68 protein-coding genes and 1 pseudogene (1 of these 69 cut by a window edge) are annotated in these 56077 nt (G+C 34.4%); 35 read left to right on the top strand and 34 right to left on the bottom strand.

Features of this window, described 5'->3' with window-relative positions; translation table 11 throughout:
- Window positions 1–76, top strand: partial view of a D-glycero-alpha-D-manno-heptose-1,7-bisphosphate 7-phosphatase gene (locus D8M03_RS05425; protein WP_121213758.1) — the end only. The gene continues 467 nt to the left of window position 1, outside the view; the window shows 76 of its 543 coding nt (coding positions 468–543); its start codon lies off the left edge, out of view; the stop codon is at window positions 74–76.
- 28 nt (window positions 77–104) lie between these two features.
- Here D8M03_RS05425 and D8M03_RS05420 read toward each other — a convergent pair whose 3' ends face one another.
- The 3 genes from D8M03_RS05420 to D8M03_RS05410 all read right to left on the bottom strand — a co-directional run bounded on the left by D8M03_RS05420 (window position 105) and on the right by D8M03_RS05410 (window position 2002).
- Window positions 105–326, bottom strand: coding sequence for a hypothetical protein (locus tag D8M03_RS05420; RefSeq protein ID WP_121213757.1), 222 nt, complete (start codon window positions 324–326; stop codon window positions 105–107).
- A 155-nt stretch (window positions 327–481) separates the two neighbouring features.
- A complete protein-coding gene (locus D8M03_RS05415) occupies window positions 482–1297 on the bottom strand; it encodes a uroporphyrinogen-III synthase (RefSeq protein WP_170148387.1) in 816 nt (271 codons plus the stop codon).
- Between the two features lie 270 nt (window positions 1298–1567).
- The gene (locus tag D8M03_RS05410; RefSeq protein ID WP_121213755.1) at window positions 1568–2002 is read right to left on the bottom strand and encodes a hypothetical protein; all 435 of its coding nucleotides are present in this window, start codon (window positions 2000–2002) and stop codon (window positions 1568–1570) included.
- Window positions 2003–2274: 272 nt separating this feature from the next.
- On the opposite strand from D8M03_RS05410, the gene D8M03_RS05405 reads away from it, so the two are divergent.
- The 3 genes from D8M03_RS05405 (at window position 2275) to D8M03_RS05395 (ending at window position 6164) form a co-directional block, all read left to right on the top strand.
- Window positions 2275–3078, top strand: a complete 804-nt coding sequence (locus D8M03_RS05405; protein WP_121213754.1) for an N-acetylmuramoyl-L-alanine amidase family protein — start codon at window positions 2275–2277, stop codon at window positions 3076–3078.
- Between the two features lie 124 nt (window positions 3079–3202).
- Window positions 3203–4531 (top strand): diguanylate cyclase domain-containing protein, encoded by a 1329-nt coding sequence (locus tag D8M03_RS05400; RefSeq protein ID WP_170148386.1) that lies wholly within the window; start codon window positions 3203–3205, stop codon window positions 4529–4531.
- Between the two features lie 136 nt (window positions 4532–4667).
- Entirely contained in the window at window positions 4668–6164 is a 1497-nt protein-coding gene (locus tag D8M03_RS05395) for an ATP-binding protein (protein ID WP_121213752.1), read from the top strand.
- Window positions 6165–6209: 45 nt separating this feature from the next.
- Here D8M03_RS05395 and D8M03_RS05390 read toward each other — a convergent pair whose 3' ends face one another.
- From D8M03_RS05390 to D8M03_RS05380, 3 genes are read right to left on the bottom strand one after another with little or no spacing between them, the layout of a single operon-like run.
- Window positions 6210–7346, bottom strand: coding sequence for a zinc-dependent alcohol dehydrogenase (locus D8M03_RS05390; protein ID WP_121213751.1), 1137 nt, complete (start codon window positions 7344–7346; stop codon window positions 6210–6212).
- A gap of 15 nt (window positions 7347–7361) precedes the next feature.
- On the bottom strand, window positions 7362–7724 hold the full coding sequence (locus D8M03_RS05385) for a spore coat protein (RefSeq protein WP_121213750.1): 363 nt from the start codon (window positions 7722–7724) through the stop codon (window positions 7362–7364).
- 14 nt (window positions 7725–7738) lie between these two features.
- The gene (locus tag D8M03_RS05380) at window positions 7739–7948 is read right to left on the bottom strand and encodes a spore coat protein (RefSeq protein WP_121213749.1); all 210 of its coding nucleotides are present in this window, start codon (window positions 7946–7948) and stop codon (window positions 7739–7741) included.
- Window positions 7949–8141: 193 nt separating this feature from the next.
- On the opposite strand from D8M03_RS05380, the gene D8M03_RS05375 reads away from it, so the two are divergent.
- Together D8M03_RS05375 and bioB are read left to right on the top strand one after the other, a co-directional pair.
- Window positions 8142–8750, top strand: coding sequence for a biotin transporter BioY (locus D8M03_RS05375; protein ID WP_121213748.1), 609 nt, complete (start codon window positions 8142–8144; stop codon window positions 8748–8750).
- A complete protein-coding gene (bioB, locus tag D8M03_RS05370) occupies window positions 8747–9751 on the top strand; it encodes a biotin synthase BioB (protein WP_121213747.1) in 1005 nt (334 codons plus the stop codon). The genes D8M03_RS05375 and bioB overlap by 4 nt, the downstream gene beginning before the upstream one ends.
- Window positions 9752–9780: 29 nt before the next feature.
- Here the strand turns inward: bioB and D8M03_RS05365 are convergent, their stop codons facing one another.
- Window positions 9781–10236, bottom strand: a complete 456-nt coding sequence (locus tag D8M03_RS05365; protein WP_121213746.1) for a DinB family protein — start codon at window positions 10234–10236, stop codon at window positions 9781–9783.
- Window positions 10237–10628: 392 nt separating this feature from the next.
- On the opposite strand from D8M03_RS05365, the gene D8M03_RS05360 reads away from it, so the two are divergent.
- On the top strand, window positions 10629–11417 hold the full coding sequence (locus D8M03_RS05360) for a DUF2935 domain-containing protein (RefSeq protein ID WP_121213745.1): 789 nt from the start codon (window positions 10629–10631) through the stop codon (window positions 11415–11417).
- A 123-nt stretch (window positions 11418–11540) separates the two neighbouring features.
- Complete coding sequence (locus D8M03_RS05355) at window positions 11541–11720, top strand: hypothetical protein (protein WP_121213744.1); 180 nt, start codon at window positions 11541–11543, stop codon at window positions 11718–11720.
- Window positions 11721–11794: 74 nt separating this feature from the next.
- Here the strand turns inward: D8M03_RS05355 and D8M03_RS05350 are convergent, their stop codons facing one another.
- A complete protein-coding gene (locus D8M03_RS05350; RefSeq protein WP_121213743.1) occupies window positions 11795–11977 on the bottom strand; it encodes a hypothetical protein in 183 nt (60 codons plus the stop codon).
- Between the two features lie 89 nt (window positions 11978–12066).
- The gene (locus tag D8M03_RS05345) at window positions 12067–13182 is read right to left on the bottom strand and encodes an NADH-dependent flavin oxidoreductase (protein ID WP_121213742.1); all 1116 of its coding nucleotides are present in this window, start codon (window positions 13180–13182) and stop codon (window positions 12067–12069) included.
- 183 nt (window positions 13183–13365) lie between these two features.
- Here D8M03_RS05345 and D8M03_RS05340 point away from each other — a divergent pair, with 183 nt between their 5' ends.
- Window positions 13366–13758 (top strand): hypothetical protein, encoded by a 393-nt coding sequence (locus D8M03_RS05340; RefSeq protein ID WP_121213741.1) that lies wholly within the window; start codon window positions 13366–13368, stop codon window positions 13756–13758.
- Window positions 13759–13781: 23 nt separating this feature from the next.
- On the top strand, window positions 13782–15017 hold the full coding sequence (locus D8M03_RS05335; RefSeq protein WP_121213740.1) for a multidrug effflux MFS transporter: 1236 nt from the start codon (window positions 13782–13784) through the stop codon (window positions 15015–15017).
- 608 nt (window positions 15018–15625) lie between these two features.
- Here the strand turns inward: D8M03_RS05335 and D8M03_RS05330 are convergent.
- Together D8M03_RS05330 and D8M03_RS17665 are read right to left on the bottom strand one after the other, a co-directional pair.
- Window positions 15626–16096 carry a YuzC family spore coat inner layer protein gene (locus tag D8M03_RS05330; RefSeq protein WP_121213739.1) on the bottom strand — a complete coding sequence of 157 codons (471 nt, stop codon included), beginning with the start codon at window positions 16094–16096 and terminating at the stop codon, window positions 15626–15628.
- A gap of 162 nt (window positions 16097–16258) precedes the next feature.
- Window positions 16259–16435 (bottom strand): hypothetical protein, encoded by a 177-nt coding sequence (locus tag D8M03_RS17665; protein WP_170148385.1) that lies wholly within the window; start codon window positions 16433–16435, stop codon window positions 16259–16261.
- A gap of 157 nt (window positions 16436–16592) precedes the next feature.
- Here D8M03_RS17665 and D8M03_RS05325 point away from each other — a divergent pair, with 157 nt between their 5' ends.
- Both D8M03_RS05325 and D8M03_RS05320 read left to right on the top strand, forming a co-directional pair.
- Window positions 16593–17033 (top strand): helix-turn-helix domain-containing protein, encoded by a 441-nt coding sequence (locus D8M03_RS05325; RefSeq protein WP_121213738.1) that lies wholly within the window; start codon window positions 16593–16595, stop codon window positions 17031–17033.
- Complete coding sequence (locus tag D8M03_RS05320; RefSeq protein ID WP_121213737.1) at window positions 17026–18198, top strand: macrolide family glycosyltransferase; 1173 nt, start codon at window positions 17026–17028, stop codon at window positions 18196–18198. Before D8M03_RS05325 ends, D8M03_RS05320 begins: the two co-directional genes overlap by 8 nt.
- 40 nt (window positions 18199–18238) lie before the next feature.
- On the opposite strand, the gene D8M03_RS05315 is transcribed toward D8M03_RS05320, so the two are convergent.
- A complete protein-coding gene (locus D8M03_RS05315; RefSeq protein WP_281272148.1) occupies window positions 18239–19564 on the bottom strand; it encodes a Glu/Leu/Phe/Val family dehydrogenase in 1326 nt (441 codons plus the stop codon).
- A 272-nt stretch (window positions 19565–19836) separates the two neighbouring features.
- Here D8M03_RS05315 and D8M03_RS05310 point away from each other — a divergent pair, with 272 nt between their 5' ends.
- Complete coding sequence (locus D8M03_RS05310) at window positions 19837–20034, top strand: hypothetical protein (RefSeq protein ID WP_121213736.1); 198 nt, start codon at window positions 19837–19839, stop codon at window positions 20032–20034.
- Between the two features lie 105 nt (window positions 20035–20139).
- Here D8M03_RS05310 and qoxD read toward each other — a convergent pair whose 3' ends face one another.
- The 5 genes from qoxD to D8M03_RS05285 form a co-directional block, all read right to left on the bottom strand.
- Entirely contained in the window at window positions 20140–20421 is a 282-nt protein-coding gene (gene qoxD / locus D8M03_RS05305) for a cytochrome aa3 quinol oxidase subunit IV (protein WP_121213735.1), read from the bottom strand.
- Between the two features lies 1 nt (window position 20422).
- Entirely contained in the window at window positions 20423–21019 is a 597-nt protein-coding gene (gene qoxC / locus D8M03_RS05300; RefSeq protein ID WP_121213734.1) for a cytochrome aa3 quinol oxidase subunit III, read from the bottom strand.
- On the bottom strand, window positions 21019–22965 hold the full coding sequence (qoxB, locus tag D8M03_RS05295) for a cytochrome aa3 quinol oxidase subunit I (protein ID WP_121213733.1): 1947 nt from the start codon (window positions 22963–22965) through the stop codon (window positions 21019–21021). Before qoxB ends, qoxC begins: the two co-directional genes overlap by 1 nt.
- A gap of 55 nt (window positions 22966–23020) precedes the next feature.
- Window positions 23021–23929: a cytochrome aa3 quinol oxidase subunit II gene (gene qoxA / locus D8M03_RS05290; protein WP_211330870.1), complete on the bottom strand. Its 909-nt coding sequence runs from the start codon at window positions 23927–23929 to the stop codon at window positions 23021–23023.
- Between the two features lie 518 nt (window positions 23930–24447).
- Window positions 24448–24927 (bottom strand): DUF2231 domain-containing protein, encoded by a 480-nt coding sequence (locus D8M03_RS05285; RefSeq protein ID WP_121213731.1) that lies wholly within the window; start codon window positions 24925–24927, stop codon window positions 24448–24450.
- Between the two features lie 161 nt (window positions 24928–25088).
- Between D8M03_RS05285 and D8M03_RS05280 the strand changes: the two genes are divergently transcribed.
- Both D8M03_RS05280 and D8M03_RS05275 read left to right on the top strand, forming a co-directional pair.
- A complete protein-coding gene (locus tag D8M03_RS05280; RefSeq protein ID WP_121213730.1) occupies window positions 25089–25766 on the top strand; it encodes a response regulator transcription factor in 678 nt (225 codons plus the stop codon).
- Window positions 25759–27009, top strand: coding sequence for a sensor histidine kinase (locus tag D8M03_RS05275; protein ID WP_121213729.1), 1251 nt, complete (start codon window positions 25759–25761; stop codon window positions 27007–27009). Before D8M03_RS05280 ends, D8M03_RS05275 begins: the two co-directional genes overlap by 8 nt.
- 4 nt (window positions 27010–27013) lie before the next feature.
- Here the strand turns inward: D8M03_RS05275 and D8M03_RS05270 are convergent, their stop codons facing one another.
- The 4 genes from D8M03_RS05270 to D8M03_RS05255 are packed head-to-tail and all read right to left on the bottom strand — an operon-like array spanning window position 27014 to window position 29373.
- Window positions 27014–27565, bottom strand: a complete 552-nt coding sequence (locus tag D8M03_RS05270; protein WP_121213728.1) for a ferric reductase-like transmembrane domain-containing protein — start codon at window positions 27563–27565, stop codon at window positions 27014–27016.
- Complete coding sequence (locus tag D8M03_RS05265; RefSeq protein WP_245987464.1) at window positions 27555–28463, bottom strand: FAD:protein FMN transferase; 909 nt, start codon at window positions 28461–28463, stop codon at window positions 27555–27557. The genes D8M03_RS05270 and D8M03_RS05265 overlap by 11 nt, the downstream gene beginning before the upstream one ends.
- Before the next feature lie 14 nt (window positions 28464–28477).
- Window positions 28478–28723 (bottom strand): hypothetical protein, encoded by a 246-nt coding sequence (locus D8M03_RS05260; protein WP_121213727.1) that lies wholly within the window; start codon window positions 28721–28723, stop codon window positions 28478–28480.
- A gap of 11 nt (window positions 28724–28734) precedes the next feature.
- Entirely contained in the window at window positions 28735–29373 is a 639-nt protein-coding gene (locus tag D8M03_RS05255) for a copper amine oxidase N-terminal domain-containing protein (protein WP_121213726.1), read from the bottom strand.
- Window positions 29374–29847: 474 nt separating this feature from the next.
- Here D8M03_RS05255 and D8M03_RS05250 point away from each other — a divergent pair, with 474 nt between their 5' ends.
- Window positions 29848–30141, top strand: coding sequence for a hypothetical protein (locus D8M03_RS05250; RefSeq protein WP_121213725.1), 294 nt, complete (start codon window positions 29848–29850; stop codon window positions 30139–30141).
- Between the two features lie 83 nt (window positions 30142–30224).
- On the opposite strand, the gene D8M03_RS05245 is transcribed toward D8M03_RS05250, so the two are convergent.
- The 3 genes from D8M03_RS05245 to D8M03_RS05235 form a co-directional block, all read right to left on the bottom strand.
- The gene (locus D8M03_RS05245) at window positions 30225–31172 is read right to left on the bottom strand and encodes a TRM11 family SAM-dependent methyltransferase (protein WP_245987474.1); all 948 of its coding nucleotides are present in this window, start codon (window positions 31170–31172) and stop codon (window positions 30225–30227) included.
- Between the two features lie 17 nt (window positions 31173–31189).
- Window positions 31190–31642, bottom strand: a complete 453-nt coding sequence (locus D8M03_RS05240; protein ID WP_121213723.1) for a branched-chain amino acid aminotransferase — start codon at window positions 31640–31642, stop codon at window positions 31190–31192.
- Between the two features lie 365 nt (window positions 31643–32007).
- Window positions 32008–32607, bottom strand: coding sequence for a methyltransferase (locus D8M03_RS05235; protein WP_121213722.1), 600 nt, complete (start codon window positions 32605–32607; stop codon window positions 32008–32010).
- Window positions 32608–32921: 314 nt separating this feature from the next.
- Between D8M03_RS05235 and D8M03_RS05230 the strand changes: the two genes are divergently transcribed.
- The 4 genes from D8M03_RS05230 to D8M03_RS05215 all read left to right on the top strand — a co-directional run bounded on the left by D8M03_RS05230 (window position 32922) and on the right by D8M03_RS05215 (window position 34933).
- The gene (locus D8M03_RS05230) at window positions 32922–33113 is read left to right on the top strand and encodes an MBL fold metallo-hydrolase (RefSeq protein WP_121213721.1); all 192 of its coding nucleotides are present in this window, start codon (window positions 32922–32924) and stop codon (window positions 33111–33113) included.
- The gene (locus D8M03_RS05225) at window positions 33079–33699 is read left to right on the top strand and encodes an MBL fold metallo-hydrolase (protein ID WP_121213720.1); all 621 of its coding nucleotides are present in this window, start codon (window positions 33079–33081) and stop codon (window positions 33697–33699) included. Before D8M03_RS05230 ends, D8M03_RS05225 begins: the two co-directional genes overlap by 35 nt.
- A 127-nt stretch (window positions 33700–33826) precedes the next feature.
- Window positions 33827–34561: a YqjF family protein gene (locus D8M03_RS05220; protein ID WP_121213719.1), complete on the top strand. Its 735-nt coding sequence runs from the start codon at window positions 33827–33829 to the stop codon at window positions 34559–34561.
- Between the two features lie 51 nt (window positions 34562–34612).
- On the top strand, window positions 34613–34933 hold the full coding sequence (locus tag D8M03_RS05215; protein ID WP_170148389.1) for a YnfA family protein: 321 nt from the start codon (window positions 34613–34615) through the stop codon (window positions 34931–34933).
- Window positions 34934–36203: 1270 nt separating this feature from the next.
- Here D8M03_RS05215 and D8M03_RS05210 read toward each other — a convergent pair.
- Together D8M03_RS05210 and D8M03_RS05205 are read right to left on the bottom strand one after the other, a co-directional pair.
- Window positions 36204–37943 carry a B12-binding domain-containing radical SAM protein gene (locus D8M03_RS05210; RefSeq protein ID WP_121213718.1) on the bottom strand — a complete coding sequence of 580 codons (1740 nt, stop codon included), beginning with the start codon at window positions 37941–37943 and terminating at the stop codon, window positions 36204–36206.
- Window positions 37944–38064: 121 nt separating this feature from the next.
- Window positions 38065–38226, bottom strand: a complete 162-nt coding sequence (locus tag D8M03_RS05205; RefSeq protein WP_121213717.1) for an aspartyl-phosphate phosphatase Spo0E family protein — start codon at window positions 38224–38226, stop codon at window positions 38065–38067.
- A 376-nt stretch (window positions 38227–38602) separates the two neighbouring features.
- Here D8M03_RS05205 and D8M03_RS05200 point away from each other — a divergent pair, with 376 nt between their 5' ends.
- Together D8M03_RS05200 and epsC are read left to right on the top strand one after the other, a co-directional pair.
- On the top strand, window positions 38603–38692 hold the full coding sequence (locus tag D8M03_RS05200) for a YfhE family protein (protein ID WP_101918860.1): 90 nt from the start codon (window positions 38603–38605) through the stop codon (window positions 38690–38692).
- Window positions 38693–38898: 206 nt separating this feature from the next.
- Window positions 38899–39792: a serine O-acetyltransferase EpsC gene (gene epsC, locus D8M03_RS05195; RefSeq protein WP_121213715.1), complete on the top strand. Its 894-nt coding sequence runs from the start codon at window positions 38899–38901 to the stop codon at window positions 39790–39792.
- Window positions 39793–39903: 111 nt separating this feature from the next.
- Here epsC and D8M03_RS05190 read toward each other — a convergent pair whose 3' ends face one another.
- On the bottom strand, window positions 39904–40056 hold the full coding sequence (locus D8M03_RS05190) for a BH0509 family protein (RefSeq protein ID WP_121213714.1): 153 nt from the start codon (window positions 40054–40056) through the stop codon (window positions 39904–39906).
- 318 nt (window positions 40057–40374) lie between these two features.
- Between D8M03_RS05190 and D8M03_RS05185 the strand changes: the two genes are divergently transcribed.
- Complete coding sequence (locus tag D8M03_RS05185; protein ID WP_121213713.1) at window positions 40375–40578, top strand: alpha/beta-type small acid-soluble spore protein; 204 nt, start codon at window positions 40375–40377, stop codon at window positions 40576–40578.
- Window positions 40579–40781: 203 nt separating this feature from the next.
- Window positions 40782–41348 (top strand): signal peptidase I, encoded by a 567-nt coding sequence (lepB, locus tag D8M03_RS05180; protein WP_281272147.1) that lies wholly within the window; start codon window positions 40782–40784, stop codon window positions 41346–41348.
- 61 nt (window positions 41349–41409) lie between these two features.
- Here the strand turns inward: lepB and D8M03_RS17660 are convergent, their stop codons facing one another.
- Complete coding sequence (locus D8M03_RS17660) at window positions 41410–41550, bottom strand: hypothetical protein (protein WP_170148384.1); 141 nt, start codon at window positions 41548–41550, stop codon at window positions 41410–41412.
- A 143-nt stretch (window positions 41551–41693) separates the two neighbouring features.
- Between D8M03_RS17660 and D8M03_RS05175 the strand changes: the two genes are divergently transcribed.
- Window positions 41694–42230, top strand: coding sequence for a hypothetical protein (locus D8M03_RS05175; RefSeq protein WP_121213712.1), 537 nt, complete (start codon window positions 41694–41696; stop codon window positions 42228–42230).
- 90 nt (window positions 42231–42320) lie between these two features.
- Here the strand turns inward: D8M03_RS05175 and D8M03_RS05170 are convergent, their stop codons facing one another.
- Together D8M03_RS05170 and D8M03_RS17655 are read right to left on the bottom strand one after the other, a co-directional pair.
- Window positions 42321–42515 carry a hypothetical protein gene (locus tag D8M03_RS05170; RefSeq protein WP_121213711.1) on the bottom strand — a complete coding sequence of 65 codons (195 nt, stop codon included), beginning with the start codon at window positions 42513–42515 and terminating at the stop codon, window positions 42321–42323.
- Window positions 42516–42823: 308 nt separating this feature from the next.
- Window positions 42824–42988 (bottom strand): hypothetical protein, encoded by a 165-nt coding sequence (locus D8M03_RS17655; RefSeq protein ID WP_170148383.1) that lies wholly within the window; start codon window positions 42986–42988, stop codon window positions 42824–42826.
- A 139-nt stretch (window positions 42989–43127) separates the two neighbouring features.
- Between D8M03_RS17655 and purU the strand changes: the two genes are divergently transcribed.
- Both purU and D8M03_RS05160 read left to right on the top strand, forming a co-directional pair.
- Window positions 43128–44033: a formyltetrahydrofolate deformylase gene (gene purU, locus D8M03_RS05165; protein ID WP_121213710.1), complete on the top strand. Its 906-nt coding sequence runs from the start codon at window positions 43128–43130 to the stop codon at window positions 44031–44033.
- 427 nt (window positions 44034–44460) lie between these two features.
- Window positions 44461–45948, top strand: a complete 1488-nt coding sequence (locus D8M03_RS05160) for a nitrilase-related carbon-nitrogen hydrolase (RefSeq protein WP_121213709.1) — start codon at window positions 44461–44463, stop codon at window positions 45946–45948.
- Between the two features lie 28 nt (window positions 45949–45976).
- Here D8M03_RS05160 and D8M03_RS05155 read toward each other — a convergent pair whose 3' ends face one another.
- On the bottom strand, window positions 45977–46792 hold the full coding sequence (locus D8M03_RS05155; RefSeq protein ID WP_121213708.1) for an EcsC family protein: 816 nt from the start codon (window positions 46790–46792) through the stop codon (window positions 45977–45979).
- A gap of 138 nt (window positions 46793–46930) precedes the next feature.
- Here D8M03_RS05155 and D8M03_RS05150 point away from each other — a divergent pair, with 138 nt between their 5' ends.
- The 4 genes from D8M03_RS05150 to D8M03_RS05135 all read left to right on the top strand — a co-directional run bounded on the left by D8M03_RS05150 (window position 46931) and on the right by D8M03_RS05135 (window position 52099).
- Window positions 46931–47650, top strand: coding sequence for a hypothetical protein (locus tag D8M03_RS05150; protein ID WP_121213707.1), 720 nt, complete (start codon window positions 46931–46933; stop codon window positions 47648–47650).
- A 76-nt stretch (window positions 47651–47726) separates the two neighbouring features.
- Window positions 47727–48383 carry a ribonuclease H family protein gene (locus D8M03_RS05145; RefSeq protein ID WP_121213706.1) on the top strand — a complete coding sequence of 219 codons (657 nt, stop codon included), beginning with the start codon at window positions 47727–47729 and terminating at the stop codon, window positions 48381–48383.
- 258 nt (window positions 48384–48641) lie between these two features.
- A complete protein-coding gene (locus D8M03_RS05140) occupies window positions 48642–49010 on the top strand; it encodes a DUF1801 domain-containing protein (protein ID WP_170148382.1) in 369 nt (122 codons plus the stop codon).
- 20 nt (window positions 49011–49030) lie between these two features.
- On the top strand, window positions 49031–52099 hold the full coding sequence (locus tag D8M03_RS05135; RefSeq protein WP_121213705.1) for a DEAD/DEAH box helicase: 3069 nt from the start codon (window positions 49031–49033) through the stop codon (window positions 52097–52099).
- Between the two features lie 36 nt (window positions 52100–52135).
- Here D8M03_RS05135 and D8M03_RS05130 read toward each other — a convergent pair whose 3' ends face one another.
- Complete coding sequence (locus D8M03_RS05130) at window positions 52136–52315, bottom strand: H-type small acid-soluble spore protein (RefSeq protein WP_121213704.1); 180 nt, start codon at window positions 52313–52315, stop codon at window positions 52136–52138.
- A gap of 137 nt (window positions 52316–52452) precedes the next feature.
- Between D8M03_RS05130 and D8M03_RS05125 the strand changes: the two genes are divergently transcribed.
- Both D8M03_RS05125 and D8M03_RS05120 read left to right on the top strand, forming a co-directional pair.
- Window positions 52453–52656, top strand: a complete 204-nt coding sequence (locus tag D8M03_RS05125; protein WP_121213703.1) for a small acid-soluble spore protein Tlp — start codon at window positions 52453–52455, stop codon at window positions 52654–52656.
- A gap of 67 nt (window positions 52657–52723) precedes the next feature.
- Window positions 52724–53353 carry an NAD(P)H-binding protein gene (locus D8M03_RS05120; RefSeq protein ID WP_170148381.1) on the top strand — a complete coding sequence of 210 codons (630 nt, stop codon included), beginning with the start codon at window positions 52724–52726 and terminating at the stop codon, window positions 53351–53353.
- On the opposite strand, the gene D8M03_RS05115 is transcribed toward D8M03_RS05120, so the two are convergent.
- Both D8M03_RS05115 and D8M03_RS05110 read right to left on the bottom strand, forming a co-directional pair.
- Entirely contained in the window at window positions 53337–53912 is a 576-nt protein-coding gene (locus D8M03_RS05115; protein WP_121213701.1) for a TetR/AcrR family transcriptional regulator, read from the bottom strand. The genes D8M03_RS05120 and D8M03_RS05115 overlap by 17 nt on opposite strands.
- Window positions 53913–53914: 2 nt before the next feature.
- Window positions 53915–55216 (bottom strand): purine/pyrimidine permease, encoded by a 1302-nt coding sequence (locus D8M03_RS05110; protein WP_121213700.1) that lies wholly within the window; start codon window positions 55214–55216, stop codon window positions 53915–53917.
- 179 nt (window positions 55217–55395) lie between these two features.
- Here D8M03_RS05110 and D8M03_RS05105 point away from each other — a divergent pair.
- Together D8M03_RS05105 and D8M03_RS05100 are read left to right on the top strand one after the other, a co-directional pair.
- A pseudogene (locus tag D8M03_RS05105) lies at window positions 55396–55776 on the top strand (GTP-binding protein); the annotation flags it as partial.
- A gap of 105 nt (window positions 55777–55881) precedes the next feature.
- Window positions 55882–56077: helix-turn-helix domain-containing protein (locus D8M03_RS05100; protein ID WP_245987463.1), on the top strand; the 196-nt coding region annotated here is incomplete at its 3' end.

Below are 56077 nucleotides of genomic sequence, written 5' to 3'. Positions count from 1 at the left end.
TGCTGTTTGCACAGATCTATTACGAGCTGCAGATTGGATTATTGAGGATTTAAAGAAGAACACCATTGAAAAATGAAGCTTCATTTTCAATGGTGTTTTTATTTTTAACGTCTTTTCTTTTTATCGAGAGCAGATAGCACTGGTGCTTGTTTCTTCTTAACTTCCAACTCAACAGCGATATGGTATCTGTATCCATCTACATCGGTAACTGATAATACTGTCCCTTTTCGTCCTTTAATTTTAATTGCTGCTCCTTCTAATGGTACTTCATTAAGTAATTGACTTAATATCAGGTTATTTTTTTCATAAAAGTGAACAGCATACATAATTCATCGCTCCTCCTCAAGGATAATCACGGACAGTGCCGAAAACAAATAAGTTCAACTAGTCAATCCGTGGCGGTGAAGGGTACCGACTGATTGAAGTTTCACTTAATTCATTTTATGTCGAGGGAGGAGATATAGAATAAGTTGGAACGACCTTAAAAAATTTCAACTTCTTTATAATATTTATTTAATGTCATGAGTGCACTACCCATTCTTTCATCTTGTGGCATGATAACACGATTGACACCATATTCTTTTAAAACTTTTCCTGTTACTTTACCAACTGATAATGCAATAACATTCGTTTCAAATGCCTCGAGCAATTCTTTATTTTTGTGTTGAGCAACTGCATATTTGAATAGATATTTTACTTGAGGTGTACTTGTGAAACTAACAGCATCCAGTTCGTTGGAAAGTATCTCGTTTAATAATTTTTCTAACACTTCTGTTTGTGGCGGGATATGTTCGTACGGTAATATTTCTTGCACCGTATTATTTCTTTCAATTAACCAATCAATTAATTCTGAATGAGGTTCACCATATAGTTGAACAGCTATCGATTGGTTTGATAGTTGTTGTGCTTCTAGTTGTCGAATGAGTCCAACAATACTTCCATCATCATCCCGAACAATAGGATTTAATCCTCTTTTTTTCAATGCATTGGCCGTTTTATACCCACGAATGGCAATTTTTAAATTTTGTAATGCAGCGAGTAAGGAGTCCTCTTTTCCTGCGTCTTTTGCAATCTCAAATAATTTTTCAAAACCAATACCTGTTGTAAAGATTGCCCATTGGAATTTGCCATTAATAATTTTATCAATTTCTGGTTCGATTACTGCTGCATCAAAAAAGATTGTCCCTTGAGCAGGGCGGTGTACTGCAGAACCACCAAGTTGTACGATGATTGCTGATTGTTCTTCAATTTTTCTAGTGCCAAGTAATGCGATTCGTTTATTCTCTAATCCAGCCATAAAAGTCCTCCTTAACATTCTATTATTGATATATTAGCAAATAATAAATTGAAAAGGGGGATTTTTTTCAGAAAATAAAGTAAATTCATTGGATTTGAATGAATTGTGAACATAAAAATAAAACGGAAATGAGACAAAACAAAAAACTCAATATTTTTCATTTAAGAAAAATGTTGAGTTTTTCATGAAGACGTTCCATTGCGTGCCCAGAATCTATGTTTATTTACTATTCTTTTCGAAAAATCACTTATGTGTCAGCATCAGAAAGATTTATATAACTAGATCTACTTCCTTTGAAACCCATAGTTCTTGCAGAATGATACGAATTGTATGCATATGAGAGTTTGCATTATCTAATATGTCCATATAATCGTCCATTTTTTTATGCTTATTGATAAATTTTGATAGTTTTAATTTGTTGTGTGTATACCTAGCCAATTCCGCAACTTGAGGTGATTGAAGACATTGCTTTAAAAAGTTTAATTTAAATAACTCCAATTCTTTCCGATACTCATCTTCCTTCATTGTAATATTTACTAGTTTTAGCTGCATGATTCGATTTTGAACTTGATTTGTTAAATCACGAATATATTCAATAGTCAGCTTTTGATTCTCAGATAACTTATATACGACAGGAGCGGCGGGATAGTCAATTTCTTCAAAAGCCATTTTCAGGAATGTTTCATAGGCCTTCTTATAATCCATAGAATCACCTCTTGTATTATAGTTAATAGATTATATGCAAGAAATTTATGATAATTCGATATTAGTCATATAATCATACAACTGTATAATGAGGAAATTAATTCCAATGTTAAAGATAGAAAGTGCATTGTTAAGCATGAGAATGTTTCAAGATTCCTAATATTATTGATAATTTTTTTGAGATTTTAGGGGCTTTTTTATGAGAACAGAGATATATAAATCATATACAACAAATGTTTTCGAATATATTAATTGAGGGGTGATAGAAAATTATGGTAAAAATCGGATTTGATGCAGGACACGGTATTAATACCCCAGGAAAACGCACACCAGATGGAGAAAGGGAATGGTCATTTAATAATCAAGTGGTCATTGCATTCCAAAAAGAACTTTCTCAATATGGTGGGGTGGAGTTACGTCGATTTGATGATCCAACTGGCCAGAGGGATGTGCCATTATTAGAACGAACAAATGGCGCAAATCGATGGGGAGCAGACTATTATATCTCTTTTCATCACAATGCTCTGGCAGGACAATGGGGTAACCATACAGGTGTGGAGACATTTGTTTATACGAGTCCAAAACCAGGAAGTTTGGCCTTAGCAAATGCAATCCATCCTGCAGTAGTACTCGCATACGGTTTGCGCGATAGGGGAATTAAAAGGGCCAATTTACACATTGTTCGGGAAACAACAATGCCGGCCATTTTAATTGAAGGCGGATTTATGGACAGCACAATTGACATAAAGAAGTTAAGGGATAACCAAGTATTAGCAAATGCGGGTACTCAAATTGCACAAGCACTTGCAAAATACCTTGGATTAAAGAAAACCACGAAGGAAGGAGAATTAACCGTGGCGCAATACGAAGAGTTAAAAAAATTAATTGAAGCACAAGCTAAGCGAATTCAAACACTTGAATCAATGATTGGCTTAAACGAACGGGAAGCTTCAGCAACTCACAAAGAAGCTTGGGAATGGGCAATAAAGGAGAGACTATTGAATGGGAAGTATCCAAACCGTCCATTAACAAGAGAACAATTTGCTACTATTGAATATCGAAAAGCGAAAAAATAATAAAAATGAAGGCCTGAACTTAGTGTTTAGGTCTTCATGTTTTTTAACCAATAGTAGATTATTTTTTACTATGTTAAAATAAGCATATTGAATTATGTTTCTAGGAAAGTATGTGATAAAATCTATGAAATTTCACTCACTTGGAAAATTAGGGAATAAGCTATTAAACTCAATTATTTTTTCAGCGATATTAATTATTATAGTCGTTATACTACTCACCTTTTCCATTCGTTTTGCCTTAGATGCGAATATAAAAGGTCAACGTATATTAGATACTATTGACGTATCTGCTAATCAACTATTCCGATCCATCATTGATCAGGAAACTGGTCAAAGGGGGTATAGTTTAACGAACCATGAGGAATTTTTAGAACCTTATTATTTAGGACAGGCGGAGTTTTCTAAAAGTTCTGCCAATTTATTGAGTAATACGAAAAGTTTTGAAAAATTACAAAACAAAGCATTAGAAATTATACAGCTTGGGGAGCATTGGCAATCAACTTATGCTGAAATGTTTGTAGAACAAGGGCGTAATGGAGAAAATCTTAATATAAATTTATTAGATGATGCCAAACATGCCTCGGATGATTTTAGAACTAATTTCTTTGAATTTAGTAAGAGTATTGATGAAGAGCGGACGATTGTTCGAAATACAATGAAGTATCGAATTAATATGACATTAATTATATTAGTAGCAACAATTATTGTTATTATGTTAGTGAACCTATTGATTAATTTTAGAATTCTAAAAGAATTAATTAAACCGATTATTAAGCTAAGTAGCTGTGTACAATCTTATACAGAACATGATTTTACAAAAGAAGTTCCAATTTATAATAAACAGGACGAACTTGCTGATTTAATAAGAAATGTTGGCGTCATGCGTACTGAATTATCATCAAATATCCATTCTTTAGAGGCAAAAGTAAATTTTGATGGATTAACGGGACTTTATAATAGAAGGTTTTTTAATGATGTATTTACTAATGTATGGGAAGAATCTTTAGAAACTACAGAACCATTGTCTTTTATTCTATTAGATATTGATTATTTCAAAGATTATAACGATACATATGGTCATTTAAAAGGTGATGAGTGTTTAAAAAGGATTTCTAAAAAGTTGAAAGAATTTAATAAAGAGCCAAACAGTTATGTAGCAAGACTTGGAGGAGAAGAATTTGTAGTGCTGTTACGCAATCAAAATAAACAGCAAACCTTACAAGTGGTAGAGGAAATTCGTGCTGCTATTTTGGCATTAAGAATTCCACATCAAACCTCACTAACAAATGAATATGTGACCGTTAGTATAGGAGTTTCTACAATTACACCAACAGAAAACTTAAAGCCGTCTGACATGTATATAATGGCTGACCAAGCGCTATACGAGTCCAAAAATAATGGACGTAATCAAGTAACTAATTATGGAAAAAAGAAAGAGTATTTAACATTATAAATTCATATTTTGCTGCCTTCTTTTTAGGCAGTTTTTTTCATAGCTTGAGCCAATTTATAAATCGGTTCACAAAAATAAAAATATTAATTTATAATTTAAGGAAGACTGTACCAGTAGTGATAAAGGAGCATATATCGTGAAGGCAATAAATTTATTATCCCTGTTGAGTGCTAGAATGGATTTAAGTTTAACAAACTTTTCGAAGTACGTGACGCAATTTGGGATGAATCCGAAAATCCGTATTAGTGAAATAGATGATCTCAAATCGTTAGTAGAGGAAATGAAAAAACATACAGACCAATTCACTACTTTTCATAATTTTTATGTTGGCTTTATGATTAACCGGATTGGCAAAGAATTTGATTTATTACGAATTGGGGAAAAAAGTGTTGTTAATATTGAGTTAAAACGTGAAAGTAGTGAAGAAAAGGTACTTCGACAGCTCGTACAAAATCAATATTATTTAAAATTTCTCGATAAAGAAGTTTATAACTTTACATTCATTTCATCTACTAAGAAACTGTACTTTTTAACAGATTTGAATCAACTACAAGAAGTAGAAATGCCACTTCTGATAGAAAGACTACAAGAACAAACATTTATTCATATCGATAATCTAGACGATGTGTTTGATCCAACGAATTATTTAGTATCTCCTTTTAACTCACCGGAAAGTTTTATGGAGGATAAATATTTCCTTAGTGCTCAGCAAAGTACATATAAACGAGAAATATTAAATTTAATTCCAACTGATAAGACAAGTTTTATCGTCATAGAAGGTGGACCGGGTACTGGTAAAACGCTTTTAACGTATGACATTGCAAAAGAATTTATGAAAAATAATAAGAAAGTGCTCATTTTCAACTGTGGAAGGTTAAATAAAGGACATGAGAAATTAATTAATGACTATCAATGGCCGATAGAACCGATTAGTAATTTTAATAAAGCAAAGCAGTTAACCTATGATTTCTCTCAGTACGATTTAATCATTTTTGATGAAGCACAGCGATTGTATAAAAATAAGTTTTTCAAATTGATCGAGTTAATAACAGATTTAAAGATTAAGTGTATTTTTTCATTAGACCCTGATCAAGTACTGACAACCTTTGAAATTAATAATAATATTCCAAAACTCATCCATGAGCAGTTAAAGCCAGTGAAGTATGAATTAACAACAATTATTCGCCATAATATAGAGATTTCTTCATTTATCAATAATTTATTTGACTTAGCTCGAACTTCTGATATTCAAAAGTATACAAATGTTTCGATTCAATATTTTTCTTCTAAAAAGTTTGCAAGAAACTATTTGCAATTTATGAGGGAAGAGGGGTGGAAGATTATTGACTACACGCGATCTGGATATATTGACCAACCGGATAATGACCACTCTCATAAAGGATACCGTAGAGATGTATCCGGAAAAGAATATGACCATGTTGTGGCAGTCATTGATAAATTATTCTATTACAAAGATAATCGGAAATTATCAGCGAAAGAAGAAGGTAGAAAACCGTATTATCAACCAACAAAAATGCTTTATCAAAATATCAATCGTACGAGAAAAAAACTACATCTCGTCATTGTGCATAATTCAGAAGTGTTGGATAAAGTGTTGAAGATATTGAATTGATGAAGAGCAGGAGTAATTATTTTTGAATACTCCTGCTCAAGTTTTTTATGGTTTTAAAATAACTTTAATGCAATTGTCTTGTTTTGTATCGAAAATTTCGTACCCTCTTTTTGCTTGGTCTAACGGAATGACATGGGTAATGATATCGCTTGGGTCCACTTTACCTTCTGCAATGAGTTGATAAAGGTAAGGCATATAATGGACGACAGGTGCTTGACCAGTGCGAATGTTTACATTGCGTTGGAAAATGTCACCAAGTGGGAACCCGTTATAACGAGCACCATACACACCTGTTATTTGAATTGTGCCCCCTTTTCGAACGGCCTGACTTGCGATGACTAGGGCACCCATTGCACCTCCTTGGAGTTTTAAGCCACTAGCTAGAAACTCTAAAGGAGTCATTTTGCCACTCATTCCAACACAATCGATGACCACATCGGCACCGCCTTTTGTGATTTCCTTTAAATACTCACCACAATTTTCATGATCTTCAAAGTTCACAACCTCAACTTTATTTGTCCGTTTCGCATGCTTTAATCGGTAACCGATATAGTCAACGGCAATGACTCTTTCTGCACCCTTTAACCATGCAAACTTTTGTGCCAATAAACCAACAGGACCACAACCAAGAACAATAACTGTATCACCAGCTTTTACCCCTGCATTATCCACACTCCAATAGGCAGTTGTGGCTGCATCGGCCAATAAAACTAAGCTTTCATCTTTTACTTCACTGTTTTCTGGAATTTTAAATGGGATAAAGTTTGCGTAAGGCACACGCATATATTCCGCCTGTCCTCCGGGGAAACCGCCTGTTGTATCAGAATATCCGAAGTAGGCACCCATTTCTCCATTGTCATTGGCATTGTCACATTGGCTTTCTAGTTCATGTTTACAATACCAACATTCCCCACATGCAATATTAAATGGGATGATGACACGATCGCCTTTTTTTACCTTCGAAACACCTTTTCCAACTTCTTCGACAATTCCCATTGGTTCATGTCCAACCACATAATCTTTTCCTAAGTTTGGGATCATCCCATGGAATAGGTGAAGGTCTGAACCGCAAATTGCCGTGGAAGTTAGTTTAATGATAATATCGTCATCTTTTTTTATTTTCGGGTCCTTTACTTCTTTTACTTCAACGTTTTTAATTCCTTGAAACGTAACTGCCTTCATTCTTATCTTCCTTTATTATTTTTTTGGTGGAGTTGGGAACATTCCTTTTCGGTTCATGTTCTTTGGGAATAGGTCAAGACTGGCAATACTGATGGCGTTTTCCGCTGCTTTGATATCCAGCTCTTTTTGGTGAGATAATTCATAAGGTTTTAACCATTCTTTTTTCTTCATTAGTTCTGAAGTCTCTAAATATAAATCAATTAACACATCGAGTTGGGTTCTCAATAATTTTTGTAGGGCAGGGGAAGCCGTTTCAGTAAGTGCAATGGAAAGAGTACGGACACCGGTTTTTAAAGATAACAGTAACTCTAATGCCACTCCAGAATCTGTTAACTCCGGCATATTGATTGAATTAATAGGATCTAAATAATCTTCCATTTGAATTCCTCCGATTAATATTCTAGCTCTGATTTTTCGTAAAGTTTAATCATGGCTTTTAAGGCAGGAGTTGATAGTTTAACGTTTTTTTCTAACAAGTCTCGTAAATCATCATCAAAAACGACACCTTGACTTAATTTTGATTTTAATAAACTCGTTGTCATAAAGTTAATCACTTCATGAAATTCCATCGTTTCGTGAAGTGCAAGTTTTTTCTCAAACATGATAAAAATCCTCCTTAAAGTATCTTTCAAAAGGCTACCCGATAGGTAAACCATTTATTCAATGGAAAGGTAATGTCTATTAAATTAATACAAGTTTTGGTTTTAAGTTAACCTAAAATAAAAATAGGTTGACATAAATATTTATAATCTTTAGAATTACTAATATACAAAATTAATTTCTTGAGGTGGATGCATGACAACAGAGACTGTTCAATCTAAACCAAAACAAAAACAAAAATTAAGAACGGTGGAGCTAGTATATTGTGGGCTTTTTGCGACACTTATGATGATTGGCGCAAACATTACTTCTTTTGCACCGTTTATGGTGATCGGTGGGGTACCGATTACATTACAAGCATTTTTTGCAATTTTAGCAGGACTTATTTTAGGTAGTAGATTAGGTGCGATTTCCGTGACAGTTTATATGTTAATTGGATTAGCAGGTGCTCCGGTTTTTGCAAGATTTAGTGGCGGCTTCTCACAAATCTTAAGTCCTACTTTTGGATTCATTGTAACGTTTATTTTAGTAGCATTTTTAGTTGGCAAAATGGTAGAAAAACGACCAACAAAAACAATGTTTATTACTGCAGCGATAATTGGAACATTAGTAAGTTATCTACTTGGCACTAACTGGATGTATGCTGCATATATGTTATGGTTCGGTGCTCCAGAAGGATTTTCTTATTCAATGGCTTGGCTTTGGATGATGCCACCGCTACCTAAAGATTTAATATTAGCTATTTTTGCAGGAATTTTCGGCTACCGCATACAAAAAGTATTGAAAGTGGGGAAAACGAGATGAATTACGATGCTTTAGCTACACAAGTTTTAGAAGGCTATGAGTTAACAGATGAGGAAGCATTGGCAATATTAAATAGTCCAGATGAAGACCTATTGCCACTTCTTCATGCAGCTTATAAAATACGCCGTAAGTTTTTCGACAATAAAGTTAAACTGAACATGATTATTAATACAAAATCAGGACTTTGCCCAGAAAACTGTGGCTATTGCTCGCAATCAATCGTTTCCAAAGCACCTGTAGAAAAGTATGCCATGATGAAACAAGAAGAAATCGTGGCAGGAGCTGAGCGTGCTGCATCATTAAATGTAGGAACCTATTGCATTGTTGCTAGTGGACGTGGACCGGTAAATAAAGAGATTGATATTGTTGTAGATTCAGTAAAAACAATTAAAGAAAAACATCCTGAAATGACGATTTGTGCGTGCCTAGGAATTTTAAAACCAGACCAAGCAGAGAAATTAAAAGAAGCGGGTGTAGACCGCTATAATCACAACATTAATACATCTGCCAATCATCATAGTAATATTACAACGTCCCATACTTATGAAGACCGCGTAAATACTGTTGAATTAGCAAAAGAAGCAGGAATCTCTCCATGTTCTGGTGTAATTATCGGAATGCGAGAATCAAAAGAAGACGTCATCAGTATGGCGAGAAGTTTACGTGCTTTAGATGCCGATTCTATCCCAGTGAATTTCTTAAATGCCATTGATGGTACACCTTTAGAAGGAACAAAGGAATTAAACCCACGCTATTGTTTAAAAGTGTTAAGTTTATTCCGATTTGTGAATCCTTCAAAGGAAATACGCGTTTCAGGTGGTCGTGAAGTAAATCTCGGTACACTACAGCCATTAAGTTTATATCCAGCAAACTCTATTTTCCTAGGGGACTATTTAACAACAGAAGGACAACCTGGGGAACAAGATAAAAAAATGTTAGAAGATTTAGGATTTGAAATCGATTTAGAACCACTTAATAGGGAACCACAAATTACTTGTTAAAAGATAAACCGCCTTGTTAAACAGGGCGGTTATTTTTGTAATTCGATTAAACGTTTTAAAATTTGAATTTGACCTAAGTGTAATGATTCGTGGAATGCACCGAAAGCAGCTAATTCACCAACTGTTTTATTGCCGATAAACGGTTTTTCCAGTTCAATCTCGAATGAGTCATCGGAAATTTGGTTGATGCGTTCTAGTTGTTCTTGTAATTTTACTAGAATATCTTCAACTGAAGGTACATCATTTGTCCAATCAGCTGGTTTTGTCCCACCTGCAAAGTGTTGGCCGTAGTTTTCTGGTAGATTTTTTTGTCCATTAAACAGGAACAATTCACCAGCTGTTAAAATGTGCCCAATTTGCCAATGGATATTGTTATTAAATCCTTCTGGAACAACGTCTAGCACTTCAGGAGAAACACCTTCTAATAAACTCAAAATGTTTTTTCTAGTAACTGCGAATTGTTTTTTAATTAATTGACTACCCAAATGAATTCCCTCCTCTTTCTATTGACAATATACCAAGACCACCAATTTAAGTCTAGCAAACTATCTTCGAAATAATCAGAAAATATAAGTATCTGTTCGTTAAGATAAATAATGATAGCGCATTTGTAATTGGATAGATCATTTATGACTTCGAAAAGTATAATCTTTTTTAATAAAAATAGGTTTATATAAAACGGAAAATAATTGAAGGAAGTAATTTTGAAATAATATATAGAGGTAAAAAAAGTACTCAAGTTGAACTATTCTAATTAGTCTATAGGGATTATTTCAAAAAATATTTTGTTCAAAATTTAAAAATTATTATTTTAAAAATAATATATTTTGAAAAATATTACATATACATGTAGGGAGTTGATACAAGGAGGGATTTTGTGGCTAATCCAATTGTTGCAAGGTCATTAGATGAAATTCAATTTTGGTCTAGAATTATGAAAGAGCACGCGTTATTTTTGTCATTAGGCTTTACACATGATCAAAAGAATTTAGTAGCAGAAGCACAACATTATATTAACGTTTTTGAAAGGGTTGAGGAGAAGTTAAGTAAGTTTTCCCAGAACTCTGATATTCAACAGGTTAAAGCATTCAATACAGAGGTTTATCAACATGCGGTCAATATCTGGGCATTTAAACGAAAAGTTTTAGGCCTAACATTGCGTTGTGAAATCATTAGCAATAACTATCCATTGTTAGTTGACCATATCAGTAGGGAAGCAGCGTATTTTGCTAATCGCTTAAAAGAACTAAATCAAGGGATATTGGCACCAAGACCAGATGCGATCATTAAGGAAAATGTCTTCTTCTTAAGAATAATGGCTGACCATGCAAAATTTATTGGACATCTTTTAGACCCTTCTGAACGAAAATTAGTAGACCAAGCAAGGGAGTTTAGTCATGATTTTGATCAATTGCTGTTCCAGGCGATGGATCTTGATTCAATGCGCCCTCAATCTGAAACAAAACCGATTTTAAGTCAGTTTTTAGACCAGAACCGGGTATCCGTTAAGTCTCTTAGAGATTTTAAGAAAACGGCTCGAGAATTAATTGAAGCTTGCCGTATTAAAAGCAATATTCACCCTTTACTGGCTGACCATACATTTAGAGAAGCAGAAAGGTTCTTAGAAATTATTGATCTATATGAAGCGACTTTAAATAAAATTTAATATGTTGGTCAAAAACGTTAATTCCACAAAGGGATTAACGTTTTTCTTTTGAAACGGAACGATACTTAAGTGTATAAAATTAACCTTCTGACTCACAATAATGAGCGTGGAGGTGAATTGAAGATGGTGAAAAGAAAAAATAAACAAAATCAATTTGCGAATAACCATGAAGAGTTTGGTCTAGAAGCGGAATTTAACAACAATCGTGAAGAATTCGGCGAAGAAATTGATTTTAATCGTAGCCGTAACCGTGATGAATTTGCCAACCAAGAACAAAAACATAATAGACGTAAAAATCGTTAACTATATAAAACCTCGAAATTTTTTCGGGGTTTTTCTATGTAGAAAAGGTGAGTTTAGAAAGACTCACCGAAAGATTAAGCCATACCACCTTGATTTTCGTCCATTTTATTAATGACTTCCTCAAGGGATAACTTTTTTGAATTGTTTTTATTAGGATGTGATACAGTCATTAACCCAAATTCTTCATTTGGTTTTAAACGAACTGTATTGTTTGCTACCTCTAAAGGGTTTCTCTTTAACTTAAATTTCTTTCGCATTGTACCATCTCCTTTCTCGACTAATATGAGTATTTTTTTGAATAATTATGTACATAAAAAAGACCCTTATAAAAAAGGGCCTCAAGCATTTATGCAATAGGGAACCAACCTGGTGTATTCATGATGACTTTCCAGAAAGGATCTGGAATGACAAGTTGCTCTTGCATGTCTTTATTCAATTTCGTAATAATTTCATTTTCTTTTCCTTCTGCCACTTTTTGTACCCAATCTGGATCAATGATGAGTTCTCTTCCAAGGGCTACAAGTGGAACACCAGTATCTAGTGCTTTTTGGGCATCATCAACAGTTTGAATTTTACCAACGCCGATTAATGGGACTCTATCATTTATTGTTTCTAGAAGATATTCAATACGTGTTTTGGATGTATCATTGATGCCGCGTTTTGCAGTAGAGAAGAAGTGATGTAAGGAAACATGTAAATACGTAAGGCCTTTATCCGCTAAAGCGTCTACCAATTTAAGGGTATCTGCCATTGTAATCCCTGGAGTTTCCTTTTCTTCAGGAGAAAAACGATAGCCAATAATAAAGGATGAATCTGCATATTGGTCCACGACACTTTTTACTTTATCGACAAGCGCTAAAGGGAACGTCATTCGGTTTTCCAGGCTTCCCCCAAATCGATCTTCTCGTCGATTAGAATGAGGTGAGAAAAACTGTTGTACTAGATAGCCGTTTGCACCATGAATTTCAACGCCATCATAACCTGCTTCAATTGCGCGGCGAGTCGTTTCACCAAATGCTTCGATAATTTCTTCTACTTCCGACTCTGTTAAAGCTCTTGGAATATTAGAAGAACCTTCAGCAGGGATATTACTTGCACTAACAATTTCATTATTTGGAACAAGCTCAGGTGGACATAATCTTCCACCATGGAAAATTTGAAGAACAGCTTTTGCCCCTTGCTCTTTAATAGCATTTGCTATTTTTCGTAGACTAGGAATCATTTCATCCCGATCTCCAGCAAACTCACCATGGAATCCTTTGCCGTTAGCTGTGACATTCGTACAAGCTGTAATTACCATACTAACCCCACTTGAACGTCGTGCATAATACTTCACTTCATCTTCTGTTACTGTTCCATCTGGATTAGAGGACCAGTTTGTCATTGGAGCCATAATAATACGATTTTTTAATTCAACGCCATTTGGCAATGTAAAAGGTGAGAGTAAGTTATTCGTATTCATCTTTTTTCCTCCCTTTGTTCAATCCACTGTTATCGTATAAAAAATCTATCTGTTTGTATATTAAAATGCTTTTCTAATTTTTTTATTAAAAATATGAAAGTTTGAATTTTGCAAAAATAAGATTGCTAATTAACAAAAAGTTTCTTATTATTTTTTGTAGAACAAAAATTAGTGAGGATGAATATGAAGGAGCTAACTTTTACTTCTTTTGAGGAATATAAAGATTATATTCAAAAAAAGATGAATCAAAAAGCAAAAAATCGGGGATTGGAAGGGGAGGAAAGAGTACAATTTATCAATCAACGAATCAATGAAGCTTTAAAACTATGGGAAGAAAATAATTTTCAACAATCGATTGAAGAAGATGGCTTTGTTTTAATAACAGTTTGGCGCGATGAAGAAGGAGTAAGAAAAATTAGAAGAGGTCGACCAAAAAAGCCAGAGTGTGAGAAGTTAAAGCATTCCATTCATGTTCGGTTAGATGAAGATACATACAACAAACTACATCAATATTGTGATAGTAAGCAATTAGATAAATCTGAGGTTATTAGAAACTTAATCAATCAACTTAATTGATTGTTTTGAAGGAGGTTTAAAGAATGGATTCTGTGGATCATCAACCAATTAAAACGAAACGGTTAAAACTAGCGGCAATTTTAGGTTCATTGGCTGCATTTGCACCATTATCGATAGATATGTATTTACCTGCTCTTCCACTTATAGCAGAACAATTTAACACAACGCCATCCCTTGTACAACTGAGTTTAACCTTTTTTGTAGTTGGAATGGCATCGGGACAATTAATTATTGGGCCTTTAAGTGATGTACGTGGAAGACGAAAGCCTTTACTAATCGGTTTAATTATTTATAGTATTGCTTCATTATTATGTGCATTTTCAACGTCGATTTGGGGCTTCATTTTACTACGATTTATTCAAGGATTCTCTGGTGCTGCGGGGGTTGTTCTATCCCGTGCGATTGTTCGGGATATTTATTCTGGTATCGAATTGACGAAATTCTTCTCATTGTTAGCGTTAGTGAATGGTGTTGCACCAATTCTTGCACCGATTTTAGGTGGGATTATTTTACTTTTAGCCCCTTGGAATGCTGTGTTTATTATTTTAAGTGTCATTGGTGTAGTGATGTTTATCTTAGTTTTAACGAGTTTACCAGAATCACATGCTGAAGAATTACGAACTGAAGGTGGAGTTAAAAAGACATTCATCACATTTAAACAATTATTCTTAGATCGTAGTTTTATCGGATACGCACTACCGTTAGCATGTGTTTTTGGATTATTATTTGCATATATTTCGGGTTCTTCTTTTGTATTGCAAGAGGTTTATGGAACAAGTCCTCAAACATTCAGTCTCATTTTTGCTGCAAATGGCGTGAGCATTTCCATTGCAGCGCAAGTTACGGGTAGAGTCGCTGGACGTTTTGGGGAATCAAAATTATTAGTAACAGGTATCTTACTTGCATTCGTTTCATCGAGTGTCTTACTGTTGTTACTTATATTAAAAGCTAGTTTAGTATTCATTTTGCCACCATTATTATTAGCGGTAGCGAGTATTGGTATTGTGAGTACAACAGGTCAATCGTTAGCATTACAAAACCAGGGGAAAATTGCTGGAAGTGCTGCAGCGTTAATCGGAGTTCTTCAATATGTGATTGCTGGAACAGTTGCACCGTTGACAGGAATCGGTGGAAATCCTGCCATCGCCATGGGCTTAGTAATGGCACTTTCAAGTTTTATTTCGATTGTATTTTTTGTACTGATTGTAGGTTTAGGCAACTGGAAACTTCGACAAGATCCAAAGTCTGAATCGGTTTAATTTAGGATTTATGAGAGCGTTAATCTTTTAAAGATTAGCGCTTTTTATTATTTGTGTGGATTAAGCGGATAAAATACGAAATTTAGAGGGAGTTTAAAGAGGGATTGTATTCATACAAGCAAAGAATACAAAAATAAGTGGAAATTGAAGTAAAAATTGTATTCACTTTAGTGATGAATGCAAAATTTTAAGGGGAATAAGTGAAAGAATGTATTCATACCTGTGATGAATACAAAAATCAGTGTAAATCAAAGGGAAAATGGTATTCACTTTAGTGATGAATGCAAAATTTTAAGGGGAATAAGTGAAAAAATGTATTCATACCAGTGATGAATACAAAAATCAGTGTAAATCAAATGGAAAATGGTATTCACTTTAGTGATGAATGCAAAATTTTGAGGGAAAACAGTGAAAAAATGAATTCATACTAGTGATGAATACGTAAATCAGTAAAAATAGAAGTGAAAATGGTATTCATTCTAGTGATGAATGCAAAAAATTAAGTGTAATTAAGAAGAAATGGTATTCAATCTCAAGTTAAGCGAAAGACACAAAAACTAACTAAAGCAACTAACCAATTACCTAAAAGAGTTAGTTGCTTTTATCATTTATCGCCATTTTAGAACAATGGATAGTTTACAGCAGTCTGAATCTGCAATTTGGGATATAAATTCTAATCGTAAACTATCTGGAGTATAAAGAACATCTACATCCGATTCGATGCCAATCGATTTAATTAATTTTTTCACTTCTTCACTTTGCGATTGTTGTGCGTGGTCCATTAATTGTTTATCAAAATCTTTCGATGAAGATAGTCTTTCAAGAACTATACTAGCATCTTTCATTAATTTTTTTGTTTCGTTTGCGGAATCGTATAACTGATTTGGGTCTACTTCGGGATATGGATTTTGATTTCCTGGGTTTTGTTGATTTCCTGGGTTTTGTTGATTTCTTGGATTGGGTTGATTCATTGGTTGTTGTACAAATCTATGATTCATATTTGGTCTTTGTAGTATTGGTCGATAAGCCATTGGGTGATATGGAGAGTGAAAATACTGCGGTTGATAGAAGTAGTACATTCGCAACCCTCCTTTTCCTGTGGTAATCTCTTACAAAAGTCCATTTAAGCTTATCATATGTATTTATTAAACTATTTAATAGGACTTTCACCAATATATAGTATGAAATTAATTAATTTCCCTTTAAAAGTACGTGCTGTATTTCTACAGCACATTATAGGATTAGTGAATTTGATCATCCTCTTGAGACGCAATCACATCATAATCTTCCAAAATGGTGCTAAAGTCAAAACCTTTTTCTTCCATAATATTTTCTAAATAGGATTTACATTGGTTTAGTTGGCTTTGCATGGAATTTAACATGGCATACATTTTAAACAGTGTATTTTTATCATCCATATTTGTTTCTCCTTTCTATTAAGTACATCTTCTCCGTAAATTAAGAAATTTATGTATTTCATTTTGCCACGATTTTTAACACAAAATGTATTTGAATCTTGATAGAAATTCAAGGGAAAGTTTTATATAGTAAGCAATATAAGGAGTTGTCATCGATATGATTGGTATGAATATACGATTATTGCGCAAAAAACGTAAACTAAGTCAGGAGATGCTTGCCGAAAAAGTAAATGTATCTCGCCAAACGATTGCAAAGTGGGAAAGTGAAGAAGCTTTACCTGATATTGAAAAGTGTAAATTACTAGCTGATCTATTTCAGATTACATTAGATGAATTATCGAGGGATATGTCGGAAGAAGAAATACAACATTTAGGACCTAAGGGAAAGCACTTTTTCGGAGTTGTAAAGGTTGGAGAGCGCGGGCAAATTGTCATTCCTAAACAGGCGAGGGAACGCTATCGCATCAAACCAGGTGATAAATTAATTGTGTTGGGTGAAGATGAAACAATGGGACTTGCTATTTTAAAAAGCGAACAAATTCTAGAATTTGCTGAAATAGTTCGAAACACGAAAGCAGAAGGGGATGTAGATGAGTAAAATAGTATTTTTTTCGATTCCAGCCCATGGTCATACAAACCCAACAATACCGGTTGTTGCTGAGTTAGTGAAAAGAGGTAATGAGGTTCGCTATTATTCCTTCAACGAGTTTCAAACGAAAATCGAAGGCGCGGGAGCAAAGTTTGTTTCATGTGATGAATTTTTACCACCAATCACAGAACAAGAAATTGCTAAAAAAGCAGGAAAAGATTTTACATCTTTGATAGAGATGCTTGTTGATACTACTATTGCAATGGATCAAAAAGTGTGTGCTGAATTAAAAAAGCTACAGCCAGATTGTATTGTTAGTGATTCGTTATGTGTTTGGGGGAAACTATTTGGCAAAAAGTTAAACATTCCTTATATTTGCTCAACGACTTCTTTTGCATTTAATAAACATACAGCTAAATTAATGAAACGAGGAATAAAAGAAATATTTAACATGATTTTTGGGATGCCAAAGATTAATAAAAAAATACAATTACTAAGAAGTCACGGGTATGAAGTCGATAATTTTGTCTCCCTAATTGAAAATGATAATAATACGAATACCATCGTTTATACTACGAAAGATTTTCAACCTATGGCAGAGACTTTTTCTGAAAAGTTTAATTTTGTAGGTCCATCTATTGAATTTACTGAAAAGATGATTCCAAAAAAGAATAAGAAGGTTGTCTATATATCTTTAGGTACTGTACTTAATCAAAATGAAAATTTCTACTTAAATTGTATTCAAGCTTTTTCTAATAGTAGCTATGAAATTATAATGTCTGTTGGAGAACAAACGAACATTGCCTCACTCGGAAACCTTCCTGACCACTTCACCGTGAAAAATCGAGTAAATCAAATTGAAGTTTTACAAAGGGCAGATGTTTTCGTTACACATTGTGGAATGAATAGTGTAAATGAAAGTTTGTATTTCGGAGTGCCAATGATTTTATATCCGTTCCATAGCGAACAACAGCTCGTAGCAAAAAGGGTGGAAGAGCTTGGAGCAGGAGTTTATTTAAAAGGAATTGGTGAGAAACATTTTGTTAGCGCGGTAGAGGAAATTTTCGCAAACGAAAAATACAAAGAGAATGCTGTTAGGCTTTCGGAAAATTTCAGAAATGCTGGTGGTGTGAATAAAGCGGCCGATATAATATTAGAACTTGCTCAAAAATAAGTAAAGCATTCGCGCTCACTTACGCGAATGCTTATTAACTTTAAGCTTTACATTTAAATGGCATTGACCAATCATTAATCCAACCACGAGCTTGGAAGGCTTCTGCAATTCGTCCAACACCTACGATATATGCAGCTTCACGCATATTCACTTGCTTTTCCTCATGCATTTTGTGTACGTCTTCAAAAGCATAAATCATTTTTTCTTCTAATTTTGTATTTACTTCTTCTTCTTTCCAATAATAACCCATATTGTTTTGAACCCATTCAAAATAAGAAACCGTTACACCACCAGAGTTACATAGGATATCTGGAATGACGAAAATTCCTTTTTCATTTAAAATCCGATCACCTTCTGGGGTAGTCGGTCCATTCGCAGCTTCAGCAACAACTTTTGCTTGTATTTGTGGAGCAGTTTTTTCTGTAATTTGATTTTCCAATGCAGCTGGAACTAAGAAATCAACTGGTAAACCAAACAATTTATCACTGTCGAAGCTTTCTGCACCAGGGAAATCGACAACGGATTTTGTTTCAGCGACATGTTGTCTCAAACTAGGTATATCAATGCCGTTTTCATTATAGATACCGCCTTTAACATCGGTAATTGCTATAATTTTAACTCCAAGCTCATGTAGGAATTTTGCTGTCATACTACCCACATTTCCAAATCCTTGGATAGCAGCAGTTGCACTTTCTAATGGAATATTTAACTTTTTCGCAGCTTCTGCAATGGAAATCACTACGCCACGTCCAGTTGCTTCAACACGACCTTGTGAACCACCAACTATAATTGGTTTTCCTGTAATAAAACCAGGTACATTATATCCACGCAAACGATCATATTCATCGAGCATCCAACCCATAATTTGTGGGTTTGTATTCACATCAGGAGCCGGAATATCCTTTTCTGGACCAATGATTGGTGTGATGGCTCGGATATAGCCACGGCTTAAGTTTTCCAACTCGCACTGTGATAATTCTCTTGGGTCAACAATCACGCCACCTTTACCACCACCAAAAGGTAGACCTAGAATAGCGGATTTCAGAGACATCCACATAGAAAGTGCCTTGACTTCATCAATGTTTACTTCTGGATGGAAACGAATTCCACCTTTAGCAGGGCCCAGAATGTCCGAATGGTGGGAGCGATAACCCGTAAAGTTTTTGATTGTTCCATCATCCATTCTTACAGGGATGGATACTTCTAATACGCGAATAGGTTTTTCAAGTAATCGATATACATCCTCTGTTAATCCCAATGCTTCGACGGAATTTTTTAGAAGGGACTTTACAATTTCATAGGGATTTTCATTTGCGTTTGCAGTTATTGGAGCTTCCACTTTAGATTCAGGAACTTCTTTCATCATAGTCAAAATATATTCCCCCAATTATTGATAATTTGATAAAGGTTAGGAAACATAGTTAATCAGCAGTAGTTTTTTCATTTTCTAAAAAAATATACATTTCGTTAAATAATAATATTATGTAAACTAAATGAGTTACGGATATTTCAATTAGAAGGGGAGTTTATTGAAGTAAAATAATTTACCATAAAGTTGTGACTTTTTTGTGAACAACTCTCATATATTAATAGAAAGCTAGACAATCCAAAAACGAGCAAAACAGGGAGTGACCGAAGATGTTCAATTATTTTAGATACCTTGCTGCAACTGTTGCCATTGCTGGGGTTGTGCTTCTTGTTTTAAGTTTCTTTGTAAGCGTTTCAATATGGTTTGGGATTGAATTAGTCAAAAGCGGGATATTTCTATATATGTTCGGTTTATTTATGCAGTTGTTTGAACATGAGAGTAGTAAGAGAAGAGTTGAGAAGACTTAGGTATTTTTGGAGATGAAAAAAGAGCCAGACGAATTAGTCCGGCTCTTTTTAGTTTTATATCTAGCTACAGCACTCAGTATCTCGAGGTCACTTTTGCATTTGGTTTTACATATCCCAAATTAAGATTAGTAATGATCCAAATACAGTAACGATTGCAATTATTGCACCGTAGAAAATAGTTGTATAGATGGAACGGCCATCTTTTGATTCGCCAGCATGCATGAACACAACTAGCTGTAAAAATGCTTGAACAAAAGCGGTTACTAATAAAACTGTCATACCTACTGTAAAGGACATATCAGTGAAATACACTAATAGGGCAACTACAGTTAGAACGAGTGAAAAGACAAAGCCCATCACCTGTTTAGCAGGGAATAATTCTTTCATATTACATCATTCCTTTCAGATAGACGAAGCTGAAGATGAAAATCCAAACAACGTCTAAGAAATGCCAATACAGTGAGAAAATAAATGCTTTATTTGCATTTTGTGGTGTTAATCCACGTTTGATTACTTGAATGATAATGAATGTTCCCCAGAATAACCCTAAAGTTACGTGGGCACCGTGCGTACCTAATGTTGTCATTAAAGCAGATGTAAATGCACTAGTTTGATATGTTGCACCAATGTGGTAGTAGTGCATAAATTCATAAATCTCTACTCCAAGGAATCCTAAACCAAGAAGAAGGGTGATACCGAAAAATGCAAGCATCGCATTTTTACGACCAAGTCTCATTGCATGAATTCCAAGACCAATCGTGAAACTACTTGTTAAAAGCACAAATGTTTCAATTAATACCGGTGTAATTTCAAACATGTCAGCAGGAGTAGGGCCAGAACCCGTACGACCTGCTAATGTGAAATAGGCTGTGAAAAGTGTAGCAAACAGCATAATTTCGGCACCAAGGAATATCCAGAAGCCTAAAATATTTAATTGATTTTGATCAGTGCTATATTCTAAAGGTTGTGAGTGATCGATCTTCATTATTTAGCACCTCCCAATTTTTTTTCCGTTTCTTCGATTTCTTCAACATGGATATGGTATCCGTGATCTAATTCGAATGAACGTAGACCCATACAGATGAAAATTCCGATTAATGCGATTACTGCAGGTACCCATAATGCAAAGACAAATGAGAAACCAGCAACAAAGAAAATAGCACTCATTACAAACGGTACACCGCTGTTATTCGGCATATGAATTTCTTGATATTCACCTTTGAATAATTGGTGTCCTTTTTTCTTTGAATCCCAGAATGCTTCACTTGAATTAACTTGTGGCATTCTAGCAAAGTTATAAACAGGAACTGGAGTATGAGTTGCCCATTCTAAAGAGCGAGCGTCCCATGGGTCACTACCAATATCACGTGGTGAGTTTTTGAAACTATAGTAGATGTTCCATACGATTGTTACGAAACCAAGTGCCATTAAACCAGCACCAAAGAATGAAACCATATTTAATGGACCGAAACCTGTTGCTTCAGAATATGTGTACATACGACGCGCTTGACCGTCTAAACCAGTGATATACATTGGGAAGAAGGCAAGTACGAAACCGATTGATAATAACCAGAAAGTCGATTTACCGATTTTTTCATTTAACATAAAGCCGAAGAATTTAGGCCAGTAGTATGTTAAACCAGCTAACATCGCGAATACTACACCAGGAATAATCGCGTTGTGGAAGTGAGCTACCAAGAACATTGTATTATGGTATTGATAGTCCGCCGCAGACATCGCAAGCATAACCCCTGTAACCCCACCAATTACGAATAGTGGGATAAATCCGATTGAGTAAAGCATTGGAACGGTAAAGCGAATTTTCCCTTTCCACATTGTAAATAGCCAGTTGAATATCTTAACCCCTGTAGGAACAGAGATAGCCATTGTTGTAATAGAGAAAATACTGTTTGTAAGTGCACCTTGACCCATTGTGAAGAAATGGTGAGTCCATACTAAGAATGATAGTAGGGAGATAATAACCATCGATGCAACCATTGATTTATAACCATAAAGGTTTCGGCTTGAGAACGTTGAAATAATTTCACTATATAAACCGAATGCAGGCAAGATTAAGATATATACCTCTGGATGTCCCCAAACCCAGAAGAAGTTTGCCCAAAGCATGTCCATACCACCGTTACCAGTAGTAAAGAAGTTCGTACCGAATAAACGGTCAGTTGTACCCATGATTAACGCAACTGTTAATACAGGGAAGGCGAATACGATAATTACGTTTGCGATAAACGCAGACCACGTGAACATCGGCATTTGCATTAATTTCATGCCAGGAGCACGCATTTTTAAAATTGTCGTAATCATATTAATACCAGTCATTAAGGAACCGATACCAGAAATTTGAATCGCAATCATGTAGTAGTTCGTACCAACGGAAGTACTGAAATCATTCCCAGCAAGAGGGAAGTAAGAAGTCCAACCAGCGTCAGGAGAACCACCGACAACGAATGAAATATTAAATAACATTGCACCAAAGAAGAATAGCCAGAAGCTTAGTGCATTTAAACGAGGGAACGCTACGTCACGTGCCCCAATTTGTAATGGAACGATTAAGTTCATGAAGGCGAAGATAAAAGGCATCGCCATGAAGATAATCATAACAACCCCGTGAGTTGTAAAGATTTCGTTATAGTGTTGTGCGTCTAACAGTTTAGCTTCAGGTGTAGCTAACTGAGCACGCATCATAATGGCATCTGCGCCACCACGGAAAAGCATGAGAATCGCAGAAAGTAAATACATAATCCCGATTTTCTTATGGTCAACAGTCGTTAACCACTCACGCCATAAGTAACCCCATTTTTTGAAATATGTTAAACCAACAACAATCCCAATTGAAACTAATGCAATAGCAACCATTGAAGCGTAAATCGCTGGACTTGGATGAGGTATGGCGAATCGTTGAAAGAATTCCATTCCTTATATCTCCTTTCAAGAGAAATTACTAATCTATAAATCTCGTAACGAAAAATTAGTGATGAGCATGATCTGTTTCTTCGTGTGTTTCGTGAGTTTCGTGTTGGTCATGTTCAGATGAATCTTCTTCTGAATGATGGTTATGTTCAGGAGCAGGACTAAAGTCTAAATGTGTTCCTGTGAATGTCATTTGACCAAGGTGACCAGGTTCTAATAATGTTTCAAATTCATCTTCTGTTATTGGGTCTGCTGTTTCATGTACTTCTTCAACCCACTCGTCAAAATCTGCTTGAGTCATTGCTGTTACGTTAAATGTATTTTCAGCAAAACCTTTACCGCTGAAGTTTGCATTTCGACCTACAAATTCACCAGGTGCGTCCGCTGCTAAATGTAATGTCGTAACCATGTCAGCCATTGCATATTTTTGTCCACCAAGTTGTGGAATCCAAAAACTTGTGATTGATCCAAATGAGTAAAGCTTAAATTCGATTGGACGATCTGCTGGAATGTAAAGATAGTTTACTGTTTCAATTCCTTGTTCAGGGTAGCTAAAGTGCCATTTCCAATCAGATGATGAAGCATAAACAACTAGTGGTTCTTGATCTTCATATCCTTGTGGAGTGGATTCTACAATATAGTTACTTTTTACAGATACAAATGATAGAACGGCAACTATTATTACAGGGATACCTACACAAATTGCTTCTACCCAAATGTTCCCTTCTACATGAGGCGGTTCATAATCTGCAGGTAATTTTGAAGCGCGATATTTCCATAAAACATACACTAAAATTGCCATAACAACGATTACAATTCCTGCCATAATATAAATTGACAGCATTATGTCACTAGCTTGTCGTGCCGCTTGTGGACCTTTAGGATCTAAAACTAATAATGGTTCACATCCTGTTAGAAAAACTACAAGTGCTGTAAGTGAAGCTAATAGTGACCACTTTCTTTTCATAAAGATGCTCCTTTCTTGTCTCGAGCAAATTCGTCATGTAAGACCGTTCTCGAAAACCTTTATGCTAATTTATTTTATATAACTTCATGTAAGATAGACATATTTCCACTATGAATATAGTGTTTAATTCACAATTTGTTCATAAAAAAGATATAAAGTTGTCGCAAATAAAAGCGGTTTCACAAATTATTCATTAGTTTGGAAAATAGTAAGGCTTTATACTTGATTTATTCATAGAAAGGTATTTGAATATAATGAGTTTTTATGGAAATTCCTTGGTAGAAATGGAAGTAGATACTGAGTTAAGGGGAATTTATACAAAATGGCAAGGGTTTTGGCGAATGAAAAGGTTATATGTAGTATAATAAACGAGAAAATCTATTTACTTATACTAGAATAACATATTTAATAAAGAAAAATAAGTTTTTTTTAGAATTTGTGTGATAATTCGAGGAACTTGATTCTAGAAAGAAAAAATACCCGCTTAGTGTTGATGAACTAATCGGGTATTTTTATTATTATTCATTTTGAAAATTTACTTCAATTGATTGAGAAGGTTGATTATAGACAACTTTTCCTCCTAGATGTCCTGTTATGATTAAAGCAGTTATCCCAAAAATACAAAGCAGTACTATTAATATAGAAGAAACTCCTTTTATTATCGCACCTTTTGACCACTTAATCTCTTTAAGTATTGAATGTTTGAAAATCAACTTTAATAATAAAAGGATAAAAAATACTAATAACGATAACCCTGCATAAAATTCGTGTAGTTCAATTGTTTCGTGAACGGATTTTCCCCAAGCATTTTTTGCAAAATGTTCAGCATTCTCACCACTTAAATAACTTCCAACACCTGTAACAATCCCTATAATCATTAATAATGTGCCAAATTTGTTCAATGTTTCTTTCTTAACAAAAACATTTACTACTTCGATAATGGCAGCAACAAAAAGTAAAGCAATTGGAAAATGAACAACTAATGGATGTAATGGCATAATCATAACTCCTTTTTTATTTTTAACGTTCACATGGAAACTGAAAATACTCTGAAATTGTTCTTGCTTTTTTTAATTATTTTACAAAAATACTTGATTAGTTAATGGAAAAAATAACCTATAATAAGACTATCTAAGCAATCACGAAAGTAGGATGTTGTATGAAAATACTTTTAGCAGAAGATGATCAACGGTTACAAAAAAATATGGTTCATATGATTAAGAAACAATACCACCAAGTGGATGCTGTTGATAATGGACAAGAAGCTTATGAATATACGCTATTTGAGGATTATGATTTATTAATTCTAGATTGGATGATGCCACAATTATCGGGTATCGAAGTTTGTAAAAAACTTAGGGAAAACGGGTTTTCAGGTGGAATCTTAATGCTTACTGCAAAGGATAGCTGCCAAAATATTATCGAAGGATTGGACGCTGGAGCAGATGACTATATCATTAAGCCCTTCAAAACAGAGGAATTATTAGCGAGAATGCGGGCAGTTCTTCGGAGAAAGGATAAACCCGTTGAAAATACGATTGTTATTGGGGATTTGGTATTGCAACTAAATTCTCGGATAGTAAAAAGGGGAGACGAGGAAATTCCGTTAACAAAAAATGAGTTTCTTCTATTAGAATACTTGTTCATTAATAAAGGGCATGTCTTAACGCGGGAACAAATTTATTCACATGTTTGGGGCTTCGAAGCTGAAATTTCGGATAACGCCCTCGATGCCCTCGTAAAATTAGTAAGAAGAAAAATAGATAAGGACCGTAAATGTTCCATTATTCAAAATGTGCGTGGCATCGGTTATCGAGTGAGAGAAGACAATGTTTAATCAAACACGAAAAAAATTATCATTATTTTATGCTAGTTGTTTTTTCTTATTTTTTCTTTTCTTTATTCTGATACTTTACTTTTCAATTGTCCATTTAGTAAAGCAGGGGCAAATTGAGGAATTAGAGAGTTATTATCATGAACAAAAACATGATTTATACAAGCATTTCAATGATCAGTTTAAATTATTCTACGAACCAAATCGTACTTACTTTTATTACATTTATACACCAGACCATCAATTAGTCCATGGTGATGAGTCTTATCAAGGATTATCTCGTGAAATTGAAAAAATTTATGGTACTGAAGTTATAAAGGATAGTCAAATTAATAGAGTAAAGTTTGAAGGACATCAATTTTTATTATTGTCAAAGCCTATATCAAACAAACAGAAGATTGATGGCTATATGATCTTAGGAAAGAACATTACTTCACAATATCATTTCATAAAGAATATGGTTTTGTTATTGATTGTTTTAACTGTTATTTTTTCAATTTTTATTGCATTCCTCAGTTACTTTATGGCGGGAAAAGCTATGATTCCGATTAGAAAGTCTTTTGACAAGCAAATGAAGTTTGTTTCAGATGCTTCCCACGAATTACGTACTCCTTTAAGTATCTTTTACAGTTCATTGGACATTTTGGACGAAGATGAAGGGGAGAATTTAAGTAGTTTTGGAAAGGAGCTAGTTGAAGATTTAAAACATGAATCTATATTAATGAAGGAATTACTGGAAAAACTATTATTTTTGGCAAGGTATGATCAAAAAAATTGGTCTAATCAAAAGGAAATCATTCAACTTTCTGAATTACTAACTTCAATTGGTTCAAAATTTGAGAGAACTCTTCCAGATTCAATCAGACTTCAATGTACGATTGAAAAGGGTATCGAATTTGAATGCGATCGCACACAAATACAACAACTGGTTTATATACTTTTAGATAATGCATCTCGATACACAGAAGAGGGAGAAATAACCTTATCATTGAAGAAAAATAATGATGACTACATTGTTATTTCTGTGAAAGACACAGGGGTAGGAATTAGTAAGGAAGAATTACCGAACATATTTGACCGATTTTATCGAAGTGATGAAGTGCGTAAACGTGATGGAACAGGCTTAGGGTTGTCGATTGCTAATGCAATTACTGAACTTCACGGAGGAAAAATTACGGTTGAGAGTGAATTAGGAAAAGGTTCAACCTTCTCTATTCGATTGCCATTTGAAAAAGGCGTATCCTAAAAAATTAGGACACGCCTTTTTCTCTATGCGTAGATAATCTTTGATGTGAAAATGCTCTTAAAAGTAACAGTAAAACAACGGCACATACCGAAATTCCGTAGAAAACAGTAATCATTGGACGTTCTGAATCTGTTCCAAGAAAAATGCCATGAAGTAAAGAGAATATCCAAGCTGGGAATACGAGGAAATGAGACTTTTTCCATAATGAAAATCCTAATTTTCGTATCCATAAATCTGAATTGAAAATAACAAATAAAAATAGATAGAAAGCTATGGTACCCAACGTTGAAAAAACAGTCTCATAATCAGCTTTAAACGGTATTAGGAGTTCGCCAATTGTGAATGGCTCAAATTTATCAAGTATTAACAGTAACATGTGGCCTATTAGAGTGAATAAACCCATCCAAGAAGCAACTTGATGAATTTGAAAAACTAAATTTTTATTCTTTTTTATAATTATTGATTTTCTAAGAAGTCCAAATACGATTGAAATAGTAAAATTAAAATAGGCTAAAAATCCAAGTAGCCTTATCCATTCCCAATTACTAATGAACATATGTTTTCCCCCTAGGTGTAATCCAAACTGGTTGTTCATTTTCACTAATAATAAATCGAGCGGATAAAATGTGATGTTTTTCCAACCAATGTTGGTGTTCTAAATTGTTCTGGAGAAAACAAAGTTTTACAGCTACTTCAGCATCCGAAAGGCTATTTGTGACAACTGTTGCTTGTACGATTGGGGATATTGCTATTTCTCCAGTTTGACCGTTCAATAAATGATGCTTTTGTTTTCCGTTCATCTGCCAACTTCGATATACTCGATTAGAAGTGGCAATCGCTCCGTTTTTAATTTTAATAGAAGTGATTTCCTCGTCTTCTTTGAATGGGTCCGAAATCCCAATAATCCATTCTTTTTCACAGTTGGACCATAACTTCATATCACCACCACCATCGACAATTCCAAATTCTTGTGAAATATTGTACTTTAACCAATTTGCCACTTTTTCAACGATATATCCTTTTGCAAAGCCTCCTAAGTCAATTTCCTCATTTGTGATTTTTAAAATCCTTTTATTCGGCAAGAAAATGATTGGGTTAAGAAGGGGCTTCTCAAATTTTTCAGAAGTTTTATCCACTTTTTGAAATGGAAAGGATTTTTGATATCCATGAGATTCTATCTGTTTTTTTAAATATGGTGAAAATAATCCATCTGTTAAACAATAGTAACAATGTGCTTTGTATAAACAATCGTATAAATCTTCTGATATTGTTAAAGTGTCACCAATACGTAATTTGTTTATCTTTGATAATTCATTATTATCGTCAAATCTAGACCATTGTTTTTCTATTGTTTGAAGCCAATTAGTGACATGATCCTTCCATCGTGTATTTGAGTTAGACGAAAGAGAGATGTAAAATTCTGTATTCATTACCTGTAAAGTTAATGTATCCACTGTTCCAACTCCTTCTACGATCTCTTCGTTTTTCTTTCACTTTGAAATGATTGTGACGGAATGACTATTTCAAAATTGGACCAATCTAATTGAGCTAGTTGTTTTTCTCGTGATGACATATTTTCTAGTTGGTTTACATTGAAAGTGGTTATTTTTGTCTCAGTATTTTCAGTAGTATTGCTTATTTGTGTTAATAAGATAGCAGATAGCACGACACCGGATGAGCCAACTATCCATTTAGCCTTTTTATCATCATTCATTTCTGTCACCTCTAGTTATTAAATTTTTTAAAGATTAAAGTATCGTCTTGCCATTCAGCAATAAATCCAAGTCCATTGGATATCACGCTTATAGGAAGATAAAGGTCTTGATTCATGTAAAATGCTTTTGCTGGAATAGGTGTTTTTATATTATTTTCATACGCTACGTTTGTACCTGCACGGAAGATCAATTCAGTATCAATAGTCGTCAGCTCTAATATTTGACTAGTCGGATAAAATATTGATTCTGCGCCTAATAAACGTGCTATATCTTGTCCTGCTACGAACAATTCATTTTCACTTGGTATAACATAGGAAAGTAATTCATCAGAACTGTTTTCACACTTTAGTAAAACTTTTCTAGCTTCTGTAAAGGGAAGTTCGCCTTTTGTGATGGACGTTTCTCTTAACCAAATATTCCAGGTGCTATTTTGTATAGGAATTTCGTAGTAATCGTAATATTCTTCATAATCATGATGATCATCATCGTAATCTTCATGGTCTTCATAATCATCGAAATCCTCATAGTGTTTATGTTCTTTGTATCTTTCATGTTTGTGATGATCATCTGCATCAGCATTGACAAAATACTGACTGAAAAAATTACCTCCAAGCAAGAAAAGCATTAAGATTACTGTTTTTTTTAACATACTAGTTCCTCCTTTGCCCACTAAGTGTATAGATAAAAAATGAGATTAATCTGAAATTTTGTATAAATATTAAATCTTTCTTGTTGCCTCTCATTGGAAGTACACAATTGAATCTTATTGATAATTACATATTATCCGACACTTTGATTTATAATATTTCTGACTTCCCGCAACTTAATCAAGATAAAACCAGTTATAATCACGCAAATTTATTAAGTTAAAATAATTGTGTTGAAACCTTATTTTGATATAATTAATAAATCGAAAAATATTTAGAATACAGTGTAGAAAAATTGTAGATTAATAGGTATAGTTAAAAAGGCAGTAATTAAATGATTGGGTTAACGTAACAACATTTTTTATGGTTGTTTTCATTGCTCAGTGATTATAGGGTATACTTTTTATATATCTATGATGGTACAAAAGAGGGACAGGTTTTATCCTTTTACACGACAGTTTTATTGGAGGTTTAATATGAATTACAGAATTACAAACAAACCGGTATTTGAACAAGCACAAGTACGTTCTGTAGCAGATGTTGTTTTTACAGAAGAAGAATTAAAAAATGGAATGAGACTTGCTGTAAGTAAAGCAGATCCAACATTAGAATTGTATTTAATTGACGTAGATGGTCAAAAGAAATTTGATGTACGCTGGGACGATTCATCTGAAATCTTTGTTGGTTGGTTCTCAGCATGGGATAATTTCGTATGGTGTTTAAACACAGCTGAAAAAGAAAAACAAGCAAATACTGCACCACAAGAATAAAAGTTAACCGAAAGCAATTTTACATTGTTTTCGGTTTTTTAGTTTTATTAAAATAAAAAAGCCCCCAAAAATGGGAGCTTGGATTATTGGCATAACAATATTTGTCGTTCAAATTGCATTTTTTTAGCAATACAACGATCTTTAATAATAAAACCTGCTTTAATTACAAATACATCGATTGGCTCGACCGTTACAAATACGACTTTATCCGCTATACGGCGAGCGTTTTGGATTAAATCGAATTGTTCATCATCTGTTATATGTGAATAAATATTATAGGGTAAGTCTACTATGGCAACATCATAATGTTCAGTTACTTCTGCAATCGGCCCCTTCGTAATGTTGCTTTCAAGACCGAAATAGCTAATATTTTCCCTTGCCCCAACACAAACTAGGGGACTGATATCTCGTCCAACAATGTTCATTCCCATTGAAAGGCCTTCAACGACAACCGTACCAATTCCACAACAAGGGTCGATTATTCGAAGATTCTCAGGTTTTGGAGCAGCAATATTGGCAACAGCTCGAGCTACGCGAGTATTTAGAGCTGTGGAATAACTATTGGGCTTATGTACGTGTTGACGCCAAACCGATTCACTTTTTTCATAAATTCCAAAATACCATCGTTTTTCTAATAAAAGAATACCAAAAATTTTATCAGGATGATCTAGTTCAGGTTCACCATCTATATTCAATCCCACTTCGCGTTCAATTTTTCGACGTTCTGGATGTGGGATTTTCTTTGTATCCCCAATATCAAATTTGTTTAAATTGATTACTTTAAAAGTGGAACTTACTTGAACAGTTTTAGCAAAGTTTGAAATTTCGTCAAGTTCGTTACTTTCAAATAAAACTTCAAGTCGTTCCTCAATGAAAGGGCTACGACTTGGGTCAACCTTTATATCACTAATTAGAAAATTTGCTTGGGTATCGAAACCAAAAAATGAACGCATCTCCATTCTACAAAGATCATGTTCATCATGATGGTGTACATAGGTATAAATGTAAGTAGGTTTCTTCTGTATGTTCAGGTCGTTTCTCCTCAATTCTAGTTGTTTTGCTCAAGGGCAGATAATAATTTAGTCATAAAATTAGATGTGATAGACAGTGTTTCTTCAATTGTCGTCTCTTGGAAACCTTCCATCATATCTATTGGAATGTTTAAATCCCATAATCCTTCATCTCCAGAAAACATTGCGCTGAAATTTTTAATTTCTCCTCCATGCAAGTTTTCATTTAAGAATGATTTAATAGTAGATGCATGCTTTTTTTGGACTTTTAAGCCAAGTAACACCATATACGTTTTAAAAACATCATCGACTTCAAGGGATAGTGAATCTGTTTTAAATGTCTCAAAGGATGGTGATTCGATATAAAGAAATTCATTTTGGTGTTCCTTTAAATAAGTGATTGGTTTACTTAAAAATGAAGCATCTGGTTTTGATAATGTTTCCTCTGTTTCTTTATCACAAAGTTCAATATATACATTGTTTAATTCCATATTTCCAGCCTCCTTAAGGTTAGTATATCCTTAACAGAAATAAAAAATAGACAACCAAGAAGGATGCCTAATTATGAATTATAGCACAATAAAATTTTTTTGAAAAAGAACTTGCAAATATAAATATATTACTCTATAATAATATATAGAATACAAGAGATTCGAATGAACAACCGTTTCCGTTAGGTGCTGGTAACACTTAACATGAGGAAGCGGTTTTTCTTTTGCCTGAATGGTTCAAAAATAGCTTGCTAAATCAAATATATTACTTTATAATAATATTTAGAATACAAGTGATTCGAATGAACAACCGTTTCCGTTAGGTGCTGGTAACACTTAACTAAAGGAAACGGTTTTTCTTTTGTCTAAAATTGGTTCAAACGATATATTAAAAATCGTTCAAAAGGGTTTTTATCATATAAAACCGGCAAGGGCACTTCTTGTACTAGTTCGAAGTTCGTGCTGGTCTCTAAAAAATATCGATAGTCATCGGAAGCGTAATATAAAATGATGTCAATTTCACGTGGAGCAGCTTCTACTGATCGTAAAATATTATTCACCACTTTCATAAACACTTGAACTGTAAATGGGTTGAAAAAATAAAACTTATTATGTTCAGCTTCGATTTTATATTTTTCAGCATAGCAATTAACAAACTGAATTTGCCCAGCATGATATTGATAATTTTTTAAATTATCGAATGCATCATCTAAAAATTTCTGATTCATTTCAATTCCGATACACGATGCATGGAATAAATAGTTCGTAAAAAAATTTAAACGTCCTTTCCCACACCCAAAATCTACTAATGTATCACTGCTTTTTATTGGATAGTGTTTAAATAATTCTTCTAACGCACTGTAGGGTGTAGGTTCATATGGGTGGTAATACACAGAATGATTAACTTCCACTTTTTTTTGACGTGTATTAATCTTCAATAATTTATCGTAATAATATTCTTTCACAAACTTTCCTCGTTCCTAGTAACAATGTACGTTTATTATACCTCTTATTGTCTTCAAAATTGTGGTCCTTTTTATTTTGTACAGTTTGATTAAGATTCTGCAATCGAATGAGCTATACTTGCTCTTTTTTTCCAATTTAACCAAAAAGAAGTGAGATTTAATTAATTGTTATTTTTTTCAAATAAGCAACATAAATTTATCTGGGCAGATATCCTTATATGATTTTCACTAGGATAGAGGTACCGAAAAGCAAAAGAGAATTTAGTGAAAAAAATCTATCACTCAAAATAATCTAAGGGATTCGGGGGATTAAAATGAAAATATTACGATTAGGTCATGCAATGTATGTGTTAACAAGTAAAAAGGGGAATCATTATTTAATCGATCCTTTCTTTGACATGAATCCAGGTTGTCCAAGTGAGTATCAGACAGAAGAATTTTTATCCACCATCAAAGGGGTATTATTGACACATGGTCACTTTGATCATAGTAGTGGTTTTAGATAAATTACGAAAGGCAAACCCAGATTGCTTAGTTTTAGCCCAATATGAATTGGCGTTAATTTTAGGTAAAAAAGGATTTAATAATGTTTATCCATTAAACTTTGGAGGAAGTTTTGATTTTGATGATATGAGAGCAACAATGGTACAAGCTAGACATTCTTCAAGTTATGGTGAATTGGAAGGGATGCCGATTTATGCAGGAGAATCTGCTGGATATGTACTCGAATTTACAGGAGATCGAACAGTTTATCATTCAGGCGACACAATGATTATGTCCGATATGAAATTGATTCAAGATCTATATCAACCATCCATTGCAATACTTTCTTCATCAGGACAATTTACAATGGGTCCAAGAGAAGCAGCATATGCAGTGGAAAATTTACTCGATGTTGACTACGTTATTCCAAGTCACACATTCCCGAGTGAACAATCAGCCATTTCAAAAGACGTATTAAATGGATTGCTCCAAGCTTTCCCAGTTGTTGGAAATATGATTGAAAAAGATATAGAATTAAAAGATTACCTATCTAATCAAACGAAAACGAAAGTGGTAGTTTTAGGTTATGGTGAAGAAGAAACATTTTGAATAGCTCAAACAATAGACCACGAGTTTTTCGTGGTTTTTTGATATATTATGAATTCGAAATCACTTGTATTGTTCCGTAGTTTTTGGCAAAAATGTGTAGTATTAATGCTAAAGTGAGGGACGTAGGGTGATAGAGCGTAACGTATACAATAGTCGTAAGTTGCAGTTGCCGAAAATACCATGGATTATGAAACAAACTTGGGAAAACTCTTTATTCATCCATTACCCTGTAAGAAAAGAAGTTCTCGAACCGTTGATTCCTTGTGAACTTGCGTTAGATACCTATGATGAGGTAGGGTGGGTGTCTATTGTACCTTATTATATTCGAGATTTACGTGGAAAAGGGTTGCCACCAATTCCTGGGACAAGTGAATTTCCAGGGTATAATCTACGTACCTATATAAAAGGAAAAGACAAACCGGGTATTTATTTCTTTTATCTGGGTGCCGGGAATTTTCTTGCTCCAAAACTGGCGAGACCTTTTTTTCGTTTACCTTATATGCAGGAAAATCTAAAAATGTGGAAGGGCGTTGACGGGATAAGGTTTGAAGGTGAGCAGTTATCATGTCATTATGTTCATAAGAAAAAACCATTTAATCCAAAAAAAGGATCGTTGGAGGAATGGTTGCTTGAAAGATATTGTTTTTACACATTGATTAAAGGGAAAATATTTCAATGCAATATAGTCCATCCATCATGGGTGATTTATGAGGCAAATGCAGAATTTCATGAGAACAGTTTACTATCAAAATATAAAATTGATCCACTAATGTATAAGCCAATATTGCATTTTTCCAAAAGGGCAGAAGTCAAAATATGGCCATTAGTACCAGTAAAAAATAATAAACACTTCTCCACTTAATGCATTTCATGTACGCTAAATGAAAAGTGCTAAGAGGAAGTGTATTTGTTGATGTATGCAGCAATTTTATTTATTTTAGCTGGCGTCGCTGAAATTGGTGGCGGTTATTTAATTTGGCTATGGTTACGAGAAGGCAAACCATTTTATTGGGGAGTATTTGGTGGACTAGCACTCGCAATTTACGGTGTAGTTGCTACGTTCCAAACATTCCCATCTTTCGGTCGAGTCTACGCAGCTTATGGCGGTGTCTTTATCGTGTTGTCAATATTATGGGGATGGGGAATCGATAAAAAAACCCCAGACCTATTCGACTGGATCCGTGCAGCCATTTGCTTAGTAGGGGTAGCAGTCATGCTAATCCCACGTTCTTAGTAATAGTGATTTTAATTAATGTGAATAAAATGATTTTCGAAATAAGTACAATTCCCCAAATAGGTGAATTGTATTTTTTTGTATTAAGTAGTTGTACTTAATATAAGAAAACGCGGCCTACCACTGAAAGCCGCGCAAAAAATCCAGAAAATGTAGTAGCCAGTATATTAAAGTGAGAGGACTCTACAAAAGCACAGTGACAAGTCGTAGAGACAACAACAAGTTGGCTCTGCGGCTTGTGTGCGGAGTCTTCTCACTAATCAGTACAAACAATTTTTGAAAATATATTTTAATAAAAATTTTGAGAGGCAAAAAAATTAGAAAACGCGGCCTACCACTGAAAGCCGCGCAAAAAATCCAGAAGAATTAGTAGCCAAAATATTAAAGTGAGAGGACTCTACAAAAGCACAGTGACAAGTCGTAGAGACAACAACAAGTTGGCTCTGAGGCTTGTTGTGCGAAGTCCTCTCACTAAACAGTGCAAACAATTTTTGAATTTATTTTAATAAAAATTTTGCGGAGGGATTCACTTTAAATAATTAAGCAAAAATTTATGAGGCAAATAAAATTAGAAAACGCGGCCTACCACTGTAAGCCGCGCAAAAATCCAGAAGAATTAGTAGCCAAAATATTAAAGTGAGAGGACTCTACAAAAGCACAAAGACAAGTAGTAGAGACAACAACAATTTGGCTCTGCGGCTTGTGTGCGAAGTCCTCTCACAAAACAGTACGAACCATTTTTGAATTTTATTTTAATAAAAATTTTGCGGAGGGATTCACTTTAAATAATTAAGCAAAAATTTATGAGGCAAATAAAATTAGAAAACGCGGCCTACCACTGTAAGCCGCGCAAAAAATCCAGAACTTTTAGTATGCAAAATATTAAAGTGAGAGGACTCTACAAAAGCACAGTGACAAGTCGTAGAGACAACAACAAGTTGGCTCTGCGGCTTGTGTGCGAAGTCCTCTCACAAAACAGTACGAACCATTTTTGAATTTATTTTAATAAAAATTTTGCCGAGGGATTCACTTTTAATATTTAAGTAAAATTTTGGGTGGCTAATAAATTAGAAAACGCGGCCTACCACTGTAAGCCGCGCAAAAAATCCAGAACTTTTAGTATGCAAAATATTAAAGTGAGAGGACTCTACAAAAGCACAGTGACAAGTCGTAGAGACAACAACAAGTTGGCTCTGCGGCTTGTGTGCGAAGTCCTCTCACAAAACAGTAAATACTATTTTTGAATATATATTAGAATAAATCGTTTAGCTTAACCTAACTGCAACGTAGCAAATATTGGAGTTTTGCCATTACGGAAATATGTTAATAAAATCCCTTTACTTTCCACAATCTCACCATTTGCAAACTTAGCATAATCAATCGCAAATGGAACAAGTAATGAATGCTTATAAAAATCTTTCTCCGTCACATTCAACTCTGCATACTCTTCACCAGCTAAAAGAGGATTCTCTTTTAACATAGTGAATATCTCCTTTTGCTCACTTGACGAAACGCGTTCATCCCACCACAATTTACGCGGTTGGAATTGCTGTCTTGCTAAATAATCCAGCTGCATCAAACTTCGTACAACAGGCAGATTAATATGTGACTGCGTTGCTAAAAACTCCTCAAGCCTTCTAAATAAATCCTCTAATTGATGCCCGATACGAGACCAACCTTTTTCTTCCCAATACGTACCAAAATTTTGGAAGAAATCAAATGGCGTTTCAAAGCCTTCTGTCACTAAATATTCAACCGTATTGTCCATACGATGGTCATTCCAATACTTTTCAAGAACATCCTCAGCATGTTTAATTCGAATAATTTCATCAAAGGTTAAAACATTGTTTGCAAAAATTTCATATGGCGCAACATCTACATACGTATAACCGTATTTTTCAGCTTCAATTCGAAGTCCAGTGCCACGCAACAATTTTAAGAATCCAAGTTGTAATTCTTCTGGTCGCATCGCAAATACATCATTAAACGTTTGACGGAAACTGTTATAGTCCTCTTCAGGAAGGCCAGCAATTAAATCTAAATGTTGATCGATTTTGCCGCCTTCTTTCACCATTGTTACCGTACGTTTTAATTTTTCGAAGTTTTGTCGACGTTTAACAAGTTCGTTTGTTAAATCATTCGTCGATTGAACTCCAATTTCAAATCGGAAAAGTCCTTTTGGTGCATTGTCATTTAAAAATTGAATAACTTCTGGGCGCATGATGTCTGCTGTAATTTCAAATTGGAATACAACACCTGGTACGTGCTCATCGATTAAGAATTGGAACATTTCCATCGCATAGCTCCGGCTAATGTTAAAAGTACGGTCCACGAATTTGATTGTTTTTGCACCATTAGCCATTAAATAACGGATATCATCTTTAATTTTTTCGCGATTAAAGTAACGAACGCCTACTTCAATTGAAGAAAGGCAAAATTGACAACTGAACGGACACCCGCGACTTGTTTCGATATATTGAATTCGTTTCCCTAGGTGAGGGAGGTCTTCTTTAAAACGGAATGGACTCGGTAGCTCACGTAGGTCAATTTTTGCGGGTTGGGCATGGATTTTAACTTTTCCATCTTGTAAGTAGCAAATCCCAGGAACTTCCTCTAGCGGAATATCACCTTGTAAATGCTCTAATAATTTTTTGAATGAGAATTCTCCTTCGCCCATAACGATGAAGTCAATTTCTTCAACACGTCGCAACCATTCATGAACATCGTATGAAACTTCAGGCCCTCCAAGTACAATTTTGATGTTTGGTGAAACGGCACGAAGCATTCGAATGACACGAATCGTTTCTTCAATATTCCAAATGTAGCAGCTAAAGCCAATTACATCTGGTTTGTATTGATATAAATCTGAAACAATATTGAAAGCAGGATCTTTAATTGTATATTCCACAATAGTTGGGTCAAACTCTGGTTGAGCAGCAGCTTTTAAACAACGAAGGGCTAAGTTTGTATGGATATATTTCGCATTAAGCGTTGTTAAGACAATATTCATTAAGTTGTAGTTCTCCTTTAAATTACACGATACTTCAACTTATGATTGTAGCAGTATTATTGGTTTTCTGCCACTTAATAAAAAGGAGGCGTCTAAAAATTATCAAGACGCCATATTAAAACTAAACGATCTTGCTATATTTATTTAGTAACGTATCCAATTCCTGACTAAAATTCACCACATCTGGGTGAGTGAAACCTAACAAGTTTGCCTTTTTGTACATACTTTTTCTTTTGAGTTCGATTTGTAGTATAAGTGTTTTTTTAATAATGAAATTAATCATATATACTCCTTCTCTTCTCAATATGGTTTATCAATCGGTAGTTGATGTTTGTATTATAAATCATCGAAAATAAAAATGTTGTCGTTTTATTTCAAATATTACAAAAATATTAAAATTGTTATCACGGGTGCATTTAATGGTATTTTTCAATGGGAAATAGAAAAAGACAGGAATTTTTGTTTAGCTAATTGGGGTATGTTTTGACGTATTTTGGTGGGAAATGAAATATGCTGGCGAAAACTTTTTTGTAGTCGACAATTTATTTCCCAAACTTTTTGATCTGCATAGCGGAAGGTGAAAAGGGAACACTAAACTTGATTCTATATTAAGAGGAGTGTTGAAGTTGAAAAACAAACAGCCACATCAACAGTTAACAGTGCAAGATAACCAGTTAACAAAAACACAAGAAGTATTATACCAAAAAGATTTTAAACGAGCAGATAGAGCAAGAGGAAAAAAACGATAAATTACTTTGCGCAACCTTTTCAGAATTTTTAAGGTTGCGTTTTTAATTTGAAAAAGAATACAACTTACATATTTATGTCTAGTAATTTTTCTTATTGAAATCAGAAAATTAGCTAAATTATTCAAAATCTTTTAAACTAAGTTTTAAAATAATTGAAAAGGGAAAGTTATTTGGTAAAATAAGAATTTATAAAGGGGGAAGCAATAGTGAAGTTAAAAGAATGGCTAAATAGTGAAGTTCCAAATATTGCAAGTGAACTAATTGATGTTCATAATAATTATTTCTCAATTGAAAAATCGATTGGGTTTGAAGGGCAAGAAACAATTTATAAAATTTTGCAAAATTTCCGTTCTGCTCTTTTCCCATGTTTATGTGATAAATATTCAAGTGACGAAACAAAAATAAATATTAGCATTGGTAATAATTTGAGAAAATCTTCAATTGATTTAAGTGAGTTAATCGAAAAAGTCCTTGCTAATGAAAGTTCGCTAAATGAAGCAGATAGTAAACGAAAAGCTGAAGAGATAGTTATTAGTTTGATTAAAAAATTCCCTGAAATACGTAGAATGTTACAAACAGATATTCAAGCAGCTTATAATGGAGATCCAGCAACAACTTCTACAGAAGAAATTCTTTATAGCTATCCGTCAATTCAAGCAATAAGCATACATAGAATTGCACACGAGTTATATAATTTAAATGTACCTATTATTCCTAGAATCATGAATGAATATGCGCATCGATTAACAGGGATCGATATTCATCCCGGTGCTTCTATTGGCGAATATTTCTTTATTGACCACGGTACAGGTGTTGTAATTGGCGAGACTTGTACAATCGGTAAAAATGTGAAAATCTATCAAGGTGTAACATTAGGTGCAAAAAGTTTCCCATTAGATGAACATGGAAATCCGATTAAAGGTATTAAACGCCATCCAAATATTGAAGACAATGTTGTTATTTACGCAGGCGCAACGATTCTTGGTGGAGATACAACAATAGGCAAAAACTCAGTAATCGGTGGTAATATTTGGTTAACGCAATCTGTTCCAGAAAACTCTCGAGTATATAATTCTCAACCATTACCGAATATTAAATAAGGTCAAAAAGGGCTGTTCAGTAGGTAGAACTGAACAGCCCTCTTCTCATATCGTTAAAAATTTATCTGAGATGATTGGATAGTGCCTTAAAGGAAGTTTCTGACACTTCCTTTATAATTGATTTTCCATTTCCAATCTTTGATATGCAAATTCATATGTTTTTTCTAACATACGATCAGTTATTGTTATAAGTTCATTAGGATTTACTCCAAAGTAAGTTACTAAGAAATGTACCATGTTTTGACGTTCTTTTTCAGTTATCATTTAATTTATAACCTCCTAATTATTATATAACAAATATATGATGGGTTTATCTGATATATAACAGACAATCGCCTATCAAATTCATTTTTTCATTGATTGGAGGTCATTTTTAAAAAGCATATTACTTGCACATGATGATATTTTGAAGTAGTATATGTTCATACATATGGTTTTGATTTAATCGGCGCTCATAATGATAAGTGAGGGTCTTTTTTGCGTGCCAAAAATTTCTATGTTTAATTTTTCGATTTTAAACCAATCTAAACTCACACTGATAAACCAATCAGTGAAAAAAATACTCTAAAGGAGGCAATCAATATGGCAAGCAGCAATAACAATAATAAGTTATTAGTAGCAGGTGCGCAAAACGCATTGGATCAAATGAAGTATGAAATTGCATCAGAATTTGGAGTACAACTTGGACCGGATACATCTTCACGTGCAAACGGTTCTGTAGGTGGGGAAATCACAAAACGCCTTGTACAAATGGCGGAAAGTCAATTACGTGGTACACAACAATAATTAGTGTACAAATGAACAAAAAAATAGGTAAGTGAAATCAAATGGGAAACCCGAAATACTGGGTTTCCTTTTTATTTTTAGAAAATGCAAAGTATTTAATATCATCCTTAACAAGTTTGCTTTAAAATATATATAGAATTAATTGGAACTTTTACGCATCCTAAACGTAAATAATTAGGACAAAGAATTTGAGGTGGTTAGTATTGGAAAAAGAAACAAATAAAAATGAATTAATGGAATGGATAAAAGCGATACTTATCGGTATTGTAATCGCGTGGGCAGTTCCATTTTTCTTGTTTATGCCAACAGAAGTTCAGGGTGCTTCAATGATGCCCACTTTTGAAGATGGAGACAAGGTTGTGGTCAATAAAATTGGACCAAAGTTAACAGAGTATAATCGATTCGATGTGATTGTTTTTAAAGCCACTGAAGAAGATAACTATATTAAACGTATTATTGGTCTACCTGGTGACCATATCGCTTATAAAGACGATGTACTTTATGTAAACGGGAAAAAATATGATGAACCATATTTAGATAAATATAAAGATGAATTAATTGATAATGGGACGTTAACACAGGACTTTACTTTGGAAGAAACGTTGAACGAAACCGTTGTACCGGACGGACACTTTTTTGTATTAGGGGATAATCGCCGATACAGTAGAGATAGCCGTGACCCGAATGTTGGATTTGTCTCTGAAGAGCAAGTGTTAGGAACAGTAGATGTTCGAGTGTGGCCATTAAATCATCTTGGACTAATAAAATAATTAAAAGCCCGCGAAAACTCGTGGGCTTTTTTCATGTATAAGATTCCAAAAATATTCCAAACTAATCATTAATCTTATTGTCTTGATATTCAATTTTCTTAAGCGCTTTTTCAAAGTTTAATTCTTGTGAAATTTCTTCACGATTATTTTTCTTTTTCGGTTTTTTCATTTTACGAACAGAGTTTCTTCCGTGCTTTTTCATTGCTATTCACCTCCGTATTAATATTTTGTGCAGCTTTATCAAAGACATGCTTTTGAATCCAGTTGTTCTAAATGCCATTTAATTCATTTGCCCTCACAACATTAGCGCTCTTTTCATTTATTAGAGGAAGGGGGGCTATAAATATGGGTGAGCAGCAATCTTCAAAAGAAAATTTAGAAAAAGACTGTAAACAACAAATCGAAAGTGAGGTCATTCGTGATCATAATTCACTGATCATAAGCCAAACTTTTTGTGTAAATGCAATTGTTGGGGCAGCACAAAAATTAATAATAGAAGAAGTTATCATCGAAGAAGTTGATGATGAGGTGGATGAATTAGAAGATGAAGATGAATCAATGGATAATGGTGAACAAGAAGTAGAGATTGAAATTGAGTTAGATGATTCAACCATTCGCCAAGATTATACGCTCATTTATGCTGCACCTGAAACTCCAATGCGTTCACCAATATTAATGACCATCATTGCACGGAATTTATCAGAAAATGATGTGTTAGTAAGTATTGAAGATGATTCTGAAGTGATTGTTGAAGAAGTTGTCCCTGCAAATTCAGAACTTGCTTTAACTGCTCAACATGCATGTTTGGTTAGGGCGCTTGCGTTAGCGGAAAGTAAAGTTCAATTTGTCATTAATGTTTTTCACCCGATTAGTTCGATATAGTTTCTTTAAGAGCACTTTGATATGGTGCTTTTTATTTTTTTCAAAAAAAATAAGTAGATTCTATTTTTGAGAACCTACTTGAAATAACTATTATGCTCGTCCATTTTCTTTCATAAAGTCATTTTCCATCATAACGATGAACATTCCAATAATGAAGAGGAATACACTACCTTTTACCATTTCGATACCAATCCAATGGGAAATTTCAGTGAAAAAGCTTAATCCAAAAAGTGTTAATCCAATTGTTAGAATCGTTGCACATAGGGTGATAAAAAATTTATACATGTAGTAAACCTCCTTAAGTTCGCTTCTATTGTTAACAACATTGTAACATAAAGTTCGTAAATTGTTCACATTTTATCCAATTTAATGACACAAATAAAATAAATAAATAATTAGAACTAGTTATTGATAAAAATTAAACAAACAAAAAATATCTATTTAAATCAAAATTTCTCTTATTAATGTATAAATATCATTTTCGATATTTTTGTTATTAATTAAAAATAAGAATTAAGCACTATCGAACGATTTGTGAACGGAATTAAAAATGGAAGCCAATTTGATGTATATCAAACTTGACTTCCACAATATTAATAATTTCTCTTTTTCGATGATTGTTTTTGAGCTTGAATATTCTGTTCTGCTCCAAACTCTTCTTTCGTACGACCAATTTTTTGTTCTGCTTTATTATTATGAAGTTGACGGTCATCGTAATTTGAGTATTCGTCAAAATCCTTTTTTTTCCATATTGTCATCTCCTTTCGCTGATGTTAATATGAGAACTTTACATATTAATTATGTAGCAATAATTTACTACGGAAAAATGTTGCTCATTGTCAGAAAATAATAGATAATTAAATCTATTAGAAATAGAGATTAGGAGTGTAATTTGTAATGCAACTTGAGCAAGGAAATATCGCATTAAAAAATAAAGATTCTAAATTAGATAACCGCGCAATTTTATTAGTAAAATGTCCTGATAAACCAGGGATTGTTTCTGTATTATCAACATTTTTATATAAACATAATGCAAACATCATTGAGTCAAGCCAATATTCAAGTGACCCGGAAAATGGAAAGTTCTTCATTCGCTTGGAATATCACTGTGATAACCTTCAAGCAAAAGCTAAAGAAATGGAAGAAGAGTTCGTTCAAATCGCTAAGGACTATGATATGACATATGATTTCTATTATCGTAAAGAACGTCAACGTACAGCTATTTACGTATCTAAAGAATTGCACTGTTTACGTGAGTTACTGTGGGAATGGCAAAATGGTGACTTAGATACAGATATTGTTGTTGTGATTAGTAACCATGAAGATGCTCGACCAATTGTAGAGTCATATGGAATTCCGTTCTACTACATCCCAGCAAATAAGGATATTCGTAAAGAAGTAGAAGCAAAACAAATTCAGTTAATGGAAGAATATAATGTAGATTTATTAATTTTAGCAAGATATATGCAAATCTTAACACCGGACTTTGTTGGTCATTTTGAAAATCGTATTATAAACATTCACCATTCATTCTTACCAGCATTTATTGGTGCAAAACCGTATGACCGCGCACATAAACGTGGTGTAAAACTAATCGGGGCAACTTCACACTATGTAACAAATGATTTAGATGAAGGGCCAATCATCGAACAAGACGTAGAGCGAGTAGACCACCGCGATGATGTAGAAACATTGAAGAAAATCGGTAGTAAAATTGAACGCCGTGTTCTAGCAAGAGCGGTTAAATGGCATTTAGAAAACCGTGTTATTGTGGAAGGTAATAAAACGATCGTGTTTCATTAGAAAAGCGAAGAACGCTCGCCCAGCTCTTGAAGGCACTGGCCGACAAAAACGCCCCATCACGTGGCATTGTCGGCACTCGTACTTCCGTGTACTTCGGAGACTACCGACGAGTGTGTCTACACGCGACGGAGGAAGTTGAAGTGTCCGAAAGAGCTAGCGTTCGCAGCTAGACAATAAGAAAAGCGAAGAACGCTCGCCCAGCTCCGACAACAACTGGAGGAATCGTCAAAAGGGCGCTTTTTGCCCTTGAAGAAGATTCTGAAGTTGTCAAGGAGCTAGCGTTCGTAGCTAGACAGTAAGAAAAACCTTCCTTATAAAGCGAACTTCGTAAATTGAACCGAAGTTCGCTTTTTCCTTTAATTTTTTCTAGTAAAATAAGGATATTTATGTAAAAATTAACCTAAAGATTTGCCGAAAGGAATGAACAATGAGAATTTTAGTATTTTCTTATTTATTAGCCATCTGTTCGGGTATACTCATGTTTTTAAGTATGCCGAGCTATAATGTTGGTATTTTAGCATGGTTTGGGTTAGTTCCTTTATTGATTGCATTAAAAGACAAATCCTCCTTGCAACAATATCTCTTAATCAATGTGACCTGTATTATTTGGTCATTTGGTACACATATTTGGTATCCCGCGATTTTTTCAGGTTGGGGCTACCTCATTATGATTGGGGCTGGACTTTTCTACGGTGCTTTTTTAAAGATGGGGCTAGATATGCAAACTCGGATCAATCGCTGGTACGGGATATTTGCCATGCCGATTACATTTAGTGTTTTTGAGTGGCTGAAAACAATAATTCCATTTACAAAAACATGGTGGATTGAGGTTATCTCTAAATCACAATGGATGATTCCTGAAACTTTGCAAATTTTATCTGTAACAGGGTTTATTGGTTTGTCCTTCTTGATTTTATTAACGAACGTTGTTATTGCTGAAATCATAAAAAATCAATTTTCGTCTAAAAACATTCGAATTTTCACGTATTCTTTATTAGCATTGCCCATCGTAAATTTCATCATTGGTACAGTTATCATGAATGAAAATGATAAAAAGGTAAAGGAACAACCGATTACAATTGGTGCGACAGTGGACCTTGTGAATCAAGACGAAGAAGTCCTTGCATTAGGGAGTGGGCAAACAGCAGGGGATGGATATTTAGCAGATACATACGAAATGAAAGAAAAAATATTTGAGATTAATCAAGACTTATCCAAAAAAATTATTGAAGAAAAACATGCTGATTTTATCGTGTGGGGAGAAAATGAATTTGTAAACTTAAATGATACGGAGCTCATTAATCAATATCGGGCATTAGCAAAATCATTAAATACGAACCTAATTGCAGATACAGTTTGGGAAACAAAAGACACGATGTATGATACAGCCTATATGGTAGGGGCGAATGGGGAAGAAATTGGGAAAACACCAAAAATCTTTACACTATGGGGTGAAGAAAGTTACGGATTTTCTCCAGGTCCTAGAGATTATACCGTGTACGAAACTCCTTTAGGAAAAGTAGCCCTTGCCGTATGTTGGGACCGCCATGATCCATCGATTTTAAGAAATTATGCAAAAAACGGTGCTCAACTCGCGATGATTCCGGCTGATGATGATTTTTATGGAGATAAGAGATTTCCATATTTCGCAGCAAGTGATGCCGTATTCCGTGCGGTAGAAAATCACCTTGCCATTGGTTCTGGTTCCACTTCAGGGATTGCTCAAGTTATCACACCATATGGGGAAATGACTGCGATGAGTGATGTGAATACACGTCAATATATCGTAGGAGATACGTTTACTTTAGAGAAGCAAACGTTTTATACAAGATTTGGTGATGTGTTTGCTTACCTTTTTTCAGTAATTTTCTTAGTGATGCTTATTGTTTCTGAACGGAATAAACGAAAAATGTAAGGGGCGGCCACAATGACTGCCCCTATTTTTATTCGTAAATAGCCTCGTCTAATTGGTGCATTTTGTCATAAATGCGGCGTTTACGGTAAAGCATGATACCCGCCTCTGATACATCTTCAATCATACCTTTATTGGCAATTGCTCCAAAAATCATCCCCGCAATCGGAACCATTTGGAATAACTTTTTCCATCCAAAATGATCTCGGTAAGTAAAGAACACTTCTTGCCAACCTTTTAACTGACTAATCATATCCTGAGATTTATCATTCTTATCATTTTTCATTGATAATTCTTTTAAAATCGCTTCTTTCCCAACGATATCTGCAGATGCAAATTGCAAACATTTTACGATAAACACTCGTTCTTCTTTGTCATTTGGGTCATAGCCATGGATAATCGCAATTTCTTGTAATGTTTTTAAAGCTGTTCCAAGAATTACGGGGATATCAATCGCTAACGTAAATAACCCGCCAAAACCTGTTGAAGCACCTTGTACCGTTGCAAATTTCGCACGATTACTCTGCAAGTTTGTGCTTAATGATATCATACTTTCAATTGGTAAATTCCCAACATCCTCGAGGGTTTCAATTGGTACGGAAGTCTTCTTTTCAATTTTTTTCAACATAGCTTGTTTACTTATTAAATATTTTCCACCTGTCTGAATGTAACTACCCAGTTCATTGACTAGGACTCCGATTTTTTCTTGAATAAATTTCGGTGTGATTTTATCTAATAGCTTAAAGGGTAGTCGGCCAAGCTTTTCCCAAAAAAATAACCCTTTTTGGTCTTTTTCCCACTTTTCGATTTCCAGTAAATATGATGAAAGCTGCTCTTTAGTTTCCAAGTATAGTTACTCCTCTTATTTTTTAGTTACTTCTTTTACGTTAGTTAGGTTTTGAAAGTTTCATCTTTTCCATTCAATTTCGTATTTCAAGATTTTAGGTGCGTATATTGAATAGTAAGGGAGGGGGAATGAGAATAGTTGAAAACGAATCAGGATGCTATCAATCAATTTCGAAACACACTGATCATTGATAAATATGATCCGCAAATTGTCCAATGGGGAACGAGAAGATTTCGCCATGACGGTAGTGAAAGTATGGAAGATGCAATGGTTTGGAATGTTTTTCGAAGTTTACGACAAATTAATCCGCAACTTTGGGTAAAGCAACTCTTTAAAAAAGCATTTGAAAAAGACTTTCCATATACAGTAGATGAACTTGAAATTCATTTATGGAAACGTGTACCCCCTCCACGAGATATTTCAATACCAGAATTGGATTATGAAATTGATATCATTATTGAAACGAATGATTTCGTTTGGTGTATGCTAGCAAAATATAAAAGTGATATTCGAATGAATACTCAACAAAACAATCCAATCATTCGAAACATCGATGTTGGATTGCAATATACAAAACAACGAGATTTTTATTTTTCGTTATTATTTTTAGATACTTTCTATACACCTTATGGTCAAATTTTAGTTAATCAATATCGTGAATCCGAGAAATCCATCTTACAAGAATTGCCTCATCGTACTACGGAAATTACTCGGTTAAGTGGTGTTAGTATTTTAACGTGGAAGAATGTTCATCATCTTTTAAAAGATATTTATTTATATAACAGAAGTTCATTTGAACGATTTATTTCAAGCCAAGCAAGCGATTGGCTTTATACAAAGATATCAGGGAGCGATTAAAAATTTGCGTACTATCTCGACATGGGGGAGGTTATACTTAAAGGTATGAAACGTGGAACCAAAAGGAGGACATTCCATGAATATAACAATTGAATGGACTTATAAATCGAAAAATGGAGTAGAAACAGTATTTCGCTCTGATGAGATGCCACCCGCTCATGCATTAGCGATTGCAGAAGATCTTGAAAAAACCGGACGTGTAAAAAATATAACGTTTATTGACCAATACGATAGTACGTGGATGGCGAAGGAATTAAAGAAATATATTAAAGAAGTGGAAACAGAACCGCATAATGTACGTGTTTATTTTGACGGTGGTTTTGATATACAAACGAGTTTTTCTGGCCTTGGTGTGGTAATTTATTACGAACAAAATGGGAAATCCTACAGACTACGCCGCAACGCTCCAGCTCAAGGTTTGGTTTCGAACAACGAGGCAGAATATGCTGCATTACATTTAAGCGTTGTGGAATTGGATTTATTAGATGTTCACCATCAAAAAGTGAAGTTTATTGGTGATTCCCAGGTAGTCATAAATCAAATGAGTGGGGAATGGCCAGCGTATGAAAAGGAATTAGCAAGTTGGGCGGATCGCATTGATGAAAAATTAAAGTCCCTAGGCATTACACCAGAATTTGAGCTAGTGCCACGGAAACAAAACGATGAAGCAGATCGTCTTGCCACTCAAGCATTAAAGGGTGTCGATATTACAGGACAAATCGAACTGCAATAAGAGTCGAAAGCATTTTTCAGTTTTGAGAAATGCTTTTTTTAAGATGAATAATTGTTTATTACAATCAAATATTGTAGTATTGTGAAAGTGTGATTGTTTTAATGTTAATAGTATTGAGCAAACATTGTACCTAAAAAGTAGAATAAAGTTTTCTTAGAAAAATAAAGATATATACTGGGTAATAACTTAAAAAGCGATTACAATGGGTAGTAATCGCTTTTTTCATATAATGAAATTACTTTCTAAAGGAGAAGTTTAATGATAAACAAAGTACGGACAATTGAAATTGTGGATCAGTTCATCGATAATTTACCTGAGGAAGTACAGGAGATTACGGTTGAATTACGCAAAATCATTTTAGATTCTTCGCCTTATTTAAAGGAAGAATTTAAATGGTCTATGCCAAACTATACATATAACGGACTTGTCTGTTATATCCAACCGGCGAAAACCCATGTAAATTTAGGTTTTCATCGAGGAATTGAACTGAAAAATAAAGAGTGGGGTCACTTTTTACAAGGTACAGGAAAATTAATGAGACATATACAAATTAACAGTTTGCAAGATATTCAAAAAGACATTTTTTCCTCATTAGTTAAATCTGCTGTTGCATTAAATCACGATTAAATGGAAGGGGGGCGGAATTCATGGAAGTAACAATTACTCAAAAACGAATTATTGAACTGTGTGGTACCGTCTCCTATAAAAAAGGGGATTCTTTTTTTCGTGGAAACAAAGTGCAGATCTTAAAAAATGAGACGGATTTTTGTGAATCGGTTGTTCATGGGGTGGAGGATTTCCATGTCACATTACAAAACAAAAATGGGAATATCCAATCAAGTTGTAGTTGTTCATCCTTATTAACTTTCAAAAAAGCTTGTCAACATGTTGCAGCTACGTTAATTGCCTTAAAAGAACAGCAACATGATGTAACCAATCAATTTATGTCTCTTTTTGAAAATAAACCGAAACAAAAAAGGGGACATCAACAATTTTTTGAGACAAGGGAACAATTAGATGGACAGTTTATATTGAGGCTGATTCGTAAGGGGAACGATACTTTCTTTGCATTAGAGATGTTCATTGATGGGTTTGCTATTAATGTACGGGAATTGTTACAAAGAGAAGTGTTTCACATTGCTTCACATTTTACATATGACCCAACGATTCACTATTTTTCGAAGGAAGTTGATGAAGTATTATCAATATTACATCAGATCATTAAGGATGAAATTGACTTTGAAAATCCTTATGTGGTTATGATTCCGCCATCCTCCTTTGATCGTTTGCTTCCTTTAATAAAAAACACTTCGATTTTTTCACTTCAGCATCAGCCGATATCTGTCATCGATGGCCCCCTTCCTATTTTGTTTCAGCTTGATAAAACAAAAGAAAACTATTGTTTGAGCGTAAAGGGATATGAGGCTTTAACCGTTTTTCATAGTTATGGCTGCGTGTTACAGTACGGGAATTTATATATATTACAAAAAGAGGATTTTGAACGTTTCACAGAGTTAGTGAAATTGATTCCTAATGATCAACTTGTTATCGAAAAAAATCAACTGGAGTATTTTCTAACTAATGTGGTTCCCAAAATAAATCGGATAGGGGAATTTCAAATATCGAGCGCGGTTCAAGCTGAGATAGGGAAAACACCTCTTGTTGCGAAATTGTATTTGGATCGCTTAAAAAATCGTTTGCTTGCAAGTATTGAGTTTCATTATGAAAATATTATGATTCAGCCGTTGGAAAATCGTGAATTTCCACAAATGATTTTGAGAGATTTGAAGAAGGAAGAAGAAATTCTTTCAATCATGAAAGAAAGTGGCTTTACGATTACAGAAGGCGGCTATTATATGCAAAATGAAGAACTAGAATATTATTTTTTATATCATGTTCTTCCAAAATTACATCCGCTCACACAAATTTACATGACGACTGCAGTTCGGACACGGATTGTAAAGGAACATGTTTTTCCTAAAATTCGTGTAAAGGTTCAAAAAGAACGGACGGATTGGCTTGAATTTAAGTTTGAAATGGATGGCATTAAAGATAAGCAAATCCAAGAAATATTAAAAGCATTAAAATTTAAACAAAAATATTACCGTTTGCCAAATGGCTCACTTTTATCGTTAGAAACGAAAGAAATGGAAGAAATTCATCGTTTTTTAAATACCATTCCTGAACAAGAGACAGACTATTGGGCAATGTTTAACATGCCCATAACGGAAAGTTTAAAGTTTTTGGATTTGATTGAAGAAAGTGATGTTTTTACGGCAGAGCAGTCTTTTCGGGACTTTGTTGACAACTTGCTTCATCCTGAAACGCTGGATTTCGAAGTACCAGATAGCCTAAATGGGATTTTAAGGGATTATCAAAAACATGGGTACAAATGGATGAAGGCTTTGGCTCATTACGGATTTGGCGGCGTTTTAGCTGATGATATGGGGCTTGGCAAAACGTTACAAAGTATTACGTTTATTGTTTCAGAGCTTGAGAGCATTCGCAAAACAGGACAACCAGTACTCATCGTTTGTCCATCTTCTTTAACCTATAACTGGCTCGGTGAACTTTCGAAATTTGCACCCGAATTTCAAGCAATTATAATAGATGGGAAAAAGGATGAACGGGAACAACTTCAAAAGGAACTTGAGAACATTGATGTTGTGATTACTTCATATCCATTACTTAGACGAGATCGTAAGTGGTATGAAAAGCAGAATTTCCATACGGTGTTTTATGATGAAGCTCAAAACTTTAAAAATCCAATGACGCAGACCTTTAAAGTAGTGAAAAGTATACAGGCTACGAACCGTTTCGGGCTTACTGGCACGCCTATCGAAAATTCATTGGAAGAACTTTGGTCCATTTATCATGTTGTGTTTCCACATTTGTTCCAAAAGTTAGAGGATTTTAGTTATTTGCCACGAAAGTATATTGCGCGGAGAGTTCGACCTTTTTTACTTCGCCGAACAAAAAATGATGTGCTCACGGAATTACCTGGAAAAGAGGAAACGATTGTTTTATCAGAGCTTGAAGTAGAGCAAAAAAAGCTGTATGCCGCACTGTTATCAAGATTACGATATGATGCGTTGAAGCACCTGAATCAAGATACGTTTCAGCAAAGTCGCATTCGCATATTAGCTGGAATTACACGGTTGCGACAAGTTTGTTGTCATCCAGCTCTGTTTGTAGATGGCTATCAAGGAAGTTCTGCTAAATATGAACAGCTCCTACAAATCCTTGAAGAATCTCGATTGTCCGGTAGACGTGTTTTAATTTTTTCCCAATTTACAAAAATGCTTCAAATGATTGGGAGAGAATTAACGAATAATGGGCAAAACTACTTTTATCTTGATGGACAAACTCCTTCAGAAGAACGAGTAGAACTTTGTCATCGATTTAATGAAGGGGAGCGAGATGTTTTCTTGATTTCATTAAAAGCAGGAGGTACCGGGCTTAATCTTACGGGGGCAGATACAGTTATTTTGTATGATTTATGGTGGAATCCTGCCGTTGAACAACAAGCAACCGATCGAGCTTATCGAATGGGGCAAAAGAATGTAGTGCAAGTCATTAAAATGATTGCTAAGGGAACTATCGAAGAAAAAATTAATGAGCTACAAAATAAGAAGAAAGATTTGATTTCTAGTATTGTCGAACCAGGAGAGGCAACTTTAACCGTGGATGATATACGAGAGATTTTAATGATTTAAAAGGAGAAGGATGTTGAAAGTCCTTCTCCTGAATTCTTAGTGCTCAATTAAGTCAGTTACCGACACTTCTTGTTCTTTTTCAGGATCATCAAGGGGATAGATACGAGCTGTCTTTTTGTCTGGATCTACATGTTGAATATAAACTCGTTTACCATTAAACATAATATTTGGAATTTCTCCGGACTGTGTTATTTCTTGGGCTCTTTGAATATTCATTGATGAATCCTCCTCACAAAAGTTATGCCACTTTATTATTCACATTTCCCTCGAAAAAATTCTGTTTAAGTATAAATGTTATAAACAATACCAAACTAAAATTGTATTTTGAAAATGATTTTAGGGAGGTTTTTAGGATGAAACAAAACCCACAAAAAATTGCTGGCAGACCGAAAAAATTTGTGAGTAAAGAAGAAATGATTGAAAATACATTGGATAATATGCGTGAAGCCGAAATCAGCATGGAGTTTGCTGGGGAAGAAGAGTTAGAAAATTTACAAGAAAAAAATGAGCGTCGTAAACATCAAATTCAAAGAATGAAAAACGAACCTCTGACTTAAATGATTCCTGGCTGTGTTAAAGAGTTAACACAGCCCTTTTTAAAATGACAGAAAGGTTGTGCGGCAATTGAACATTCTCATTGTTGGTGCAAATGGTCAATTAGGGAGGTACTTGATTAAATACATAGTTGAAAGCAACGATTATTCGGCTGTTGCTTTAGTCAATAATGCTGTGCAAAAGGCGTATTTTACTGATATGGGGGTTGAAACATTAACATTTGACCTGAACCAAAAATTGACAAAAATTCTAAAGCAGCTCAGAAATATTGATGCCCTTGTAATTACTGGTAGCCTTGATGAAAAGAACAAGGAGACACTGACTGAAATAGATGAAATGTTAAAACTGGTGGATGCTGCAATCTATGCAGGTGTTTCACGAATCATTTATGTTAGTACGTTTGAAACCCAAGCATTACCACTTTATTTTCGATCAACTTTCGTGAAAAAATATTATATTGAAAAATGGCTAAAGTTATCGGGAAGTCATTTTACGATTATTAAAGCTGGAACTCTTGTTGATAAAAAGGGCACTGGGTTAGTTGAGATTGGTTCTAATGTTAAGAATAAAGAAACTTCAAAAGAAGATATTGCACAATTTATTTTAGCTTGTTTAGAGAATGACGCAACCATTCGTAAAACAATAAAAATTGTATCAGGGAAAACCCCGATACAACAAGTTCTTAGTTCATTGAAGTGATTCCTTTCATCACTTGCTCAATTAAAGAGTCGATATAAGTAGAATCAACATCCTTTTTATAAATTAATATTCGAAAGTAAACAGGACCATAAAACATATCTAAGACAATATCTAAATTGATAGAGGGTTGTATTTCACCATTGTCAATTGCTGCTTGTAACAGCTTCCGTGATTGCTCTCGGCGAGGTTTTAAATATTCCGAAGTAAATTTGTTCGCTAATTCGGAATCGGCTCCACTTTCAGCAACTAATGAGACAATCGTTCGCCCTAAAGAACTGTTTAGCATGGCTGAAAGGGTGTTTAAATGTTGTCTAAAATTTTCTCGGAATGTTGTATTTTCATGGAATTTTAAATTTGTTTCCACCGTTAATAAAAAGGCATCCAGTACTAAAAAGGTTTTATGAGTCCACCAACGATAAATAGTTGCTTTTCCTACGCCAGCAACATTCGCGATGGATTCAATTGTTAAATCAGAATAGGAAGTTTCTTCTAGTAATTGAATAATTGCTTGTAATATCGCTTTTTTGGCTGCTTCACTTCGCGGTCTTCCAACTCTCATCTTCACACCTCACTCGTCTTCCAAACGTGTTCAAAAATTAGAGCAGTTAGTAATCCTACCATCACGCCATTGCTAATTACATATTGTAAAACTCCAGGAAATGCTGAAATGACAACTTCCGGTAAAAACATGACACCAATTCCTAAAGATAAAGAAATACTCAAAATCGTTAGTCGTCTTTGATCGAGGGGTTCTTTTAATACCGTACTTATACCAATTCCCGCCATCGTTGTATAGGAAGCAAGCATAGCACCATTTGCAATCGGGCCAGGTAACATTGCAAAAAACGAATAGATTGCAGGGAAGAATGCGATAAATGCCAGCAAGAAACTCGCAATAAAATAAGGTTTCATACGTTTTTGTCCTGTTAATTGAACAAAACTGGCCGTTACTGTATAAGGAACAACCCCGACCACAGAGAAAACAGCTGAAAGGATAGTGTTAACTCCGCTAATCAAACCGGAACTTTTTAGAGTCCCTTCCTTACGAGTACCATTTGCACTTTGCATACTTAATACATGTTTCATTGCTGCGATACTTGCAATAATACTTAAGATTAACACGATGGCTACGAGTATTGCCGAAACAATCATACTCCCATCGATTTTAGGGGTTCCCCAAGCAAAAACTTCTGGTAAGGAAAAAATTGCGTCTTTTTTCGGAAATGGATGAGACCCATAAAAAATAACAAAAAATATAGAACCAATCACAATGCCAATGAGTACCGCATAACTTTTTAACCAACCTTTTCCCCAAACACCAAGATAAAGAACAAGGAGAAACGTACTGAACGAAAGAAGAACTACGCCCATTTCGATTGATATTGACGTTGGTTTTACATCAAACATTCCTTCTAAAAATATCCCGCATAATTGAAAACCAAGGATAGTTAAGTAAACGCCATTGACTAATGGTGTAAAGTAGGAAAGTAATTTTTCCATCCAACCGGTAATGCTAACTATCAATAAAATGATTCCCGCTAGTAACATCGAACCTTCTAATAACTGTAAAGAATTGCTGAGGTTTGTTATCCCCTCAATCATTGCCACTTGCCCCATTAAAGTGAAGACCGCAAGCCAAATACCGGCAGGGCCATCTGAAATAGGGAGGCGGTGTCCGAAATACCCGGATAATAAACTAGAGAGGCCAACAATAAAAAATGTTCTTTGCATTAACCCGGAGATGTCTTCTGGTGAAAGTTGAAACAATTGCCCAACAATAATCGGGATGGTTAAACAATTGGCGAGTAAAAAAATAAACCATTGTACTGCACCAATTCCTGTTTCTAATTTGGAAATTTTCATTATGGTATCCTCTCAAAATTGGAAAGTTTACTCAATTATAAAACGATACGTTTCGTTTTGTATATATTTTAATTTGAAGATTAATAGATAATTATATTATGTCTACTAACTTGTTGATTTCCCACATATGGAATCCTTGTTACAATAAACTATATGAAATAGAAGAAATGAGGATTTTTATGTTTAAAACGATTGGGGTACTTGCTCATGTCGATGCTGGTAAAACTACCTTTTCAGAGCAGCTCCTTTACCATACACAAAGTATTAAAGAACGAGGACGAGTGGATCACAAAGATGCTTATTTAGATAATCATAGTATTGAGCGGAGACGGGGGATTACCATTTTTGCTGAGCAAGGACGCATCCACTTTAATGGCGATACTTATACTTTAATTGATACACCAGGACATGTCGACTTCTCCCCTGAAATGGAACGTGCCATCAGTGTGATGGATTATGCCATTTTAATAATTAGTGCAGTAGATGGCATTGAAGGGCATACAGAAACCGTTTGGCACTTGTTACGACAACACCACGTTCCAACGTTTATTTTTATTGACGGATTGTAATATTAAGTGCAACACCTGTAAGTCAAAATAGAAGAAGCCCACAACGACCTCGTATAAAATGTTAGTTACCACACAAACATCAGAGGAGGAATCGTTATGAGCTATACTCATCTTACCATATCTGAACGTTCAAAAATAGAAACTTACTTTGAGTTAGGTTATTCTATTCGCCAAATTGCAGAATTTCTCAAGAGAAGTCCATCTACAATTTCAAGAGAGTTACGACGACATCTAAATTGTTCTCCTGAAGAGGCTCAAGCTCGATATCATAGTAATAAATCGAAGTGTGGAG

Origin of the sequence: Ureibacillus endophyticus (assembly GCF_003628435.1) — a bacterium.
In the GTDB taxonomy this organism is placed as follows: domain Bacteria; phylum Bacillota; class Bacilli; order Bacillales_A; family Planococcaceae; genus Ureibacillus; species Ureibacillus endophyticus.
This window is presented reverse-complemented; position numbering and strand designations above follow the sequence as displayed.

Excerpts from the sequence above, each read along its gene's own strand:
- D8M03_RS05110 (WP_121213700.1), bottom strand. The coding sequence starts at position 55,216 with ATGAAAATTTCCAAATTAGAAACAGGAATTGGTGCAGTACAATGGTTT.
- D8M03_RS05135 (WP_121213705.1), top strand. The coding sequence starts at position 49,031 with ATGGAAGTAACAATTACTCAAAAACGAATTATTGAACTGTGTGGTACC.
- qoxC (WP_121213734.1), bottom strand. The coding sequence starts at position 21,019 with ATGAAGATCGATCACTCACAACCTTTAGAATATAGCACTGATCAAAAT.
- D8M03_RS05215 (WP_170148389.1), top strand. The coding sequence starts at position 34,613 with ATGTATGCAGCAATTTTATTTATTTTAGCTGGCGTCGCTGAAATTGGT.
- bioB (WP_121213747.1), top strand. The coding sequence starts at position 8,747 with ATGAATTACGATGCTTTAGCTACACAAGTTTTAGAAGGCTATGAGTTA.
- D8M03_RS05275 (WP_121213729.1), top strand. The coding sequence starts at position 25,759 with ATGTTTAATCAAACACGAAAAAAATTATCATTATTTTATGCTAGTTGT.
- D8M03_RS05345 (WP_121213742.1), bottom strand. The coding sequence starts at position 13,182 with ATGAATACGAATAACTTACTCTCACCTTTTACATTGCCAAATGGCGTT.
- D8M03_RS17665 (WP_170148385.1), bottom strand. The coding sequence starts at position 16,435 with ATGGATGATAAAAATACACTGTTTAAAATGTATGCCATGTTAAATTCC.
- D8M03_RS05330 (WP_121213739.1), bottom strand. The coding sequence starts at position 16,096 with ATGTACTACTTCTATCAACCGCAGTATTTTCACTCTCCATATCACCCA.
- D8M03_RS05170 (WP_121213711.1), bottom strand. The coding sequence starts at position 42,515 with ATGTATAAATTTTTTATCACCCTATGTGCAACGATTCTAACAATTGGA.
- D8M03_RS05140 (WP_170148382.1), top strand. The coding sequence starts at position 48,642 with ATGATAAACAAAGTACGGACAATTGAAATTGTGGATCAGTTCATCGAT.
- D8M03_RS05230 (WP_121213721.1), top strand. The coding sequence starts at position 32,922 with ATGAAAATATTACGATTAGGTCATGCAATGTATGTGTTAACAAGTAAA.
- D8M03_RS05185 (WP_121213713.1), top strand. The coding sequence starts at position 40,375 with ATGGCAAGCAGCAATAACAATAATAAGTTATTAGTAGCAGGTGCGCAA.
- qoxA (WP_211330870.1), bottom strand. The coding sequence starts at position 23,929 with ATGAAAAGAAAGTGGTCACTATTAGCTTCACTTACAGCACTTGTAGTT.
- D8M03_RS17660 (WP_170148384.1), bottom strand. The coding sequence starts at position 41,550 with ATGAAAAAGCACGGAAGAAACTCTGTTCGTAAAATGAAAAAACCGAAA.
- D8M03_RS05410 (WP_121213755.1), bottom strand. The coding sequence starts at position 2,002 with ATGGATTATAAGAAGGCCTATGAAACATTCCTGAAAATGGCTTTTGAA.
- D8M03_RS05205 (WP_121213717.1), bottom strand. The coding sequence starts at position 38,226 with ATGATTAATTTCATTATTAAAAAAACACTTATACTACAAATCGAACTC.
- D8M03_RS05255 (WP_121213726.1), bottom strand. The coding sequence starts at position 29,373 with ATGTTAAAAAAAACAGTAATCTTAATGCTTTTCTTGCTTGGAGGTAAT.
- D8M03_RS05320 (WP_121213737.1), top strand. The coding sequence starts at position 17,026 with ATGAGTAAAATAGTATTTTTTTCGATTCCAGCCCATGGTCATACAAAC.
- D8M03_RS17655 (WP_170148383.1), bottom strand. The coding sequence starts at position 42,988 with ATGACAATATGGAAAAAAAAGGATTTTGACGAATACTCAAATTACGAT.
- D8M03_RS05145 (WP_121213706.1), top strand. The coding sequence starts at position 47,727 with ATGAATATAACAATTGAATGGACTTATAAATCGAAAAATGGAGTAGAA.
- D8M03_RS05420 (WP_121213757.1), bottom strand. The coding sequence starts at position 326 with ATGTATGCTGTTCACTTTTATGAAAAAAATAACCTGATATTAAGTCAA.
- D8M03_RS05405 (WP_121213754.1), top strand. The coding sequence starts at position 2,275 with ATGGTAAAAATCGGATTTGATGCAGGACACGGTATTAATACCCCAGGA.
- D8M03_RS05340 (WP_121213741.1), top strand. The coding sequence starts at position 13,366 with ATGAAGGAGCTAACTTTTACTTCTTTTGAGGAATATAAAGATTATATT.
- D8M03_RS05400 (WP_170148386.1), top strand. The coding sequence starts at position 3,203 with ATGAAATTTCACTCACTTGGAAAATTAGGGAATAAGCTATTAAACTCA.
- D8M03_RS05130 (WP_121213704.1), bottom strand. The coding sequence starts at position 52,315 with ATGAATATTCAAAGAGCCCAAGAAATAACACAGTCCGGAGAAATTCCA.
- D8M03_RS05125 (WP_121213703.1), top strand. The coding sequence starts at position 52,453 with ATGAAACAAAACCCACAAAAAATTGCTGGCAGACCGAAAAAATTTGTG.
- D8M03_RS05210 (WP_121213718.1), bottom strand. The coding sequence starts at position 37,943 with ATGAATATTGTCTTAACAACGCTTAATGCGAAATATATCCATACAAAC.
- D8M03_RS05175 (WP_121213712.1), top strand. The coding sequence starts at position 41,694 with ATGGGTGAGCAGCAATCTTCAAAAGAAAATTTAGAAAAAGACTGTAAA.
- D8M03_RS05350 (WP_121213743.1), bottom strand. The coding sequence starts at position 11,977 with ATGCGAAAGAAATTTAAGTTAAAGAGAAACCCTTTAGAGGTAGCAAAC.
- D8M03_RS05260 (WP_121213727.1), bottom strand. The coding sequence starts at position 28,723 with ATGAATGATGATAAAAAGGCTAAATGGATAGTTGGCTCATCCGGTGTC.
- D8M03_RS05160 (WP_121213709.1), top strand. The coding sequence starts at position 44,461 with ATGAGAATTTTAGTATTTTCTTATTTATTAGCCATCTGTTCGGGTATA.
- D8M03_RS05325 (WP_121213738.1), top strand. The coding sequence starts at position 16,593 with ATGATTGGTATGAATATACGATTATTGCGCAAAAAACGTAAACTAAGT.
- D8M03_RS05355 (WP_121213744.1), top strand. The coding sequence starts at position 11,541 with ATGGTGAAAAGAAAAAATAAACAAAATCAATTTGCGAATAACCATGAA.
- D8M03_RS05270 (WP_121213728.1), bottom strand. The coding sequence starts at position 27,565 with ATGTTCATTAGTAATTGGGAATGGATAAGGCTACTTGGATTTTTAGCC.
- D8M03_RS05310 (WP_121213736.1), top strand. The coding sequence starts at position 19,837 with ATGTTCAATTATTTTAGATACCTTGCTGCAACTGTTGCCATTGCTGGG.
- D8M03_RS05380 (WP_121213749.1), bottom strand. The coding sequence starts at position 7,948 with ATGTTTGAGAAAAAACTTGCACTTCACGAAACGATGGAATTTCATGAA.
- D8M03_RS05375 (WP_121213748.1), top strand. The coding sequence starts at position 8,142 with ATGACAACAGAGACTGTTCAATCTAAACCAAAACAAAAACAAAAATTA.
- D8M03_RS05115 (WP_121213701.1), bottom strand. The coding sequence starts at position 53,912 with ATGAGAGTTGGAAGACCGCGAAGTGAAGCAGCCAAAAAAGCGATATTA.
- D8M03_RS05190 (WP_121213714.1), bottom strand. The coding sequence starts at position 40,056 with ATGATAACTGAAAAAGAACGTCAAAACATGGTACATTTCTTAGTAACT.
- D8M03_RS05250 (WP_121213725.1), top strand. The coding sequence starts at position 29,848 with ATGAATTACAGAATTACAAACAAACCGGTATTTGAACAAGCACAAGTA.
- D8M03_RS05285 (WP_121213731.1), bottom strand. The coding sequence starts at position 24,927 with ATGCCATTACATCCATTAGTTGTTCATTTTCCAATTGCTTTACTTTTT.
- purU (WP_121213710.1), top strand. The coding sequence starts at position 43,128 with ATGCAACTTGAGCAAGGAAATATCGCATTAAAAAATAAAGATTCTAAA.
- D8M03_RS05225 (WP_121213720.1), top strand. The coding sequence starts at position 33,079 with ATGGTCACTTTGATCATAGTAGTGGTTTTAGATAAATTACGAAAGGCA.
- D8M03_RS05385 (WP_121213750.1), bottom strand. The coding sequence starts at position 7,724 with ATGGAAGATTATTTAGATCCTATTAATTCAATCAATATGCCGGAGTTA.
- D8M03_RS05315 (WP_281272148.1), bottom strand. The coding sequence starts at position 19,564 with ATGATGAAAGAAGTTCCTGAATCTAAAGTGGAAGCTCCAATAACTGCA.
- D8M03_RS05280 (WP_121213730.1), top strand. The coding sequence starts at position 25,089 with ATGAAAATACTTTTAGCAGAAGATGATCAACGGTTACAAAAAAATATG.
- D8M03_RS05240 (WP_121213723.1), bottom strand. The coding sequence starts at position 31,642 with ATGGAATTAAACAATGTATATATTGAACTTTGTGATAAAGAAACAGAG.
- D8M03_RS05335 (WP_121213740.1), top strand. The coding sequence starts at position 13,782 with ATGGATTCTGTGGATCATCAACCAATTAAAACGAAACGGTTAAAACTA.
- D8M03_RS05415 (WP_170148387.1), bottom strand. The coding sequence starts at position 1,297 with ATGGCTGGATTAGAGAATAAACGAATCGCATTACTTGGCACTAGAAAA.
- qoxB (WP_121213733.1), bottom strand. The coding sequence starts at position 22,965 with ATGGAATTCTTTCAACGATTCGCCATACCTCATCCAAGTCCAGCGATT.
- D8M03_RS05390 (WP_121213751.1), bottom strand. The coding sequence starts at position 7,346 with ATGAAGGCAGTTACGTTTCAAGGAATTAAAAACGTTGAAGTAAAAGAA.
- qoxD (WP_121213735.1), bottom strand. The coding sequence starts at position 20,421 with ATGAAAGAATTATTCCCTGCTAAACAGGTGATGGGCTTTGTCTTTTCA.